52 protein-coding genes and 1 pseudogene (2 of these 53 only partly in view) are annotated in these 57671 nt (G+C 60.8%); 26 read left to right on the forward strand and 27 right to left on the reverse strand.

Annotated features, from left to right (window positions below):
• Positions 1–1445, reverse strand: partial view of a carbon starvation CstA family protein gene (locus ACWNZ1_RS24505; protein ID WP_135847266.1) — the 5' portion only. It extends 622 nt beyond the left edge of the window; 1445 of the gene's 2067 nt are visible here — the first part of the coding sequence; its start codon is at positions 1443–1445; its stop codon lies off the left edge, out of view.
• Positions 1446–1604: 159 nt separating this feature from the next.
• On the opposite strand from ACWNZ1_RS24505, the gene ACWNZ1_RS24510 reads away from it, so the two are divergent.
• A complete protein-coding gene (locus ACWNZ1_RS24510) occupies positions 1605–1961 on the forward strand; it encodes a PilZ domain-containing protein (RefSeq protein WP_135847267.1) in 357 nt (118 codons plus the stop codon).
• A gap of 168 nt (positions 1962–2129) precedes the next feature.
• On the opposite strand, the gene radA is transcribed toward ACWNZ1_RS24510, so the two are convergent.
• The 3 genes from radA to katB all read right to left on the reverse strand — a co-directional run bounded on the left by radA (position 2130) and on the right by katB (position 5782).
• A complete protein-coding gene (gene radA / locus ACWNZ1_RS24515; protein ID WP_025215580.1) occupies positions 2130–3497 on the reverse strand; it encodes a DNA repair protein RadA in 1368 nt (455 codons plus the stop codon).
• 43 nt (positions 3498–3540) lie between these two features.
• On the reverse strand, positions 3541–4092 hold the full coding sequence (locus ACWNZ1_RS24520) for an ankyrin repeat domain-containing protein (protein ID WP_406550152.1): 552 nt from the start codon (positions 4090–4092) through the stop codon (positions 3541–3543).
• A gap of 148 nt (positions 4093–4240) precedes the next feature.
• On the reverse strand, positions 4241–5782 hold the full coding sequence (gene katB / locus ACWNZ1_RS24525; protein WP_135847268.1) for a catalase KatB: 1542 nt from the start codon (positions 5780–5782) through the stop codon (positions 4241–4243).
• Between the two features lie 283 nt (positions 5783–6065).
• Between katB and mscL the strand changes: the two genes are divergently transcribed.
• Positions 6066–6479, forward strand: coding sequence for a large-conductance mechanosensitive channel protein MscL (mscL, locus tag ACWNZ1_RS24530; RefSeq protein WP_135847269.1), 414 nt, complete (start codon positions 6066–6068; stop codon positions 6477–6479).
• Positions 6480–6503: 24 nt separating this feature from the next.
• On the opposite strand, the gene ACWNZ1_RS24535 is transcribed toward mscL, so the two are convergent.
• Positions 6504–7280, reverse strand: coding sequence for a ferredoxin--NADP reductase (locus ACWNZ1_RS24535; protein WP_135847270.1), 777 nt, complete (start codon positions 7278–7280; stop codon positions 6504–6506).
• Positions 7281–7572: 292 nt separating this feature from the next.
• Between ACWNZ1_RS24535 and ACWNZ1_RS24540 the strand changes: the two genes are divergently transcribed.
• Positions 7573–8286 carry an autoinducer binding domain-containing protein gene (locus tag ACWNZ1_RS24540; RefSeq protein WP_135847271.1) on the forward strand — a complete coding sequence of 238 codons (714 nt, stop codon included), beginning with the start codon at positions 7573–7575 and terminating at the stop codon, positions 8284–8286.
• 181 nt (positions 8287–8467) lie between these two features.
• The gene (locus ACWNZ1_RS24545; protein ID WP_135847272.1) at positions 8468–9592 is read left to right on the forward strand and encodes a methyltransferase; all 1125 of its coding nucleotides are present in this window, start codon (positions 8468–8470) and stop codon (positions 9590–9592) included.
• 40 nt (positions 9593–9632) lie between these two features.
• Here the strand turns inward: ACWNZ1_RS24545 and ACWNZ1_RS24550 are convergent, their stop codons facing one another.
• Genes ACWNZ1_RS24550 through ACWNZ1_RS24560 form a run of 3 tightly spaced genes read right to left on the reverse strand, consistent with a single transcriptional unit; the run spans position 9633 to position 12266 of the window.
• The gene (locus ACWNZ1_RS24550; protein ID WP_135847273.1) at positions 9633–9797 is read right to left on the reverse strand and encodes a DUF2474 domain-containing protein; all 165 of its coding nucleotides are present in this window, start codon (positions 9795–9797) and stop codon (positions 9633–9635) included.
• Positions 9798–9818: 21 nt separating this feature from the next.
• Positions 9819–10826, reverse strand: coding sequence for a cytochrome d ubiquinol oxidase subunit II (gene cydB / locus ACWNZ1_RS24555; protein WP_135847274.1), 1008 nt, complete (start codon positions 10824–10826; stop codon positions 9819–9821).
• A 3-nt stretch (positions 10827–10829) separates the two neighbouring features.
• Positions 10830–12266, reverse strand: a complete 1437-nt coding sequence (locus ACWNZ1_RS24560; RefSeq protein ID WP_135847275.1) for a cytochrome ubiquinol oxidase subunit I — start codon at positions 12264–12266, stop codon at positions 10830–10832.
• A gap of 419 nt (positions 12267–12685) precedes the next feature.
• On the opposite strand from ACWNZ1_RS24560, the gene ACWNZ1_RS24565 reads away from it, so the two are divergent.
• Positions 12686–13924, forward strand: a complete 1239-nt coding sequence (locus tag ACWNZ1_RS24565) for an MFS transporter (protein WP_135848073.1) — start codon at positions 12686–12688, stop codon at positions 13922–13924.
• Here the strand turns inward: ACWNZ1_RS24565 and ACWNZ1_RS24570 are convergent.
• From ACWNZ1_RS24570 to ACWNZ1_RS24590, 5 genes are all read right to left on the reverse strand, one after another.
• A complete protein-coding gene (locus ACWNZ1_RS24570) occupies positions 13921–16122 on the reverse strand; it encodes a xanthine dehydrogenase family protein molybdopterin-binding subunit (protein ID WP_256453772.1) in 2202 nt (733 codons plus the stop codon). The genes ACWNZ1_RS24565 and ACWNZ1_RS24570 overlap by 4 nt on opposite strands.
• Positions 16122–17120 (reverse strand): FAD binding domain-containing protein, encoded by a 999-nt coding sequence (locus tag ACWNZ1_RS24575; RefSeq protein WP_135847277.1) that lies wholly within the window; start codon positions 17118–17120, stop codon positions 16122–16124. The genes ACWNZ1_RS24570 and ACWNZ1_RS24575 overlap by 1 nt, the downstream gene beginning before the upstream one ends.
• Positions 17117–17641 (reverse strand): (2Fe-2S)-binding protein, encoded by a 525-nt coding sequence (locus ACWNZ1_RS24580; protein WP_456027930.1) that lies wholly within the window; start codon positions 17639–17641, stop codon positions 17117–17119. The genes ACWNZ1_RS24575 and ACWNZ1_RS24580 overlap by 4 nt, the downstream gene beginning before the upstream one ends.
• 166 nt (positions 17642–17807) lie before the next feature.
• Positions 17808–18374: a DJ-1 family glyoxalase III gene (locus ACWNZ1_RS24585; protein ID WP_135847279.1), complete on the reverse strand. Its 567-nt coding sequence runs from the start codon at positions 18372–18374 to the stop codon at positions 17808–17810.
• 159 nt (positions 18375–18533) lie between these two features.
• Positions 18534–18989 (reverse strand): DUF4879 domain-containing protein, encoded by a 456-nt coding sequence (locus ACWNZ1_RS24590; RefSeq protein ID WP_135847280.1) that lies wholly within the window; start codon positions 18987–18989, stop codon positions 18534–18536.
• Positions 18990–19193: 204 nt separating this feature from the next.
• Here ACWNZ1_RS24590 and ACWNZ1_RS24595 point away from each other — a divergent pair, with 204 nt between their 5' ends.
• The 4 genes from ACWNZ1_RS24595 to ACWNZ1_RS24610 all read left to right on the forward strand — a co-directional run bounded on the left by ACWNZ1_RS24595 (position 19194) and on the right by ACWNZ1_RS24610 (position 23152).
• Positions 19194–20489, forward strand: coding sequence for an NCS2 family permease (locus ACWNZ1_RS24595; RefSeq protein WP_135847281.1), 1296 nt, complete (start codon positions 19194–19196; stop codon positions 20487–20489).
• Positions 20486–21565, forward strand: a complete 1080-nt coding sequence (trmA, locus tag ACWNZ1_RS24600) for a tRNA (uridine(54)-C5)-methyltransferase TrmA (RefSeq protein WP_135847282.1) — start codon at positions 20486–20488, stop codon at positions 21563–21565. Before ACWNZ1_RS24595 ends, trmA begins: the two co-directional genes overlap by 4 nt.
• Positions 21566–21854: 289 nt before the next feature.
• A complete protein-coding gene (gene aroQ, locus ACWNZ1_RS24605; RefSeq protein WP_122565092.1) occupies positions 21855–22295 on the forward strand; it encodes a type II 3-dehydroquinate dehydratase in 441 nt (146 codons plus the stop codon).
• A gap of 5 nt (positions 22296–22300) precedes the next feature.
• Positions 22301–23152, forward strand: a complete 852-nt coding sequence (locus ACWNZ1_RS24610) for a shikimate dehydrogenase (RefSeq protein ID WP_135847283.1) — start codon at positions 22301–22303, stop codon at positions 23150–23152.
• A gap of 108 nt (positions 23153–23260) precedes the next feature.
• Here ACWNZ1_RS24610 and ACWNZ1_RS24615 read toward each other — a convergent pair whose 3' ends face one another.
• Together ACWNZ1_RS24615 and quiC are read right to left on the reverse strand one after the other, a co-directional pair.
• Positions 23261–23938, reverse strand: coding sequence for a TetR/AcrR family transcriptional regulator (locus tag ACWNZ1_RS24615; RefSeq protein ID WP_135847284.1), 678 nt, complete (start codon positions 23936–23938; stop codon positions 23261–23263).
• 103 nt (positions 23939–24041) lie between these two features.
• Positions 24042–25943 carry a 3-dehydroshikimate dehydratase QuiC gene (quiC, locus tag ACWNZ1_RS24620; protein WP_456027931.1) on the reverse strand — a complete coding sequence of 634 codons (1902 nt, stop codon included), beginning with the start codon at positions 25941–25943 and terminating at the stop codon, positions 24042–24044.
• 139 nt (positions 25944–26082) lie between these two features.
• Between quiC and ACWNZ1_RS24625 the strand changes: the two genes are divergently transcribed.
• On the forward strand, positions 26083–26217 hold the full coding sequence (locus tag ACWNZ1_RS24625) for a hypothetical protein (protein WP_265072400.1): 135 nt from the start codon (positions 26083–26085) through the stop codon (positions 26215–26217).
• Positions 26214–27551: an MFS transporter gene (locus ACWNZ1_RS24630; RefSeq protein WP_135847286.1), complete on the forward strand. Its 1338-nt coding sequence runs from the start codon at positions 26214–26216 to the stop codon at positions 27549–27551. The genes ACWNZ1_RS24625 and ACWNZ1_RS24630 overlap by 4 nt, the downstream gene beginning before the upstream one ends.
• Before the next feature lie 123 nt (positions 27552–27674).
• Here ACWNZ1_RS24630 and ACWNZ1_RS24635 read toward each other — a convergent pair whose 3' ends face one another.
• Positions 27675–28553: a DMT family transporter gene (locus ACWNZ1_RS24635; RefSeq protein WP_135847287.1), complete on the reverse strand. Its 879-nt coding sequence runs from the start codon at positions 28551–28553 to the stop codon at positions 27675–27677.
• A 54-nt stretch (positions 28554–28607) separates the two neighbouring features.
• Entirely contained in the window at positions 28608–29387 is a 780-nt protein-coding gene (locus ACWNZ1_RS24640) for an IclR family transcriptional regulator (RefSeq protein WP_135847288.1), read from the reverse strand.
• A gap of 208 nt (positions 29388–29595) precedes the next feature.
• Here ACWNZ1_RS24640 and ypfJ point away from each other — a divergent pair, with 208 nt between their 5' ends.
• Positions 29596–30480 carry a KPN_02809 family neutral zinc metallopeptidase gene (gene ypfJ / locus ACWNZ1_RS24645; RefSeq protein WP_135847289.1) on the forward strand — a complete coding sequence of 295 codons (885 nt, stop codon included), beginning with the start codon at positions 29596–29598 and terminating at the stop codon, positions 30478–30480.
• The gene (locus ACWNZ1_RS24650; protein ID WP_135847290.1) at positions 30481–31428 is read left to right on the forward strand and encodes an alpha/beta fold hydrolase; all 948 of its coding nucleotides are present in this window, start codon (positions 30481–30483) and stop codon (positions 31426–31428) included.
• A 70-nt stretch (positions 31429–31498) separates the two neighbouring features.
• Here the strand turns inward: ACWNZ1_RS24650 and ACWNZ1_RS24655 are convergent, their stop codons facing one another.
• The 4 genes from ACWNZ1_RS24655 to ACWNZ1_RS24670 form a co-directional block, all read right to left on the reverse strand.
• Positions 31499–32092, reverse strand: a complete 594-nt coding sequence (locus ACWNZ1_RS24655; protein ID WP_135847291.1) for an HAD family hydrolase — start codon at positions 32090–32092, stop codon at positions 31499–31501.
• Positions 32089–32958, reverse strand: coding sequence for an acyl-CoA thioesterase II (gene tesB / locus ACWNZ1_RS24660; RefSeq protein ID WP_135847292.1), 870 nt, complete (start codon positions 32956–32958; stop codon positions 32089–32091). Before tesB ends, ACWNZ1_RS24655 begins: the two co-directional genes overlap by 4 nt.
• 104 nt (positions 32959–33062) lie before the next feature.
• Positions 33063–33632 carry a GNAT family N-acetyltransferase gene (locus tag ACWNZ1_RS24665; protein WP_135847293.1) on the reverse strand — a complete coding sequence of 190 codons (570 nt, stop codon included), beginning with the start codon at positions 33630–33632 and terminating at the stop codon, positions 33063–33065.
• A 253-nt stretch (positions 33633–33885) separates the two neighbouring features.
• On the reverse strand, positions 33886–34551 hold the full coding sequence (locus tag ACWNZ1_RS24670) for a GntR family transcriptional regulator (protein ID WP_456027932.1): 666 nt from the start codon (positions 34549–34551) through the stop codon (positions 33886–33888).
• 272 nt (positions 34552–34823) lie between these two features.
• Between ACWNZ1_RS24670 and ACWNZ1_RS24675 the strand changes: the two genes are divergently transcribed.
• The 8 genes from ACWNZ1_RS24675 (at position 34824) to ACWNZ1_RS24710 (ending at position 45672) form a co-directional block, all read left to right on the forward strand.
• The gene (locus ACWNZ1_RS24675) at positions 34824–36056 is read left to right on the forward strand and encodes an NRAMP family divalent metal transporter (RefSeq protein WP_256454435.1); all 1233 of its coding nucleotides are present in this window, start codon (positions 34824–34826) and stop codon (positions 36054–36056) included.
• Positions 36057–36084: 28 nt separating this feature from the next.
• Positions 36085–36855 carry a LamB/YcsF family protein gene (locus tag ACWNZ1_RS24680; protein WP_135847295.1) on the forward strand — a complete coding sequence of 257 codons (771 nt, stop codon included), beginning with the start codon at positions 36085–36087 and terminating at the stop codon, positions 36853–36855.
• Positions 36852–37658, forward strand: coding sequence for a putative hydro-lyase (locus ACWNZ1_RS24685; RefSeq protein WP_135847296.1), 807 nt, complete (start codon positions 36852–36854; stop codon positions 37656–37658). The genes ACWNZ1_RS24680 and ACWNZ1_RS24685 overlap by 4 nt, the downstream gene beginning before the upstream one ends.
• Positions 37659–37667: 9 nt before the next feature.
• Entirely contained in the window at positions 37668–39284 is a 1617-nt protein-coding gene (locus ACWNZ1_RS24690) for a 5-oxoprolinase subunit B/C family protein (RefSeq protein ID WP_135847297.1), read from the forward strand.
• Complete coding sequence (locus ACWNZ1_RS24695) at positions 39281–41020, forward strand: acetyl/propionyl/methylcrotonyl-CoA carboxylase subunit alpha (RefSeq protein ID WP_456027933.1); 1740 nt, start codon at positions 39281–39283, stop codon at positions 41018–41020. Before ACWNZ1_RS24690 ends, ACWNZ1_RS24695 begins: the two co-directional genes overlap by 4 nt.
• Positions 41021–41172: 152 nt before the next feature.
• Positions 41173–42414, forward strand: a complete 1242-nt coding sequence (locus ACWNZ1_RS24700) for an OprD family porin (protein WP_047229549.1) — start codon at positions 41173–41175, stop codon at positions 42412–42414.
• 56 nt (positions 42415–42470) lie between these two features.
• A complete protein-coding gene (locus tag ACWNZ1_RS24705; protein WP_256453777.1) occupies positions 42471–44354 on the forward strand; it encodes a methyl-accepting chemotaxis protein in 1884 nt (627 codons plus the stop codon).
• A 76-nt stretch (positions 44355–44430) separates the two neighbouring features.
• Positions 44431–45672 (forward strand): TIGR03862 family flavoprotein, encoded by a 1242-nt coding sequence (locus ACWNZ1_RS24710; protein ID WP_135847299.1) that lies wholly within the window; start codon positions 44431–44433, stop codon positions 45670–45672.
• A gap of 86 nt (positions 45673–45758) precedes the next feature.
• On the opposite strand, the gene ACWNZ1_RS24715 is transcribed toward ACWNZ1_RS24710, so the two are convergent.
• Together ACWNZ1_RS24715 and yedA are read right to left on the reverse strand one after the other, a co-directional pair.
• The gene (locus tag ACWNZ1_RS24715; protein ID WP_135847300.1) at positions 45759–47096 is read right to left on the reverse strand and encodes a DEAD/DEAH box helicase; all 1338 of its coding nucleotides are present in this window, start codon (positions 47094–47096) and stop codon (positions 45759–45761) included.
• A 60-nt stretch (positions 47097–47156) separates the two neighbouring features.
• Positions 47157–48059 (reverse strand): drug/metabolite exporter YedA, encoded by a 903-nt coding sequence (gene yedA / locus ACWNZ1_RS24720; protein WP_265072403.1) that lies wholly within the window; start codon positions 48057–48059, stop codon positions 47157–47159.
• 161 nt (positions 48060–48220) lie between these two features.
• Here yedA and ACWNZ1_RS24725 point away from each other — a divergent pair, with 161 nt between their 5' ends.
• The gene (locus ACWNZ1_RS24725; RefSeq protein ID WP_053125600.1) at positions 48221–48673 is read left to right on the forward strand and encodes an Lrp/AsnC family transcriptional regulator; all 453 of its coding nucleotides are present in this window, start codon (positions 48221–48223) and stop codon (positions 48671–48673) included.
• A 63-nt stretch (positions 48674–48736) separates the two neighbouring features.
• On the opposite strand, the gene ACWNZ1_RS24730 is transcribed toward ACWNZ1_RS24725, so the two are convergent.
• The 3 genes from ACWNZ1_RS24730 to ACWNZ1_RS24740 form a co-directional block, all read right to left on the reverse strand.
• Positions 48737–49348 carry a 3'-5' exonuclease gene (locus tag ACWNZ1_RS24730; protein ID WP_135847302.1) on the reverse strand — a complete coding sequence of 204 codons (612 nt, stop codon included), beginning with the start codon at positions 49346–49348 and terminating at the stop codon, positions 48737–48739.
• A gap of 22 nt (positions 49349–49370) precedes the next feature.
• On the reverse strand, positions 49371–49850 hold the full coding sequence (locus ACWNZ1_RS24735; RefSeq protein ID WP_008012653.1) for a LabA-like NYN domain-containing protein: 480 nt from the start codon (positions 49848–49850) through the stop codon (positions 49371–49373).
• 126 nt (positions 49851–49976) lie between these two features.
• Positions 49977–50759: a DUF2076 domain-containing protein gene (locus tag ACWNZ1_RS24740; RefSeq protein ID WP_135847303.1), complete on the reverse strand. Its 783-nt coding sequence runs from the start codon at positions 50757–50759 to the stop codon at positions 49977–49979.
• A 175-nt stretch (positions 50760–50934) separates the two neighbouring features.
• Here ACWNZ1_RS24740 and ACWNZ1_RS24745 point away from each other — a divergent pair, with 175 nt between their 5' ends.
• A complete protein-coding gene (locus ACWNZ1_RS24745; RefSeq protein ID WP_135847304.1) occupies positions 50935–51597 on the forward strand; it encodes a hypothetical protein in 663 nt (220 codons plus the stop codon).
• Positions 51598–51687: 90 nt separating this feature from the next.
• Positions 51688–52767, forward strand: coding sequence for an endonuclease/exonuclease/phosphatase family protein (locus ACWNZ1_RS24750; protein ID WP_135847305.1), 1080 nt, complete (start codon positions 51688–51690; stop codon positions 52765–52767).
• A 68-nt stretch (positions 52768–52835) separates the two neighbouring features.
• Here the strand turns inward: ACWNZ1_RS24750 and hrpB are convergent.
• Positions 52836–54971, reverse strand: a pseudogene (gene hrpB, locus ACWNZ1_RS24755) (ATP-dependent helicase HrpB); the annotation flags it as partial.
• Between the two features lie 89 nt (positions 54972–55060).
• On the opposite strand from hrpB, the gene ACWNZ1_RS24760 reads away from it, so the two are divergent.
• A complete protein-coding gene (locus tag ACWNZ1_RS24760; RefSeq protein ID WP_456027934.1) occupies positions 55061–57346 on the forward strand; it encodes a hypothetical protein in 2286 nt (761 codons plus the stop codon).
• Positions 57330–57671, forward strand: partial view of an integrase gene (locus tag ACWNZ1_RS24765; protein ID WP_456027935.1) — the 5' portion only. It continues 1734 nt past the right edge of the window; 342 of the gene's 2076 nt are visible here — the first part of the coding sequence; it begins with the start codon at positions 57330–57332; its stop codon lies beyond the right edge, outside the window. Before ACWNZ1_RS24760 ends, ACWNZ1_RS24765 begins: the two co-directional genes overlap by 17 nt.

Consider the following 57671-nt stretch of genomic DNA (forward strand, 5'->3'; position numbering starts at 1 on the left):
AGGATGAACAGCGCTTCGAACAGGATCGCGAAGTGGTACCAGAACGCCATGGTGTTCTCACCCGGCAGCACCGAGTGCAGGATCTGCGCGATACCGACCGCCAGGGTCGGCGCACCGCCGGCGCGGGCCAGGATGGTGGTCTCGCCGATGTCCTTGGCCACCGCTTGCAGCGCTTCGGGGGTGATTGCAAAACCCCAGCTGCTGACGGTCTGCGCCACGGCCACCACGTCACCGCCGACGATCGCCGCCGGGCTGTTCATGGCGAAGTACACGCCCGGCTCGATCACCGAAGCGGCGACCATGGCCATGATCGCCACGAACGACTCCATCAGCATGCCGCCGTAGCCGATATAGCGGGCGTTGACTTCGTTATCCAAGAGCTTGGGCGTGGTGCCCGAGGAGATCAGCGCATGGAACCCCGAGACCGCGCCGCAGGCGATGGTGATGAACAGGAACGGGAACAGCCCGCCCTTCCACACAGGTCCCGTGCCGTCGGTGAACTGGGTCAGCGCCGGCATTTTCAGCTCGGGCATGGTGACCAGGATGCCGATCGCCAGGGCGACGATGGTGCCGATTTTCAAGAATGTCGACAGGTAGTCCCGTGGGGCCAGGATCAGCCACACCGGCAGCACCGCCGCGACAAAACCGTAGCCGATCAACATCCAGGTGATCTGGATCCCGGTGAAGCTGAAGGCCTTGGCCCAGACCGGGTCGGCGGCGATCTGCCCGCCCAGCCAGATCGAACCCAGCAGCAACAGCACGCCGATGACCGAGATTTCACCGATGCGGCCCGGGCGGATGTAGCGCATGTAAATGCCCATGAACATCGCGATCGGGATGGTCGCCATCACCGTGAAGATCCCCCACGGGCTCTCGGCCAGGGCCTTGACCACGATCAGCGCCAGCACCGCGAGGATGATGATCATGATCAGGAAACAGCCGAACAGCGCGATGGTGCCGGGGATGCGGCCCATTTCTTCCCGGACCATGTCGCCCAGGGAGCGCCCGTTGCGGCGGGTGGACAGGAACAGGATCATGAAGTCCTGCACCGCACCGGCCAGCACCACGCCGGCGATCAGCCAGAGCGTACCGGGCAGGTAGCCCATCTGCGCCGCCAGCACCGGCCCGACCAGCGGCCCCGCGCCGGCAATGGCCGCGAAGTGGTGGCCGAAGAGAATGTGTTTGTTGGTCGGGACGTAGTCCAGGCCATCGTTGTTGAGCACCGCGGGGGTGGCCCGGAGCGCATCGAGTTGCATCACGTTATTGGCGATGAAGAGGCTGTAGTAGCGGTAGGCGACCAGGTAGATGGCCACGGCTGCGACGACGATCCATAAGGCGTTGATCGCCTCACCTCGGCGCAATGCCACGACGCCCAAGGCGCACGCGCCTAAGACGGCCAGCAGTAGCCAGGGTAGATGGCGCAGCAGGCTATTATTGTTTTTCATTTTTATATTCCGGCCAGTGTGGACAAGAAAGACAGCCACCGGAGTTTAGCGCTAACCGGAGCAAAGGCCATACCTGACATTCGTCTGCCACCGGCCCAACGGTGACGATGGCGCGCCAGTTGGGTCTATAGTCAATCAATCTCCAGAAAGGAATACGTAATGAGCGAACGCCGCCGCTTCGTACGAATCGAGTTCCATGCCAGGACCGAGCTGATTCAGGGCCAGTACAAATGGCCAGTGGAATTACTGGACCTGTCCCTCAAGGGCCTGCTGATCAAAAAGCCCGAGCCTTGGCTGGGTAATCCCGAGAAAACCTTTACCGCCGACATTCACCTGAGCAATGAGGTGGAATTGAAGATGGACGTTCGGTTGGCCCACGACGACCATGGCCACCTGGGCTTCGTCTGCGAGCATATCGACCTGGATTCCATCGCTCACCTGCGCCGGCTGGTGGAACTGAACCTGGCCGATCATGATGAGCTGGAGCGGGAGTTGGCGGCGTTGATCCAGATCTGAAAACCCTGACACAGCCTGTGGCGAGGGAGCTTGCTCCCGCTGGATTGCGTAGCAGCCCCAAAAGCAGCGACTCAATCAGCCTGACACACCGAGACGCAGATTTCAGGTCTGCTGCGCAGCCCAGCGGGAGCAAGCTCCCCCGCCACAGGAACCGCACAGGCCTTGGGGTTATTCGAACAGCGCATCCAACGCCTGTTCCAGACGGGTCACCGCGATAATCTGCAACCCCGGCGGCGCTTCCTTCGGCGCGTTGCCCTTGGGCACGATGGCGCGTTTGAAACCGTGTTTGGCCGCTTCCTTGAGCCGCTCCTGGCCACTGGGCACCGGCCGCACTTCGCCCGACAACCCGACTTCACCGAACACCAGCAGATCATGGGGCAACGGACGATTGCGCAGGCTGGACATCACCGCCGCCATCAACGCCAGGTCGGACGCGGTCTCCAGCACCTTGACCCCGCCGACCACGTTAAGGAAAACGTCCTGGTCATGAGTAGGAATCCCGCCGTGTCGATGCAGGACGGCCAACAGCATCGCAAGCCGGTTCTGATCCAGGCCCAAGGTGACCCGGCGCGGGTTCGCCAGGTGGCTGTCATCCACCAGGGCCTGAACTTCCACCAGCATCGGTCGGGTCCCTTCCCACGTTGCCATGACCACGCTGCCCGGTACTTCTTCCTGGGCCCGCGTCAGAAAAATCGCCGAAGGGTTGGAGACCTCTTTCAGACCTTTGTCAGTCATGCCGAACACACCCAGCTCGTTCACGGCACCAAAGCGGTTTTTCACGGCTCGTAACAAACGCAGGCGCCCATCGGATTCGCCCTCGAAATACAACACAGTGTCGACCATGTGCTCCAGCACTCGCGGTCCCGCCAACGCGCCCTCCTTGGTCACGTGGCCCACCAGGAAAATCGCCGTGCCGCTCTGCTTGGCGTAACGCACCAGCAACGCCGCACTTTCGCGCACCTGAGACACGCCGCCCGGCGCCGACTGCAGTTGTTCGGTGAAGATTGTCTGGATCGAGTCGATCACCATGACCTTGGGTTTTTCCAGACGCGCCGTGGCAATGATGGTTTCGATGCAAGTCTCGGTCATGACCCGCAGTTGGTCCTGGGGCAACCCCAGGCGCCGGGCACGCATGGCGACTTGTTGCTGGGATTCCTCACCGGTGACGTACAACGCGGGCATGCGGGTGGCGAGGTTGCACAAGGTTTGCAGCAGGATGGTGGATTTGCCAATGCCCGGGTCGCCGCCGATCAGCACCACCGAGCCGTCCACCAGACCACCGCCCAACACGCGGTCCAGTTCACCGGAGGCGGTGGAAAAGCGTGGGATTTCTTCAACGCTGACTTCAGCCAGGGTCTTGATCTGCGCCTGCTGGCCGGCCCAACCCGTACGACCGGTGGGGGCCGCCGCACCGCCGCTTTCCACCATGGTTTCGGTCAGTGTGTTCCAGGCCCCGCACTCACTGCACTGGCCGGCCCATTTGGGAAAGGTCGAACCGCACTCGGTGCAGCCGTACATGCGCTTTGCCTTGGCCATCTGAACTCCGGGGTAAAAACCGCGATGATAGCCCACGCAGGCATCAGCGAGGGGCCGGCATTCTGATTTCACCCTTGGCCAGATCTGCCGCCGTATTGCCCAACGGGTCCTGGGCCTGCAGGTCGGCGCCCTTGGCCTGCAAGGCATCGAGCAACTCGGCGCGCTTGAACAGGCCGGCGTACATCGCAGCAGTTTGCCCGGCACCGTTGCGCTGGTCCGGGCTGCAATCGGTGGACAACAAACGGCGGGCAATCTGCACTTCGCCCTTGAAAATGGCGCCCATCAGCGCCGTATTGCCACGCTTGTCCTGGGCGCAGGCATCGGCGCCGGCGGCCAACAGCTGCTCCACCGCTGGGCCGTGACCGTGATACGCGGCCAGGATCAGCGCGGTGTAGCCCTTTTCATCCTGGGTGTCGAGCGAGTAACCGGCCTTGATAAAGGTCTCGAGCATCGGCACGTCGCCCCGGCGAGCGGCGTCGAAGTAATAATTTTGCAACTGCTCTTGTACAGCAGCCGGGTCGGTGGGCACGGGCTGATCGGCCCATACGCCCAATGACCAGGTTGCGAGCATCGAAAACAGGAAGTTACGCAGCATGACGTCTCCTTGGCGCAAGGCTGTAGATGCAGGGTTGTGGGCGCATGGCTTGCCCGCGATGCAGACGACTCGGTCAGGCTTCAGACCGCGGCGCCTGCTTCGCGAGCAAGCTTTGCTCCCACGGGTTATGCACTTGCCAGGCTGTGGATCAGTCGCTCAGTTTTTCCGCCAGCGCCTTGACCCGGGCCAGATCGCCTTTGGCGACACGGGCTACACCGGTACCGTATTCAGGATCAGCCTTGTAGAGGAACGACAGGATGATGTGCTTGCTCTCCTCATCGGTGGTCGCCAGCGATCCGCCGAAACTCTCGATCAGGTCATTGCGCTCCTTCTGGTTGAACGAGCGATACAGGTCACCGGCCTGTTTGAAGTTCTGCTCGCGCTGGATCTTCGCCTGCTGGGTGCTGCCGGTCAGCGCGGTCTGGCTGTAGCGGGCCGATTGCGGCTCCTCGCGAGGTGTCAGGCGGCTCGGCTGGTAATTCACGCCGGTGCTGGTGCTGCCTGGGTTCATCGCACCGTCCTGGTTACCGTTGTTCACCGGCACCTTGGGGGCGTTGATCGGCAACTGCAGGGCATTGGCGCCGATCCGGTACATCTGCGTATCGGCGTAGGAAAACACTCGCCCCTGGAGCAAACGGTCTTCCGAAGGCTCGATCCCCGGCACAAGATTGGCCGGCGCCATCGCCACCTGTTCGGTTTCCTGGAACACATTTGCCGGATTGCGGTTCAAGACCATTTGTCCGACTTTGCGCTCAGGCACACCCGGCCAGATTTTGGTGGCGTCCAGTGGATCGAAATCAAACTTGGCAAGGTCCTGCGGGGTCAGCACCTGGACGTACATATCCCACTTTGGAAAGTCGCCTTTATTAATATGACTGACCAAGTCGTTGGTCATATGGCTGTAATCTTGCCCCTGAACTTTCACAACTTCTTTCGGATCAAGATTTTTCAGCCCCTGCAAACTTTTCCAATGAAACTTGACGTAGTGAACTTCACCCTTGGCGTTAACTAATTTGTAAGCATGCACACCGTTACCGTCCATTTCACGATAACTGGCCGGTGTACCAGAGTTGGAATACAACTCGGTCAGGGTGCGGGTCGACTCGGGAACATGGGAGAAGAAATCGAAACGACGTGAATCATCGTCCAGGTTGGTACGCGGGTCGGGTTTGAACGCGTGAACCATGTCGGGGAACTTGATGGCATCGCGAATGAAAAAGGTCGGGAAGTTGTTACCCACCAGGTCCCAGTTACCGTCAGCCGTGTAGAACTTTGTGGCAAAACCACGGGGGTCGCGCAAGGTTTCCGGCGAATGATTGCCATGCACCACCGCTGAAAAACGCACAAACACCGGGGTGACCTGGCCAGCGGCGAAGACCTTGGCCTTGGTCAGGTCGCTGAGGTCGTCGGAAACCGTGAAAGTGCCGTGGGCGCCAGTACCACGGGCATGCACCACGCGCTCAGGGATGCGTTCGCGGTCAAAACGCTGGAGCTTCTGGATCAACTGCACATCTTGCAGCAGGGTCGGACCGTTGGGACCGGCCGTTTGCGAATTCTGGTTGTCGCCAACAGCAGCACCGTTGTCCCGGGTCAAGGTGGCGGCATTGACGGACAAGGACAGCAGGCTGGCGGTCAACACAAAAAGAGCGCGGTTCTGGGGAAAAGCTCCGCGCCCAAGGGAAGTATTCATAGGTGTGTTCCTCTGATGTTATAGAGCGCATCCATGTGCGCCATCCAGAGGCTAGTGCTCTAGGATCTAAAACCTAAATAGAAATGCCGTACCGCTTCGATAGAAAAAACGTTGTGGGGAATCGGGTTGAAAGCGCGTATCACGCGCGATTGGTGGCACTTTGTAAACTTTTCGCCAGGGGTCGGGTCGATAACTGAAGCTTTGTAAGCAAGCGTTTCGAGCGGGACGCGTCGGGCTGATTTACACTGCCACTACCCACTTCATCTGTCACAAGGAACAACTCATGGGCGTGCTAAGCGAGTTCAAGGCCTTCGCGGTCAAAGGCAATGTCGTCGACATGGCCGTCGGGATCATCATCGGTGCCGCTTTCGGCAAAATCGTTTCGTCATTCGTTGGCGACGTGGTCATGCCGCCGATCGGCCTGCTGATTGGCGGGGTCGACTTCAGTGACCTGGCCATCACACTAAAGGCCGCCCAGGGTGAGGCGCCCGCCGTTGTACTGGCCTACGGTAAATTCATCCAGAGCACCATAGACTTCCTCATCGTGGCGTTCGCCATTTTCATGGGCATCCAGGCCATCAACCGCCTCAAGCGCGAAGAGGCCGTCGCCCCGAGCGCGCCACCCGTTCCGACCAAGGAAGAACTGCTGCTGACCGAAATTCGCGACCTGCTCAAGGCGCAGAACGAGAGGCCCTGAGGCGGTCGGCCACTGACATAACCCTTACCAATAGTTTTCCACCGCCACCTGACCCGGCCGGCGGGTAAGGCTCAGTTGCAGGCCCCGGGTCTTGAGCAGCTTGCGGGTGTCGTCGATCATTTGCGGGTTGCCGCATAGCATCACCCGCGAGTGTTCTGGCGTCAGCTCGATGCCAGCCACCCGCTCCAACTCGCCATTTTCGATCAGCGTGGTGATCCGTCCACTGAGCGCACCCGGATGCGGCTCACGGGTCACGGTCGCGATGAAACGAAACTTATGGGCGTACTCGGCCAGGTAGTCGCGCTGGACCAGCCCTTTGATCAGCTCCTGATACGCCAGCTCCTGCGCCTCGCGCACGCTGTACACCAGGATGATGCGCTCGAATTTTTCCCAGACTTCGAAATCCTGGAGAATCGAAAGGAACGGCGCAACACCCGTGCCCGTGGACAACAGCCACAAATCGCGCCCATCAACGAAGCGATCCAGCGTCAGGTAGCCAAAAGCCTGGCGATCCACCAACAGGCTGTCACCTGGTTTTAAGCGGCTAAGTTCGCTGGTGAACTCGCCATCCGGAACCACGATGGAAAAAAACTCAAGGAACTCGTCGAAGGGCGAAGACACCATGGAGTACGCTCGCCAGACGGTGGTCCCATCCGCCTTGACCACGCCCAGCCGGGCGAACTGACCCGCGCGGAAACGAAAACCGCGATCCCGGGTGGTGCGTAAAGTAAACAAATGAGATGTCAATGGCTGAACATCGAGCAGGGTTTGGCGGGTGAACTTCTCTGCGCTATCGGTCATGAGCCACTCCGTTGAGACTAGGAATACAGTGTCCCGCAAAGTGAGCCGTTTAACCACCGACCCGCGAGTAGTGGCATTTCGTCATAAGCGCCAACCTTGCCCACCTGAATCTTCCACCGAAGTTATACAAGTGCAAGACACTTGTAAAAATAAACAACTAAACAAACTGAGCCTGATATTACGCAAATGTAAGTAAACATAAAAAATTCAACTACAAGTTAGGAATAGTCCTACACTGAATTTTCGCATCATGGATTGGATCCGCATGGACGACTCAACCCAGGAGAGAGCGATGGACAAGTGGAAAGACTTGCAGCTGAGGAAGTTATCCTGTGAGAAAGACCTGCAAACAGCCTATCGGCTGACCCTGAATTTCTTTAACAATCAGGGATTTGAATACTGCGCATTTGCGGCCTACCTCGGGACTCCCGATAAGCACACCGGCAAAGTGAACCTGAATAACTACCCGTATGGATGGGACAGGTTTTATGAACAGAACGGCCACGCTTCGAATGACCCAGTAATAGCACATTGCAATCAATCCCCTCTCCCCATCCTCTGGGACGAACAGGTTTTTGCCCGTGCACCGAAGTTATGGCGCGAACTTAATCGACAAGGACTCAAATACGGTTGGACCCAAGCGGTTCATGATGAGCTGGGTGCGCATTACAGCCTGTTCAGCCTCGCACGGACTCATCGCGCCATCGATATCGAGGAGCACTATGGAAATCTCGGCTACGCCATTTTCGCCAGTCGAAGGCTGCATGCACTGGCGAGCAAAAAACTATCCGAGTCCATCGCCGACACGCGCAAATATCACCTGTCGCCAAGAGAGATCGAAGTGTTGAGGTGGTCTGCCGAAGGGAAGACCGCGTCGGAAGTGGGCAGGATCCTCTGTCTTTCCGAGCGCACGGTGAACTTCCATGTCTGCAGTTGCATGCGCAAGCTGAACGTCAGCAACAAAATTTCTGCAGTGGCCAAAGCGGCCCATATCCACGTGATCTGAACAGCGAGCCGGCCTTGCCATCTTAAAAACCCGCGAGTAATGCACAGCAAAAAAACGTACCATTTACGGCTCCACTTGAATGATGCCGCTTCTTGCACACGGCGCAGTTCATTCAGGCGGTCCCGCTGAAACACCTGCCTCAGGGGCAGCGGGACATTCGTTGATTTCCAGAGTCCCAGCCATGCCCTTGCTCGACAGTCCCTTTGCCCAACTCGACCTGATCCGCCAACCCGAACAGCAGAACGAACCGCTGCAAGCCTTCGACGCGGCCGATGAATACCTGCTCGCGTATCTGGCCGAACAGCAACCAGCCGCGCAGACCCGGGTCCTGGTGCTCAATGACAGCTTCGGCGCCCTGGCAGCCAGCCTGGCCGGCAAGGTTGAAGTGATCAGCAGTGGCGACTCGTTCCTGGCCTTGCAGGCGCTGGAGAAAAACCTGGTGCGCAACGGCCGTCCCTTCGATGCAGTGCCGGCATTGCCCGCCAGCGAGGCGTTCACCGGGCCTTTTGATCGCGTGCTGATCAAAGTGCCAAAAACCCTGGCCCTGCTGGAGGAACAACTGATTCGCCTGCAAGGCCAACTGGCGCCTGGAGCCCAGGTGATTGCCGCGGCAATGGTCAAGCATCTGCCCCGAGCCGCTGGCGACCTCTTGGAGCGCTACATCGGCCCGGTGCAAGCCTCCCTGGCGGTGAAAAAGGCTCGCCTGCTGATCGCTACACCAGACACCAGGACCCCGGCCGTATCGCCCTACCCCACCCGATACTGGCTGGACGAACCGAAGATCGAACTGCTCAACCACGCCAATGTGTTCTGCCGTGAAGGCCTGGACATCGGTACCCGGGCATTCCTGCCGCACCTGCCGAAAAACCTGGGAACGGCCCAGGTCGCGGACCTGGGCTGCGGCAATGGCGTGCTGGCAATCGCCAGCGCCCTGCAAAACCCCGAGGCCCGCTACACCCTGGTGGACGAGTCATACATGGCCGTGCAATCGGCCGCCGAGAACTGGCGAGCCGCCTTGGGCGAGCGCGAGGCGATCATCCGAGCCGGTGACGGTTTGGCCGGGCAGGAGGCGCAGTCCCTGGATGTGGTGCTGTGCAACCCACCCTTTCACCAACAGCAAGTGGTAGGTGACTTCCTCGCCTGGCGGATGTTCCAGCAGGCTCGCGAAGCCTTGGTGGTCGGTGGTGCGTTGTACATCGTGGGTAACCGGCACCTGGGCTACCACAGCAAACTGGCGCGGCTGTTCCGGGGCGTCGAGCAAGTGGCCGCCACGCCGAAATTCGTGATTCTCAAAGCCCGGAAATAAATCATCCGCAGTGGGAGCAAAGCTTGCTCCCACCGGCACATCAGTGAGTGGTCAGGCCCGCGGCGCTCATGAACATCCGCATCAGGCTGGCGACGATAAACAGCGCCAGCACACTCCCCGCCCAGATCAGCGCCAGCCAGCCGAGCCGTTGCCAGAGCGGCTTGCGCTCGGCCGCTTCGATGTCTTTCAAATCAGGTCTGGCCATGCTCAACACCTCGCAGGTCGATCAATGGTAGCCGTCGTCGTGGGTCACCTTGCCGCGGAACACGTAGTAGCTCCAGAAGGTGTACACCAGGATCAACGGGATGATGAACAGCGTACCGACCAACATGAAGCCCTGGCTCTGGGGCGGTGACGAGGCGTCCCAGATCGAGATGGACGGCGGCACGATATTCGGCCACAGGCTGATGCCCAGGCCGCTGTAGCCGAGGAAGATCAGCACCAAGGTCAGGATAAATGGCGTGTAATTGGCGTTGCGCGCCACTGCGCGAAACAAGCCGTACATGGTCACCAGCACCAGAATCGGCACCGGCAGGAACCAGAACAGGTTCGGCAGGGTGAACCAGCGGGCCGCGATATCAGCGTGGGCCAGTGGGGTCCAGATGCTGACGATACCGATCACTGCCAGCACGACGAACGCCAGCGGCCTGGCCAAGTCATGCATCTGCTCTTGCAATTTGCCTTCGGTCTTCATGATCAGCCAGGTGCAGCCGAGCAAGGCATAGGCCGCGATCAACGCCAGGCCGCAGAACATCGTGAACGGCGTGAACCAGTCCAAGGAGCCCCCGGCGAACTGGCGATTGACCACTTCGAAGCCATCGATGAACGCGCCCAGCGCCACGCCCTGGAAGAAGGTGGCCGTCAGCGAACCGCCGATGAACGCCTTGTCCCACAGGTGCCGCTTGTCAGCCTTGGCCTTGAAGCGGAATTCGAAGGCCACGCCCCGGAAGATCAGGCCGATGAGCATCAGGATCAATGGCAGGTACAGCGCCGAAAGCACCACCGAATAGGCCAGCGGAAATGCCCCGAACAGACCGGCACCGCCCAGCACCAGCCAGGTTTCGTTGCCGTCCCAGACCGGCGCCACAGTGTTCATCATCACATCACGGTCGCGCTCGCCCTTGACGAAGGGGAAGAGAATGCCGATTCCCAGGTCGAAGCCGTCCATGACCACGTACATCATGATGCCGAAGATGATGACCACGGCCCAGATCAGCGGAAGATCAATACCCATGACTCAATTCCCCTTGTTCGAGCGGTCGGTTGTGTCCACGTCTTCGCCGTCGTCGGCGGCCGACAATGGTCGGGCCGGCGTACGTTTCTGGCCTGGGCCACCATCGCTCGGCTCGGCTTCGTGGGCCTCAGGGCCCTTGCGCACCAGGCGCATCATGTAACTCAAGCCGGCGCCGAACAGCGCGAAATACACCACGACGAACAGCACCAGGGTGATGCTCATCTGCGCAAAACTGTGGCCGGAGGAAGCATCGGCCGTGCGCATCAGTCCGTAGACCACCCAAGGCTGGCGACCGATTTCAGTGGTGAACCAGCCGGCCAGGATCGCAATCAGGCCGGACGGTCCCATCCACAGCACCATGTAGAGGAACGGTCGGGATTGATAGATCCGATCCTTGCGGCGCAGCCACAGGCTGCACAGGCCGGTGAAAATCATCAGCAAGCCAAGGCCGACCATGACCCGGAACGACCAGAACACGATGGTCGAATTCGGTCGGTCCTCAGGTGGGAACTCCTTGAGGGCTGGCACCTGTTTGTCCAGGCTGTGGGTCAGGATCAGGCTCCCCAGGTAGGGGATCTCCACAGCGAACCGGGTCTTCTCGGCCTGCATGTCCGGCCAACCAAACAGAATCAGCGGGGTCGGCTCGTTGCCGACGTTCTCCCAGTGACCTTCGATGGCGGCGATCTTCGCCGGTTGATGCTTGAGGGTGTTGAGGCCATGGAAGTCACCGATGACCGCCTGGATCGGCGCCACCAGCAAAGCCATCCACATCGCCATCGACAGCATGCGGCGGATGGCCGGGGTATCGCGACCGCGCAACAAATGCCAGGCCGCTGACGAGCCCACAAAGAACGCCGTCGCGACAAACGCCGCCGTGGACATGTGCAACAGGCGATAAGGGAATGAGGGGTTGAACACCACCGCCAGCCAGTCCACCGGAATCACCCGGCCATCAATGATTTCGTAGCCCTGCGGGGTCTGCATCCAGCTGTTGGACGACAGAATCCAGAAGGTAGAGATCAGTGTGCCGATTGCTACCATCACCGTGGAGAAGAAGTGCAAGCCACGGCCGACGCGATTCCAGCCGAACAGCATCACGCCAAGGAAACCCGCCTCGAGGAAGAATGCCGTGAGCACCTCGTAGGTCAGCAGCGGCCCGGTTACCGCCCCGGCGAAGTCCGAGAAACGGCTCCAGTTGGTGCCGAACTGATAGGCCATGACCAATCCGGACACCACCCCCATGCCGAAGTTGACGGCAAAGATCTTCGACCAGAAGTGGTACAGGTCGCGGTAGGTGTCATCGCGAGTCTTGAGCCACAGGCCTTCGAGCACCGCCAGGTAACTCGCCAGGCCAATGGTGATGGCCGGGAACAGGATGTGGAACGAGATGGTGAACGCGAACTGGATTCGGGCGAGATCGAGCGCCTCCAAACCGAACATAAGTCTTCCTCTGTCAGGTAAAACCGGCTGCGGGCGGGGCCTGCATCACAATCCCCAGGGATATGGAGTGCGATGCTTTTCAAATCGTTCTTTTTAAAACCGTCACAACGCAGGACTCTGGCCGGATGGCCGCCAGCCCAACACTGCGAAGGGTGTTGATCTGGATCAAGCAATGCTCAAAGAGTAGCCGCATTATCGCCGATGAACGGCGTGGTCTTTTGTCGCGTGGCAGGTTGTCTCAGGCCGATCCAGAACGTTCCAGAGTACGCAGCTCCCTCGCCACAGGTGTCCACGATGTCCTTGACCTGAACAGTCCATAGGCGAAAGTAGATGTTTGGCTAACTATTTTTTCCGGCAAGCGTAATTTCCGGTTACAGCTCGGTGATAATCTCGATGCCTTCATCACCGGTCCCGTCATGATGCCCAGCCAAGCACCGCTGCTGCTCCGTCACCACCGCCCGTTCATCGCCTTCTGGCTGGCCCGGATATTCACCGCCAGCGGTTTCCAGATGCTCACCGTGGCCATCGGCTGGAACCTCTACCAACTGACCGGCAACGTCTTGGACCTGGGCCTTGTGGGCCTGGTGGAGTTCGCGCCACGGGTGCTGTTCATGCTGCATACCGGGCACGTGGCTGACCGTTATGACCGGCGCAAGGTCGCGGCCATCTGCCAGTCGCTACAGGCGTTGATTGCGCTGTCGCTGGCGATCGGCAGCGCCACCGACCATGTCACGCGGGAAATGATCTTCATCCTCGCCTTCCTGCTGGGCGCCGCCCGCTCCTTCGAAATGCCCACCACCCAGGCGCTGCTGCCGAGCATCGTGCCGGCCGCGCTGTTTCCCCGGGCCGTGGCCGCCGCCCAGTCGGCCCAACAATCGGCCACCATCGTTGCCCCGGCGCTCGGCGGTTTGCTCTACGCCTTCGGCAGCACCTGGGTCTATGGGCCGACCGTGCTGCTCTACATCATTGCCTGCTGCCTGATGCTCAACCTGCCTGCCCGGCAGACGCCGCTGAACAAAGGCAAGGCCACGATGGATTCATTGCTGGCCGGGATTCGCTTCATTCGCAGCCGCCCGGACATTCTCGGGGCGATCTCCCTGGACCTGTTCGCGGTGTTGCTCGGCGGCGCGACGGCGCTGCTGCCAGTGTTCGCCAAGGACATCCTGCTCACCGGCCCCTGGGGCCTGGGCCTGTTGCGTTCGGCGCCAGCGGTCGGGGCCTTGCTGATGTCGCTGTGGCTGGCGCGGTTTGCCGTGGAACGCAAGGTGGGCCGGGTGATGTTCACCGCCGTGGGCGTGTTCGGCGTCGCCACCATTGCCTTCGGCCTCTCCACTTCGTTCTGGTTTTCCCTGGCGGTGTTGGTGGTGCTGGGCGCGGCGGACATGATCAGCATGGTCATCCGCGCCTCCTTCGTACAGCTGGAAACGCCGGATGAAATGCGCGGTCGGGTCAGCGCGGTGAACGGGTTGTTCATCGGCGCTTCGAACCAGTTGGGCGAGTTCGAGTCCGGCCTGACCGCCCACTGGTTCGGCACCGTGCCAGCGGTGGTCATGGGCGGCGTCGGCACGCTGTTGGTGACCGGGGCCTGGATCAAACTGTTCCCGACCCTGGCCAACCGCGACCGGATGCACGAACCGGCGGAAACCGCAAAAGCCTAGAGCAACTTGTCGAGGGTGATCGGGAAGTCCCGTACCCGCTTGCCGGTGGCGTGGTAAATCGCATTGGCCACCGCCGCCGCCACACCGACGATACCGATTTCACCGACGCCCTTGGAGCCGAGGGCGTTGACGACTTCATCGTGTTCATCGACAAAAACCACGTCAATATCGCCGATGTCGGCGTTAACCGGCAGATGGTACTCGGCCAGGCTGTGGTTCATGTGGCGGCCCAGCCCATGGTCGGTCAGGGTTTCTTCGTGCAGGGCCATACCGATGCCCCAGACCACGCCACCGAGAATCTGGCTGCGAGCGGTTTTCGGGTTGATCACCCGCCCGGCCGCAATGGCGCTGACCACTCGATTGACCTTCACCGTGCCCAGGTCTTCATCCACCCACACTTCGACAAACACCGCCGAGTGGGTGGCGGTGGCGTAGGCCTGGCGTTTTTCGTCCGGCTCGGCGGTGACCTGGGCCTGCAGCGGCGTCTCGCCGCTTTTTTGCGCCAGCTCGGCCAATGCCACGCTCGCCTCGCCCAGCCGCAGTTGGCCATCGACAAACGTCACTTGCTCAAGGGTCGCGCCGCTGAAGGCCGGGTAGGTCTGCCGGGCCACGGCCAACAGTTTTTCCTTCAAGGCTTCACAGGCCTGCTGCACGGCGGTGCCCACCGACGAGACGGTGAACGAACCGCCCTGCAGCGGCGCCGTAGGCAGCGACGAATCACCGAGGACAAAGCTGACGTCTTCAAGAGAAACACCTGACGCCTCGGCGGCGATCTGGGTCATGACTGTGTAGGTCCCAGTACCGATGTCAGTGGTGGCGCTGCTGACGGTCAGCTTGCCGTCAGCCGCCAGCGAAGCCTTGGCGCTGGCCTTCTGCTGCATGGCTTCCCACACGCCACCGGCCATGCCCCAGCCCACCAGTTGCCGGCCTTCACGCATGCTGCGCGGCTCCGGGTTGCGCTTGTCCCAACCGAAACAGCGGGCGCCCTGAGCGTAACACTCACGCAATTGCTTGCTGGAATACGGCTTGCCTTCGTTCTCGTTGCGCTCGGCGTAGTTGATCAACCGCAGTTGCACCGGATCGATCGCCAGGGCACAAGCCAGTTCATCCATGGCGCACTCCAGGCCAATCAAGCCCAGGGCGGCGCCCGGCGCGCGCATGTCCAGCGGCGTGTAGACGTCCAGCGGCACCAACTGGTAGGTCAATTCCACGTTGTCGCAGTGATAGAGCATGCCGCTCCACTCCACCACATGCTCGGTGAAATCTTCGAAACGCGAGGTCTGGCCGATGGCGCTGTGGGCCACGGCCAACAACCGACCGTTGGCCGCCGCACCCAGCTGCAAGCGCTGCAAGGTGCGCGGTCGATAGCCGAAGGTAAACATCTGCTGGCGCGTCAGGCTGACCCGCACGGAGCGCTTGAGCGCCAGGGCCGCCATCACGGCCAAAGGTAATTGATATTGCGGTCGCAGCCCGGAACCAAAGGCGCCGCCGACAAAAGCGGCGAACACGCGCACCTGTTCTTTCTCGAGCCCGAACACTTTTTGCACATAGGCCTGACAGTTTTGCGTGCCTTGGGTCTTGTCGTGGATGTGCAGGCTACCGTCGGGTTGATACAGCACAGTGGAGGCATGAGGCTCCATCGGGTTGTGGTGTTCGATCGGCGTGCTGTAGGACACATCCACATTGAGCGCCGCACTGGCGTACTCACCCTGAAAATTCCCACGGGGCTTGGGCAATTCCGCCGGTGCCGAACGGGCTTCGTTTTGCAGGATGGTCAGATCGGTCTGATGGTCCTGGGCTTCATATTCGATTTCAATCAGTGAGCCAGCATAGCGGGCCAACTCCAGGTGTTCGGCGACCACCAAGGCCAGCGGCTGGCCGCTATAGAGAACCTGGTCGTTGTACAAGGGCCGAAATGGTGAACCGTCCGCGGCGTCGGCGTCCTGATAGGGCTCATCGTAGCTGGCGATCCTGGGCCGGTTGGTGTGGTCGATCACCGCGACCACCCCGGGCAGCGCCAAGGCGCGGGAAGCATCAATGCGCAGCACACGCCCGCGGGCGATATTGCCGGACACGATGCTGCCATGCAGCAGGCCGTCGGCGGGATATTCACCGGCATATCGGGCCTGGCCCGTGACCTTGAGCAGGCCATCGACCCGGTCCAGTGGCTGCCCTATGGATTTGCTCGGAGCGTTCATCAGGCTTGTCCTCCTCGTGCAGCACCCAGTGCGGCATCGCTCAAGGCGCGGACAATCGCCCGGCGCGCCAGTCTGACCTTGAAACCGTTGTGTGCCAGCGGCTCGGCGTTTTGTAGCAGCGCATCGGCGGCGGCAGTGAAGGTTTCGCGGCTGACGGCCTGGCCAACCAACCCACTCTCCACGGCCCGGTCGCGCCAGGGTTTGTGGGCCACGCCGCCCAGGGCCAGGCGCGCCTGGCGGATCACCGGCCCGTCCAGTTCCAGCGCCGTCGCCACCGAAACCAGCGCAAAGGCATAGGAGGCCCGGTCGCGAATCTTCAGATAGTGGCTATGGTCGGCGAAACCGGCGGCAGGCAATTCGATGGCGGTGATCAATTCGTCATCGGCCAGTTGGTTATCCCGCTGCGGAGCATCGCCGGGCAGGCGATGGAAGTCAGCGAACTCGATGGTCCGCGCGCCGCCCCGGCCCAGCACATGCACCACGGCTTCCAGCGCGGCCAGGGCCACGCACATGTCAGAGGGATGGGTGGCGACACATTGATCGCTGGCGCCGAAAATCGCGTGGATCCGGTTCAAACCATCCCGGGCCGGGCAGCCACTGCCGGGGCGGCGTTTGTTACATGGCACGCTGGCGTCGTAGAAGTAATAACAGCGGGTGCGTTGCAGCAGGTTACCGCCGGTGCTGGCCATGTTGCGCAATTGCGGCGAAGCGCCAGCCAGGATCGCCTGGGACAGCAGCGGATAACGGTGCTCGATCCACGGGTGCCAGGCCAGGTCCGCATTACTCACCAATGCGCCGATCATCACCCCGCCGGAAGGGGTTTCACTGAGGTCCGCCAGGGGCAGGCCGGTGATGTCGATCAGGTGTTCGGGACGGGTGAGGTTTTCTTTCATCAGGTCCAGCAGGTTGGTGCCACCGGCGATGAAACGCGACGCCGGACTCGACAGGTCGATGGCGGCCTGCACGGTGTCGGGCTTGCTGTACTGGAAGGGATTCATTGATCACCTCCCGGTGGCTGGCAGAGCGGCAATGCCTCTTCGATGGCATCACGAATGTTGTTGTAGGCGCCGCAGCGGCAGAGGTTGCCACTCATCAATTCGCTGATCTGCGCAACGGTCCGCGCCCTACCCTCGTTGACCAGACCCAGCGTCGAGCAGATCTGCCCCGGCGTGCAATAACCGCACTGGAACGCGTCATGCTTAATAAAAGCCTGCTGCATGGGGTGCAATTGATCGGCGCTGGCCAGGCCCTCAATGGTGGTCAATTCGGCGCCGTCGCACATGACGGCCAGCGTGAGGCAGGCGTTGATCCGCTTGCCATCGCGCAGCACCGTGCAAGCGCCACACTGGCCGTGGTCGCAGCCTTTTTTGCTACCCACCAGGTCCAATTGCTCGCGCAGCAGGTCCAGCAACGTGGTCCAGGGCAACACCTGCAGTTCACGCACCAGGCCATTGAGGGTCAGACGAATCGGATGACGGACGAAGGACGCCGGCGTCGCTTCGGACAGGGTCGCGCTCATGGAACACCTCACGGTTGGTCGTACTCGCGGCGTTTTGGGAAACCGCCGTCATAAGGGGTACGACTTCTGGGTGGAGTGAGCGTTCAAGGCAAGTTAACGACGCAAGATTGCCTGCGTCTGCTGCGCAGCCGAGCGGGAGCAAGCTCCCTCGCCACAGTGAAGCGTGTCAGGCCAGCAACTCCGCGGCCACTACGCCTCTCACGCCCTTGCCACAGAGTTGCTCCACCAGCGTCAAGGCAAACGCCAGGGCGGCGGCCGAGCCTTGGGCGGTGATGCAATTGCCGTCCACCACCACCGGTTGATCGACGAAGCTGCATCCGGACAACTGCTGGCTCACGGCGGGCAGGCAGGTCATGCGGCGCTGGCGCAGTACGCCAAACCTCTGTAGTGCCAGGGCCGGGGCTTCGCCAATGGCGCAGAAAAACCGTCCAGTGGCAGCCTGGTCCTTGATCAGTTGTTGCAACGGTTGATGGGCCGCCAGGTGTTGGGTGCCGATAATGCCGCCGGGCAGGACGATCAGGTCGAAATCCTGCACAAGCATGTCCACCAACATGCCATCGGCGGTCAAGCGTGTACCGCGTGCGCAGGTGAGCATCCGCCGTGCCTCGATACTCGCCACCACCACTTCGACCTGAGCCCGGCGCAGCACATCGATCAGGGTGACCGTCTGCAAGTCATCGACACCTTCGGCGACAGCAATCAGGGCTCGGGGGATTTTGGTTCCGGGAATCATGGGCGCTCTCCGCTGGGGTGTTCCTGAAGTGTAGGAGCTGCCGAAGGCTGTGATCTTTTGATCTTTTGATCTTTCGCTTGGGACTCAAGTGACTGGGGTAAAGATCGCAGCCTCGCTTCGCTCGACAGCTCCTACGCGGCTGCTACCGGGGAGCGGTGGCTATTTGATGGACAGTTGGGTCGACATCCGATTACCCGGTGCGTTAATCGACGTGTTGCTGAAGCTGAAGGTGCCTTCCTGCTTGCCCTTCAGATCGAAGATGTACAGATAGCCGACAATTTTGGTCGTGGCCGAACAGTCGTTGAGGTTGCCATTACTGTACGCACACACCGGCGAACGGGTGCCATCGACCTCGAAGCCGTCCAGGGTGACCTGGGGCTGGCGGCCGTACCCGACCTCCAGCACGTAGACCTTGATATTCGGCCCGCTGTGATCGCAACGAGTCTGCGCCTGCCCTTGGGCGATGTCCTCGAAACCACAGGCCGGCGATTCGACCTTGAGCACCTTGACCTCACTCAGGGGCGGTGCCGGCGCGGCATTGACGGCCTGCCCGGGCCACCACAGGCCCAGCGCACAGGCCAATGCAGCCATCAGGTTTTTATTCATGCGATACATAAAGATCTCCCGGAACCGCGCGCAGTATGGCCCACTTGGCGCGCCGGCAAAACATCGACGAGGATCGCAGCCACAGCGCCACGCTGCTGGTATGATGCGCGGCTTTTTCCGACCCACAGAAAATTCCCGGGCGCCGCTGGCGACCTGTGCTTTGCTGTTGAGGTCGATACATTCACGGCGCCCGGCGCGCCACGGGGAGCAGACATGCTGGAAAGGCTGTTTCAACTCAAGGCACACAACACCAACGTGCGGACCGAGATCCTGGCGGGCGTCACGACCTTCCTGGCCATGGCCTACATCCTGTTCGTCAACCCGAGCATCCTCGGCGAAACCGGCATGGACAAAGGCGCGGTATTCGTCGCCACCTGCCTGGCAGCGGCCATCGGCTCCACGGTCATGGGGCTGATCGCCAACTACCCGATCGCCCTCGCGCCCGGCATGGGCCTGAACGCCTTCTTCACCTACACCGTGGTCCTGCACATGGGCCATACCTGGCAAGTGGCGCTGGGCGCGGTGTTCATTTCCGCCGTGCTGTTCTTCATGTTGTCGATCTTTCGCATCCGCGAGTGGATCATCAACAGCATCCCGCTGCCCCTGCGCTCGGCCATTGCTGCCGGTATCGGCCTGTTTCTGGCGCTGATCGCCCTCAATAACGCCGGCATCGTGGTGAAAAACCCAGCGACCATGGTCGGCCTCGGCGACTTGAAGCAACCGGCGCCGATCCTCGCGACCCTCGGCTTCGTCCTGATCGTCGCCCTCGAAGCACTGAAAGTGCGTGGCGCCGTGCTGATCGGCATCCTCGCGGTGACCATCGTCTCGATCCTGATGGGCTTCACAGCGTTCGGCGGCGTGATCTCCATGCCGCCGTCCCTGGCCCCAACGTTCCTGCAACTGGACATCAAGGGCGCCCTGGACATCGGTCTGGTGAGCGTGATCTTCGCCTTTCTGTTCGTCGACCTGTTCGACAACTCCGGCACCCTGATCGGCGTCGCCAAGCGCGCCGGGCTGATGGGCAAGGACGGCCACATGCCGAAAATGGGCCGCGCGCTGATCGCCGACAGCACCGCCGCCATGGCCGGTTCGCTGCTGGGCACCTCCACCACCACCAGCTACATCGAGTCGGCGGCGGGCGTCAGTGCCGGCGGCCGTACTGGCCTGACCGCCATTGTCGTGGCGATCCTGTTCCTGCTGGCGCTGTTCTTCTCGCCACTGGCCGCCAGCGTCCCGCCCTTCGCCACCGCGCCGGCCTTGCTGTTCGTCGCCGTGCTGATGACCTCGGGCCTGGCGGAAATCGATTGGGACGACATCACCGTGGCCGCCCCCGTGGTGATCACTGCCCTGGCGATGCCGTTCACCTATTCCATCGCCAACGGCATCGCCTTCGGTTTCATCGCCTGGACCGCCATCAAACTGGTGTCCGGCCGTGGCCGTGAGTTGAACCCGGCGCTGGTCATCCTGTCGATTCTGTTCGTGATCAAGTTGGGTTGGTTCAACGCATGACTTTTGATTCCCACGCCTACGCCGCTCAGCTCCAGGACAAGGTCACCCGCTTGCGTGACCTGCTGGCCCCGTTCGATGCTCCGGAGCCTGCGGTGTTTGACTCCCCGCTGGAACACTTTCGCCTGCGCGCCGAATTCCGCCTGTGGCGCGAGGCCGGCGAACGGCATTACGCGATGTTCTCCCAGGACGACAAGCGCACGCCGATCCTCATCGAAGCGTTTCCCATCGCCAGCCTGCGCATCAACCAATTGATGCCGCAACTCAAGGCGGCCTGGCAGGCCAGTGCGCCCCTGAGTCATAAACTGTTCCAGGTGGAGTTCCTGACCACCCTGGCCGGCGATGCGATGATCACCCTGTGTTATCACCGCCCGCTGGATGAACACTGGCACGCCGCGGCCTCGAAACTGGCAAGCGACCTGGGCGTGAGCATCATTGGTCGCTCCAAAGGCAAGCGCGAAGTGATCGGCCATGACTATGTAGTGGAGAAACTCGACGTCGGCGGCCGCACCTTCAGCTACCGCCAGCCTGAAGGCGCCTTCACCCAGCCCAACGGCACGGTGAACCAGAAGATGCTCAACTGGGCCTACGAGGCCTTGGGCGATCGCAGCGACGATCTGCTGGAGTTGTACTGCGGCAACGGCAACTTCACCCTGCCCCTGGCCACCCGCGTACGCAAAGTGCTGGCCACCGAAATCAGCAAGACCTCGGTGAACGCTGCGTTGAGCAACCTCAGCGAGAATGCTGTGGATAACGTCACGCTGGTGCGTCTGTCAGCCGAAGAGCTGACCGAAGCCCTGAACGAAGTCCGCCCGTTCCGTCGCCTGCACGGTATCGATCTCAAGAGCTACGAATTCGGCAGTGTCTTCGTCGATCCGCCCCGCGCCGGCATGGACCCGGACACCTGCGAGCTGACCCGACGCTTCGAGAACATCCTTTACATCTCCTGCAACCCGCAAACCCTCGCCGCCAACATCGCGCAACTGCACGACACCCATCGCATCACCCGCTGCGCGATGTTCGATCAATTCCCCTGGACCCATCACATGGAGTCCGGGGTGTTGCTGACTCGGCGCTGAGAGAGTCAGCCCCCTGTGGCGAGGGAGCTTGCTCCCGCTCGGCCGGGCTGGCGCTCCAGGGGGCAGCAACCGCAAAAAGCTTGGGGCTGCTGCGCAGCCCAGCGGGAGCAAGCTCCCTCGCCACAATTTCTATCTCCAAAACTTACCGAGTCTAAGGTGGTGTTCGATCATCGAACACTTATTGGCCCGCGACGTCGGCTTTATTTGACCAAATTAACCATCTAGTACAATTTATCTCCACCGGCCGAAACCTGGCCGACGCCAACAATAAAAATGTGGAGAAATTGCGATGCCTCCGATCGTTCTGGTGCTCAACGGCCCGAACCTGAACCTGCTCGGCACCCGCGAGCCGGCGACCTACGGTCACGAAACCCTGGCTGACATCTCGTCGCTGTGCGGCCGCGCCGCTGAAGAATTCGGCCTGGGCGTGGAATTTCGCCAGACCAACCAGGAAGGCGAATTGCTCGACTGGATTCACGGTGCCCGTGGCCGGTGTGCCGGTATCGTCATCAACCCGGCGGCCTGGACTCATACATCCGTGGCGATCCGCGATGCGCTGGTGGCCAGCGAAGTGCCGGTCATCGAAGTTCACCTGTCCAACGTCCACTCCCGCGAGACCTTCCGCCATCATTCCTTTGTCTCATCCGTCGCTATCGGCGTGATGTGCGGGTTTGGCAGCCATGGTTATCGCCTGGCCCTGGAACATTTCAGTCAGCGGTTGAAGGGTTGATAAGCATGTCGAATATCACTGTGCTCGCCGGCCTGATCGGCGCGGGCATCCAGGCCTCTCGCACACCAGCCCTTCATGAACGCGAAGGCGATGCCCAGGGCATGCGTTACCTCTATCGGCTGATCGACCTCGATGCCTTGCAACTCGATAGCGGCGCCCTGCCCGATTTGCTGAGCGCCGCCGAGCGCATGAACTTCACCGGTCTGAACATCACCTTCCCCTGCAAGCAGGCGATCATCCCGTTGCTCGATGAGCTTTCACCAGAGGCCCGGGGCATTGGCGCAGTGAATACCGTGGTGTGGAAGAATGGCAAACGCATCGGCCACAACACCGACTGCCTGGGGTTCGCCGAAGGTTTCCGTCGCGGCCTGGGTGATGTTTCCCGTCGACGCGTGGTTCAGATGGGCGCCGGTGGCGCTGGCGCGGCCGTGGCCCACGCGCTGCTGGCAGAAGGCGTACAGACGCTGAGTATTTTTGATGTCGAGGTCAGCCGTGCCGAGGCCCTGGCAAATAACCTGAACCAACACTTCGGCGCCGGCCGCGCCCGGGCCGGGCATGACTTGACCAGCGCTATGGCCGAAGCCGATGGCTTGGTGAACACGACGCCCATGGGCATGGCGAAACTGCCAGGCATGCCGGTGCCGGTCGAATTGTTGCGGGGCGAGTTGTGGGTTGCGGAAATCGTTTACTTCCCGCTGGAAACCGAACTGCTGCGCAACGCCCGTGCCCTCGGCTGCCGCACGCTGGATGGCGGCAACATGGCGGTGTTCCAGGCGGTGAAGGCCTTCGAGCTGTTCAGCGGCGTGGCGCCGAATGCGCAGCGGATGCTGGAGCATTTCCAGAGCATGAATCACTAAAAAACCTGTGGGAGCGAGCTTGCTCGCGATGGCGGTGTGTCAGTCACCATCGATGTTGACTGATCAACCGCTATCGCGAGCAAGCTCGCTCCCACAAAGGGTTCAGGGTCAGGGCTGCAAGTACCGCAACACCGACTCACACACCATCTCGCGATGCCGCTGCTTGATGGCCTCGTCCGACAGGTCGATCTGAAAGATCTCACCGAACGTCTGGCGGTTGGACACGCGGTAAAAGCAGAAAGAACTGATGAGCAAGTGCACGTCCAGCGGTTGGAGATCAGGACGGAACACGCCCTCTTCGGCGCCCCGCCGCAGGATCACGCCCAGGGAATCAAGGATGTTATTGGTCATCGCCTTGATCGCGCCTGACTGTTTCACGTACTCGGCGTTGTGGATGTTCTCGATACAGACGATGCGCACGAAATCCACATTGCGGTCATGGTGGTCGAAGGTGAACTCCACCAACCGCCGGATCGCGTCGACCGGGGCCAGTTCCGCCAGGTGCAAGCGGCTCTCGGTGTTGCGGATATCCCCGTAGAGTTTTTCCAGCACCTCGACGTACAACTGCTCCTTGCTGCCGAAGTAGTAGTAGATCATGCGTTTGGAGGTGTGGATGCGCTCGGCGATGGCATCGACCCGAGCGCCGGACAGGCCCTGCTGGACGAACTCGACGATGGCTTCCTGAAGAATGTTCTCCCGGGTTTTCTCCGGGTTGTTCTTGCGACTCTTGCGCGGCTCCACGACGGGTTCGTCGAGGGCTGCGGAAAGTTCTGGATTCATAGTCATTGCGGGGCTCACGGCCATCACTGCACAGGTTGGCGATTATGGGCCGCACCGTGCAGTGAAGGAAGCCACGGCATTGCCCATTACCGCCGCATTTACGATTTCTCTACAACTTGGCGTGCCGCAAGCCACCGCTGCGGGACTTGGCCATGGCCGCCAGCCGCACTGCGACGTTGGCCGCGCCGTAACCGGCGTAGCCGTTCTTGCGCTGAATGATCTCAAAGAAAAACCGCCCCTCGAACGGCTCGGTGTAGACGTGAAACAACTCGCCGCCCTGGGCGTCACGGTCGTACAGCACGTTGAAGTACGCCAGTTCGCTGAGAAACTCATCGTCGAAATCGAAACGTGCCGCCAGGTCGTCGTAATAGTTGAGCGGAATGTCCAGCAGCGGTACACCGGCCTCTTTGGCACGGCTGACCTGGGCAAAGATGTCATCGCAGTCGAAGGCGATATGATGCACGCCGGAGCCGCGATAACTCGACAGCGCGTGTGAGATTGCGGTGTTGCGGTTCTCGGAAATGTTCAGCGGCAGCCGGATCGAGCTGCAGCGGCTACGCAGGGCGCGGCTTTTTACCAGGCCATAGGGGTCAGGCAACACCACTTCGTCGTCGGCCTCGAAATCCAGCAGGCTCTTGTAGAACAGCACCCAGCTGTCGAGGCTGTCGGCCGGCAACGCCATCGCCATATGGTCGATGCGCTTGAGCCCGGCGCCAATCACGGCACCGGGCTGCAGGTTGAAATCGGTGCCATAGACATCGGCCTGCTGGTCCACCAGGTAGATCAGGCTGCCATCCGGTGCGCGCACTGCCGCCAGTTCCAGTTCATTGGGCCCCACCAACCCGCGATAGGGCTGACCTTTGTAGGCCACCGCGCGTTCCAGGGCGCTGGCGCTGCTTTTCACCCGCACGGCGGTGGCGCACAACGACGGGCCGTGGGCTTCGAAAAAGCTGTGGGCAAAAGAATACGGTTCACTGTTGAGGATCAGGTTGATATCCCCCTGGCGCAACAGGCTCACGTTCTTGGAGCGATGCTGACCAGCCTTGACGAAGCCCAGCCGCTCCAGCCAGTGGGACAACTTGGCGCCGAGATTATCGTCCACGGCGAACTCAAGAAACTCGATGCCGTTGTATTCACTGGCCGGCGGTGTAGCGAACAGGATATCGGCATTGCTGATGGCCGGCGCTTCTTCGGCCAGGCGTTGGCGGGTCTTTTCTTCCAGGTACAGCAGCGAGCGCAGACCGTCGGCGGCATTGGCCCGTGGCGGCGCGGCGCGGAAGCCGTCGTTGAAGATTTCCAGCGACAATGGCCCGGTGTAGCCACTCTTGATGATCGGCGCCAGGAAACCCGGCAAGTCGAACTCCCCCTGCCCGGGGAAGCAACGGAAATGCCGGCTCCACTCCAGCACGTCCATCGCAAGGATCGGCGCGTCGGCCATTTGCACGAAGAAAATCTTCTCGCCCGGGATCTCGGCAATCGCACTCGGATCGCCCTTGAGGGACAAGGTGTGGAAGCTGTCGAGCAACACGCCGAGGCTGGGATGATCGGCCTGACGCACGATGTTCCAGACCTGTTGATACGTATTCACGTGCCGGCCCCAGGCCAACGCTTCGTAACCGATGCGCAAGCCCCGCGCACCGGCCCGTTCGGCCAGCAGCCGCAGGTCATCGATCAGAATCTGTTCGTCACCGACGCTGTCGGCCGAGGCGTTGCTGCACACCAACACCAGGTCGGTGCCCAGCTCCTGCATCAGGTCGAACTTGCGCTCGGCCCGCTCCAGGTTGCGCGCCAGGCGATCGCGGCGGCAGCCTTCGAAATCACGAAACGGTTGGAACAGGGTGATGGCGATGCCCAGGTCAGCGCACATCTGCCTGATTTCCCGAGGGCTGCCATCGTAATAGAGAAGGTCGTTCTCGAAGATTTCCACCCCGTCAAAACCGGCGGCGGCAATGGCTTCGAGTTTTTCCGGCAAGGTACCGCTCAAGGATACGGTGGCAATGGAACGCTGCATGACGTCGGCTCCCGGGACAGGCATCGGCTACAAAAGGTGCGCCGCTTTTGAAAGAGTCAGCCGATTATTGAGCTGTCGGTTCCTTTCAGCAATTTAATATGTACCATCTGGTTAGTTTTTTGGGCGATTATCGAACAAAATGCCGATTGCCGAATTGACGATTTTTTGCTCACTGCGCACCATCGCTTCCACATTGACGCTGGCCCTGGCCGCCGGCATCAATGGACAGACCCAGACCAACCATAAGAATTTCAAAAACGGGTACACGCTATGATCCCTTCCCAAAGTTCCCGCCTGGCCCCCGGCCTGGGTGTCTCGACCAGTGGCATCGGCGACAAGATCCGTGGCGCCATGGCCGTGGGCAAGACCCGCTGGGGCATGCTCGCCCTGGTGTTCTTTGCCACCACCCTGAACTACATCGACCGCGCCGCCCTGGGCGTGATGCAGCCGATCCTCGCCAAGGAGATGAGCTGGACGGCGATGGATTACGCCAACATCAACTTCTGGTTCCAGGTCGGCTATGCCGTCGGTTTCATCCTGCAAGGCCGGCTGATCGACCGGATCGGCGTCAAGCGCGTGTTCTTCTGCGCGGTGCTGCTCTGGAGCCTGGCGACCGGCGCCCATGGCCTGGCCACCTCGGCGGTGGGCTTCATGATCTGCCGTTTCATCCTCGGCCTCACCGAAGCCGCCAACTACCCGGCTTGCGTGAAGACCACGCGACTGTGGTTCCCAGCGGGCGAACGGGCCGTGGCCACCGGTATTTTCAACGCCGGGACCAACGTCGGCGCGATGTTCACCCCGATGCTGCTGCCATTGGTCCTGCACGTATGGGGCTGGCAGGCAGCGTTCCTGTGCATGGCCGCACTGGGCGGGATCTGGCTGCTGTTCTGGGGCCTGAAATACTTCAACCCGGAAGACCATCCCAGCGTCAAACAATCGGAACTGGATTACATCCAGGCCCAGGACGAACCGGAGCAGGTCCGCGTGCCCTTCTCCCGGATCCTGCGCATGCGCGGCACCTGGGCATTCGCCCTGGCCTACTCGATCACCGCACCGGTGTTCTGGTTCTACCTTTACTGGCTGCCGCCGTTCCTGAACCAGCAATACAACCTGGGCATCAACGTGACCCAGATGGGCATCCCGCTGATCATCATCTACCTCACGGCTGACTTCGGCAGTGTGGGCGGCGGGATCCTGTCTTCGTTCCTGATCGGCCGCGGCCTCAACCCGATCAAGGCGCGACTGGTGTCCATGCTGCTATTCGCCTGCTGCATCATCGGCGTGATCATGGCCGCCGGCGCAAGCAACCTGTGGATGGCGGTGTTTGCCATTTCCCTGGCCATCGGCGCGCATCAGGCCTGGACCGCCAATATCTGGAGCCTGGTGATGGACTACACGCCCAAATACATGATGAGTACGGTGTTCGGCTTCGGCGGCATGTGCGCGGCCATCGGCGGGATGTTCATGACCCAGTTGGTCGGCCACATCCTCACCGTTACCAACAACAATTACACCGTGCTGTTCACCTTGATCCCGGCGATGTACTTCATTGCCCTGATCTGGTTGTACTTCATGGCGCCGCGCAAGGTGCCGACGCTGGAGAACTGACTGATTACCTGTGGCGAGGGAGCTTGCTCCCGCTCGATTGCGCAGCAATCGCCAAAGCACAAGGGCCGCTTCGCAGCCCAGCGGGAGCAAGCTCCCTCGCCACAGGGGGTGTATAGCCAGTGATTACACCCGTCGCTGCTGCCACGCCGCCGCCAACCCACTGAGGCAAATCAGGACGATGCCGAACACCGTGGTCAACGTCGGCGTGTGATTGAACAGCAACCAACCCAGCAACCCGGCAAACACGATCTGGCAGTACCCGAACGGCGCGAGCAACGCCGGGGCGGCAAAGCGGAAGGCTTGGGTCAGCATCAAGTGCGCGGTCATCCCGCAGGCGCCCAGCGCCAACATCATCACACCATGCAACAGACTCGGCACTTGCCAGAAGAACGGCACCAGTGCGCTCATCACCAACGTATTGCACAGACCGGCGAAGAAGTTGCTGGTGGTCGGGCTGTCGATCTCACTGAGCTTGCGCGTGAGCAGTTGGTAGAAGCAGAAAAACAGCGCCGAACAGAACGGCAACAACACCGCCGGCGTGAACAGATCCCCGCCGGGGTGGACGATGATCAACACCCCGATAAAGCCGAAGATCACCGCGATCCATTGACCACGCGTCACGTGCTCACCCAGCAACGGCACCGACAACGCAGTGACCAGCACCGGGGCCAGGAAGTTGACCGCGGTCGCCTCGGCCAACGGGATATACATCAGGGCCGTGGTAAAGAACAGGCTGGTGCCCAGCAGGCAGAGGGCCCGAGCCAATTGCCATAGGGGACGCTTGGTGCGCAACACTCGCAGCCCTGAACGCGGCAGGAAAATACCCGCCATCAATAGCGTATGCACCACATAACGCGCCCACACCACCATGATGATCGGGTAGAAACCCGAGAGATATTTCGACAAAGCATCATGGCTGGAGAACAGGAACGTCGCGCAGAGAATAAGCAGGATGCCCTTGAAGGCCTGATTGACGCCGGAAAGCGGGGTGCTGACGGTCATGTAGAAATCCTGCGTTGCGTGATGTAAGGACAGCCAATACCTGCGAGCGCAGACTCAGCTGAACAACTCCGATGCCTGACTGGCGTGCGACAACTCCTCGGCAAACGCCAGCAAGGTCGGTGCCAGCGCCTGCAGCCGCGCCCGTGTCATCCGCGCACTGGGCCCGGCAACGCTGAGCACGCCGACGACCCGGCCATCCAGCGGATGTCGCACCACGGCGGCAATGGCCGAGGTGCCGACCGCCGAGCTTTGCTCGACACAGGCATAGCCTTGCTCGCGGGCCCGTCGCAGGTACTCGAGCAATTCATCCGTATTGCGTGGCGCGTTCGGCCCCAGTTCCTGCGTTGGCACCTGGTTCACCTGCCGCTCCACCAGGGCCAACGCCTCGGCGTCGCTCATGCACGCCAGCCAGGCATGGCCCGACGCGGTATAGAACAACGGCGCCTCGCGGCCCATGTCCGGGTCGTAGCGCAAACCGGAGCGGGCGCCCTGGGACTTGGCGATCCAGGTCTGGCAATCGCCCTCGATGACGCCCAGGCGCACCAGTTCGCCAGTGTCCCGGGCCAGGCGATCAAGCACCGGCTGCACGATGTCCGCGCCACTGCGCGACAGGTAGCGAAAGCCCATGGCGACCAGACGGGTCGACAGGTGATAGCGCAGGTTCTCCGGGTTCTGGCGCACATAGCCCAGGCGCATGAGTTCGGCGAGCAGGCGGTGGGTGGCGCTCTTGGGGATCTGCAACTGTTCGGCCAGCCCTTGGAGCGGCCAGCCATGGGGATCGCTGGCCAGGCTTTCCAGCACGTTGAAGACCCGTTCGATTTGACTGCCGGCCATGGGAAATCCAGATGAGAGGTTAGTCGATTCTAAAATATGCTAAGTGTAATGCAAATTCTGGAACCAGATACCTTTCATGCCCCGATGAACCAAAACCCGCGGCGATTGCCTGAAAGCTCAAGCATGGCGCGCACCTTGAGCCCCCAAAAAGCTAGACTCACCCCACAACAGCACTACTCAGCAACCGGTCAATCAGAGGACTTCCCCCATGTTATGGAAAAAAGGTCGCCGCAGTGACAACGTGGTGGACGCCCGCGGTGACGGTGGGGGCGGCGGCGGGATGCGCTTTGGCGGTGGCAAGGGCTTGAGCCTGACGGCCATTATCCTCATCGTCGGCATCGGTTGGATCACCGGTCAGGACCCGATGCAGATTCTCGGGCAACTGGCCGGGCAGATGGACCAGTCCGCGCCCGCCACGTCACAAACCCGCCAGGCGCCACCGGCCAATGACGAGCAGGCCGAATTCGTCCGTTCGATCCTCGGCGATACCGAGGACACCTGGGGCCAGGTCTTCCAGCAAGCCGGGCGCCAGTACCAGCAGCCGAAACTGGTGCTGTTCAGCGGCCGGGTCAACTCGGCCTGTGGCCTCGCCTCTTCGGCGACCGGCCCGTTCTATTGCCCGGCCGATCGCCAGGTCTACCTGGACATGAGCTTCTTCAAGGAGATGTCCCAACGCTTTTCGGCCGCCGGCGACTTCGCCCAGGCCTACGTCATTGCCCACGAAGTCGGCCACCATGTGCAGACCCTGCTCGGCGTGTCGGCGAAAATCCAGGAGGCTCGCCAACAAGGCCGGCAGATGGAAGGCGACGGTGGCTTGCTGGTCCGCCAGGAGTTGCAGGCCGACTGCCTGGCCGGCGTGTGGGCCAACCACGCGCAAAAACGCCTGAACTGGCTGGAACCGGGAGATATTGAAGAAGCCCTGAACGCCGCCAATGCCATCGGCGATGACCGTTTGCAGCAACAAGGCCAGGGCCGCGTGGTGCCGGACTCGTTTACCCATGGCACCTCGGCGCAGCGGGTACGCTGGTTCAAGACTGGCTTCGCCCAGGGCCAGGTCAGCCAATGCGACACGTTTGCGGCAAAAACCCTGTAGATGAAGTGGGGTATGTTGATCGGGCTGGTGCTGTGCTGCACCGTTGCCCAGGCGGACGAACATGGCGTGAACGTAGTCGCCCAGGGGCGCCTGCAGTTCAAGGGCGGCGCCATGGCCGTCGGCGTGAGCCCGCCCCCGGCGTCGATCCAGCGCGTGCTGATTATCCTCCATGGTCGACGGCGCAATGCCGACACCTACCTGCACAGCGCCGAAAAAGCGGCCGAGCAGGCCGGACAACTGGCCACGACCCTGATCATCGCCCCGCAGTTTCTCAACGAGCAGGACGTGGCGCGCCATCAATTGCCCAACGACCTGCTGCGCTGGCGAGGCAACGAGTGGATGGCCGGCGGCTTATCCACAGGGCCGAACCCGGTCAGTTCCTTTCAGGTACTCGACGACATCGTTGCGCGGGTCAGTGACCAACAGCAGTTTCCCGAAGTACAGGCGATCGTCATCGCCGGCCATTCCGGCGGTGCCCAGGTTGTGCAGCGCTATGCCCTGCTCGCCCACGGCCAATACCGGATCAACCCGCGCTTTGTCATCGCCAACCCGTCGTCCTATGCCTACTTCGATGCACAACGGCCCATGGCCTTCGCCCCTGCCAGTTGCCCCGGCTTCAATAATTGGAAGTACGGCCTGCAGAACCTGCCGGCCTATGCGGCAGGGCAAACACCCGCGCAACTGGAAGACGCCTACATCAAGCGCGACATTGTCTATTTGCTCGGGCAACAGGACATCGACCCGGAGCATCCGGCGCTGGATAAAGGTTGTGAGGCGCAGACCCAAGGGCCGTATCGGTTACTGCGTGGGCAGTTCTTCTTCGACTACCTGACCCGCCGTCACCCTGAGGGGTTGAACCAGCGGTTGATCGAAGTGCCGGGGGTGGGGCATAACGGGGATGGAATGTTGACTTCGCCTGAGGGGTTGAAGGTGTTGTTTAGTCAGTAAGCCTTGTGTCGACTGGGAAGGCCCTTTCGCGAGCAAGCCCGCGAAAGCGATTAGCCAGTCAACACAACTCTCAAGCCAACAGCATCCGCCGCAACTCCGAACAATCGCGCGCATGCCAATCCGTCAGCTCCGGCCACGGATTGTCCGGCAGATTCACCAACACCGTCCGCGCGCCCGCCGCCCGACCGCAGTCCAGGTCAAAACGATAGTCACCGACCATCACCATCGCTTCAGGCGCCACGCCCCAGGCCTCGGCCAGCTTCAACAAACCACCGGGATGAGGCTTGGGCGGTGCTTCGTCGCGGCCCAGCACATCTTCCACGGCGAAACAGTCCGCCAGGCCGATGGCTTCGAGAGTCACGTGGGCCAGCTCGCGGGCGTTGCGGGTCAGGATACCCAGGCGAACACCACGCGACGCCAGTTCGCGCACCAACTCCACCGCCCCCGGGGCAGGCCTGGAGCCCAGCGCCAGGTCCCGCTCGTGTTCCAGCAGCCAGGCATGCTTGGCCGCAGCGTCATCAGCCGGCAACGCCGCCAGATGGGTGAGGATGTCATCTTCGGCCGGGATCGCCAGGGCCACGCGGATCGCCGCGAAATCATGCACGGCGATGGTCAGCGTGCCGTCCATGTCGAATACCCAGTGCCGGACGTCGGCCAGGCTCATGCCCAGTCCTTGCGATGGCGGATCAGGCCTTCCTGGGTCACCGATGCCACCAGTTGCCCGGCGCGGTTGAACACGCTGCCCCGGGAGAACCCCCGGGAATTGCCGGCCCACGGGCTGTCCATGGCGTAGAGCAGCCAGTCATCGGCGCGCAGGTCGGCGTGGAACCACAAGGCGTGGTCGAGGCTGGCAACCTGCATATCCTTCTGCCACACCGATTTACCGTGGGGCAACATCGAGGTGGTCAACAGGCCGAAATCCGACGCGTAGGCCAGCAGGTATTTGTGCAAGGCCGGCGAATCCGCCAGGGCGCCATCGGCGCGGAACCACACGTATTTGATCGGATCGGCCGGCTGCGGGTTGTAAGGGTCTTTTTCGGTGACCGGGCGCACCTCGATCGGCTTGGGGCACAGCAGTTTTTCACGCATGTGCTCGGGCAGCAGGTGCGCGCGCTGCTGGGTCAGCTCCAGCTCGGAGGGCAGGTTCTCCGGCCCGACGACCTGCGGCATGCTGCTCTGGTGCTCAAAGCCTTCTTCGTCGTACTGGAACGACGCGCTGCAGGTAAAAATCGGGTTGCCCTTCTGGATCGCCGTCACTCGTCGGGTGCTAAAGCTGCCGCCGTCACGCACCCGGTCCACCTGGTAGACCACCGGCAACGCCGCGTCGCCCGGACGCAGGAAATAACCGTGCATCGAGTGCACATGACGGGCCGGCTCCACGGTCTGGCTGGCCGCCGACAGTGACTGGCCGAGCACCTGGCCGCCGAACAACTGGCGGAACCCCAAGTCCTGGCTACGACCGCGAAACAGGTTCTCTTCGATCGGTTCCAGGGTCAGCAGGTCGACCAGATCTTCCAACACGTGGCTCATTCAGACTTTCCTCACACAGCGCAACACCGCGCAGTCTGTGCTGCGGCGGTGGATCGATTGTTGGCCCGGGCCATTGTGGCAGGCATTGTAAACGTCCGTGTCGGCTAACCGTGCAGGGTCTGTAGCCACTGTTCACGGTTGATGCGATAGAGCACATGGTGACGCAATGGATGATCGACCGCGAGCTTTGGGTGTTCGAAGTCGTCAGCCGGATCGTGGTGCATGCCGATGGCCTGCATGACCTTTTGCGACGGCAGGTTATCCACAGCGGTAAACGCCACCACTTCGTCCAGTAATAACTGGTCGAAGGCACACCGCAGTGCCGTCCACGCCGCTTCGCTGGCATACCCCAGGCCCCAGTGCTCCCGGGCCAGGCGCCAGCCGATCTCGATGGCCGGCGTGAAAGGTGCGTCGAATCCGACCACGCCCAGCCCGGTAAAACCAATGAAGGCCCCAGTGTCCTTGCGTTCCAATGCCCACAAGCCAAAACCATGTTCGGCAAAATGCCCACGCACACGGCCGATCAAGGCGGCGCTTTCCAGCCGGCTCAGGGGCGCCGGGAAATAACGCATCACCTGCGGATCGGTCGACATGGCCGCAAACTCCGGCAAGTCAGCATCGCGCCACTGCCGTAATATCAGCCGTGCGCTTTCCAGTTCCAGTATCGGCTCCATCTTCACTCTCCTCCATGCCCCTGAGTCTACATCGCAGGCAAGATCCGTCACTCAATCACCGCTGAAAACCTGGCCCACGACCGCGCTCATATCGAACGTTACAAGGGCGCTGAGTTGGCTCGCGAAGACCAACGGCGACTTGGCGTGCCCAGTGCCACACGGCCGCCCCGGGAAATCACCAATCGATACCCGAAACTATAAGGTGGGTGTGTGCCCGAGCGGAAAAATCGATAGATGTGGCTTTGCTTCTGCGCTATCGGTTCATGCAGCGTTCGTAGGCTGCCAGAACGGTGCGCTCCGATTGCACCAGATAGGCTTCGAGCATCTGGGTGGCTGCCTCGGGTCGCCCTTCTTCGATACAGCGCAGGATTGAAACGTTCATGTCGACATAGGGCATATGCAGGAACTCGGGATCATTGAGCAGGCCGAAGGCCAACCGCAGCTCGGCAGATATCTGCCCGTAGAACACCACTAGGCGCGGGCTGTCGGCGAGCTCGACGATAGCCTTGTGGAACATCATGTTAGCGGTACCGACTGCGATCCAATCCTTGGCCTCACGCGCTCGCATGCCCGCTTCCACCGCTTCGCGCATATGCAGTGCTCCCGGGTGCAGTGGATAGCCCTGGGCAATGGCCTTGCATTCGATAAAACGGCGCACACGATAGATGTCAATGATCGACGCCATATCCGGCTCTGCCACGGTCACCCCTCGATTGGGTTCATGCTTGAGCAACCCCTCCCGCGTGAGGACCCTGAACGCTTCCCGCAAGGTGTTGCGTGAAATCCGCAGGTTTTCGGCCAGGGCCGCTTCGGACAGCCGCTGGCCCGGAACCAACTCACCTTCGACCAGCATTCTGCGGATCTCCTGGGTAATGGATTCTCCCAGCGAGCGAGGGAGGGAAGGTGAAACGTCGTTCATGTGCAATCCAGAATAAGAGAAAGTCACTTTGATGTTCCCTGAGAGCCCCGCCCATGGCAAGGAGCACGGGTGTCGCCTGCATCATTAAGTAACACCCACGAGTGACAAGGTTACAATTTGGTGCAAATTGTAGCCTCACATCAAATTGATTGTTGAACAATCCAAGCGCTATAGATCAACACTTTTAGGCCGATGTTTGAGTCCTGGCACGCTCGTTGCTCAATAAAAAAATATCTCCCACCGTAGGAATTGATGCCGTGACACAGACAGCCGTGACACAGACCGCTCAAGATTTTACAAAGACGCGACGCGCTTCCCTGATCGCAGCAATTTTCATGATGGCAACGTCCGCCATCGGCCCTGGCTTCATCACCCAGACCGCCACGTTCACGGCCAAGATGGGTGCGGCATTTGCGTTCGGTATCCTGGCGTCGATTCTGATCGACTTCGTGGTTCAACTTAACGTCTGGCGTATCGTCACCCTGACCCGAATGCGCGCCGCAGACGTGGCCAACAACGCGATTCCAGGCAGTGGTTACCTGCTGGCGGTGCTGGTGATTTTCGGCGGGCTGGTGTTCAACGTTGGCAACATCGCCGGTGCCGGGCTGGGCCTGAATGCGCTGATGGGGCTTGATGCAAAATGGGGCGGCGGTCTCAGCGCCCTGCTGGCCATCGGCATCTTCCTCTCCCACCGCGCCGGATTGGCCGTGGACCGGCTGATTGTCGTGCTGGGTCTGGTGATGATTGGCCTGACGCTGTTCGTGGCCTTTGCCTCTAACCCGCCACTGGGTGAAGCCCTCTACCAGACCATACTTCCGGACCAGATCAATTTCGCCACCATTACGACCATTGTCGGCGGCACGGTCGGTGGTTACATCACCTATGCGGGGGCTCACAAACTGTTGGACCGCGGTACTACCGGGGTAGAAAATCTCCAGGCAGTGACCAAAGCAGCCCTGGGCGGCATCCTGGTCACCGGCCTCATGCGCTACATCCTGTTTCTCGCCATCCTCGGCGTTGTTGCCAGCGGCGTAGTCATCGACACCTCGGGCCAGGGCGCCAACCCGGCCGCACAAGCCTTCCAGGCAGCAGCCGGACAGTTCGGCCTGCGCGTCTTCGGTCTCATCCTCTGGGCCGCCAGTATCACCAGCGTGATCGGCGCCGCTTACACCTCCATTTCCTTTATCACCGTGTTCAAGCCGGACATCACTGAGCAGGGTCGCAACCGCGCCACCACCGTATTCATCACCCTATCGCTGCTGATCTTTGTCCTGATGGGGACTGCTCCTGCCGCACTGCTGCTCTTCGCGGGCGGTTTCAACGGCCTGATACTGCCAATCGGCCTGAGCATCTTTATCTACGTCGGCTGGCGCCGGTCCGACCTCATGGGCGGTTACCATTACCCACGTTGGCTGCTGGTACTGGGCGTCCTGACCTGCCTGCTGACCTGGTACATGGCAATCAAATCCGTTGGGCCGATCTTCGCCTTCCTCAACGTTGCCTGAGCCCGATAACGAACAAGGAGTCACGTGAATGCCAACCATAGATATCAACAGCGACCTGGGCGAAAGCTTTGGCGCCTGGCACATGGGCGACGATGCCGCGATGCTCGATGTCGTGACCAGCGCCAATGTCGCCTGTGGTTTTCACGCCGGTGACCCCGCCGGCATCCTGCGGACACTGAAAGCGGCGGCGGCAAAAAATGTCACCATTGGCGCCCATGTCGCTTACCCGGACAAAGTGGGCTTTGGCCGCCGAAACATGGACGTGGCCAGCGATGAGCTGACTGCCGACGTGATCTACCAGATCGGCGCGCTACAAGGCCTGGCCAAGGCCGCCGGCACCTGCGTGCGCTATGTGAAGCCCCATGGCGCCTTGTACAACACCATTGCTCACGATCGCCGTCAGGCGCTGGCCGTGATCGAAGCCATCCGCGCGATCGACTCCAACCTCATATTGGTTGCCCTGGCCGGCTCAAGCCTGATTGAACTGGCCCGTAACGAGGGTTTGCAGTGTATCGCCGAAGCGTTCGCTGACCGGGCCTATACGCCACAGGGCACCCTCGTCTCTCGCCGCGAACCAGGTGCGGTGCTGCACGATCCCAAGCTCGTCGCCCAACGCATGCTGCGCCTCGTTGAAGACGGCTGCCTCGAAGCGATCGATGGCAGCCTGACCAAAATCCAGGCCGACTCGATCTGTGTCCATGGCGACAGCCCCGCAGCGGTGGAAATGGCCCGCGAGCTGCGCCGCGTGCTGGAACAGGCCAACATGTCCTTGCAGCCCTTTGCCGGAGGACGCCCATGAACGCCCTTGATCTCGCCCGCCAGGCGGCCATCGCCGCTGCCCGCGAAGCACGCGCCGCCTACCGTGGCGGCCTGGTCACCCCCACCGCGGGTGTCGCGCCGGGCATGACCCAGGCCAACCTGATCGCCTTGCCGCGCGCCTGGGCATACGATTTTCTACTGTATGCCCAGCGCAATCCAAAAGCCTGCCCGATCCTTGACGTCAGCGACGCCGGCAGCCCAAGTACGCTGCTGGCTGAATGGGCCGACCTGCGCACCGATATACCCCTGTACCGCATCTGGCGTGACGGGAAACTGGTGGAGGAAGTCAGCGACGCCACTCAGGCCTGGGCCGAACACGACGACATGGTGGCCTTTCTGATTGGCTGCAGCTTTACCTTTGAAACGGCCCTGCAAGAGGCCGGCATCGAAGTGCGGCATATCACGGATGGCTGCAACGTACCGATGTACCGGACCAACCGTGCCTGCCGTCCGGCGGGACGTCTACAGGGTGAAATGGTGGTATCGATGCGACCGATCCCCGCCGATCGCGTGGCAGAGGCGAGCACTATCTCCGGACGCTATCCCTCAGTCCATGGCGCCCCGGTGCACATCGGCGAACCCGCGCTGCTCGGGATCCAGGACTTGAGTCGACCCGACTTCGGCGACGCCGTGCGCATCGAACCCGGTGAGATCCCGGTGTTCTGGGCCTGCGGTGTAACGCCCCAGGCAGCGGTCGTGGCCTCGGGCGTGCCCTTCGCCATTACCCATGCGCCCGGCCATATGTTCATCACCGATGTGCCTGACAGCACCTATCACGTCTAGGAGTTTCCTGTGCGTTTTCTACCCGTCAACCTGGACGCCCTGCTCGTCGAATTGAAAGACCTGGACGAGACCCTGGCGTTGTTCGACGCCCTGATGGCCGAGCCGATTGCTGGCGTGGAGGAAATCATTCCTGCCGCACGAACGCTGCTGATCCAATTTCGCCCCAGCGCCATTGCGCAGCAGGCGCTCGTCAATCGTATCGCTGGCCAGGACCTGAGCCAGCGCCGCGCGATCGAGCATCGCCGGGTGGAAATTCCCGTCCATTACAATGGCGAAGACCTCGACGAGGTCGCCACGCTGCTGGGGATCAGCCGCGCCGAGGTGGTCCAACGCCACACCGCCCATGACTACAGCGTGGCCTTCTGCGGATTCGCGCCGGGCTTCGCCTACCTCACCGGCGGTGCGGGTTTCCAGGTGCCTCGCCGACAAACTCCACGCACCCGCATACCCGCGGGTGCGGTTGCCCTGGCCGGGGAATTCAGCGGTGTTTATCCCCAAGCCAGCCCCGGTGGATGGCAGATCATCGGCGTCACGCCTTTGCAGATGTGGGACCTGAACCGCGCTGAATCGGCCTTGCTGCGTCCAGGCTATAAAGTGCGCTTCACCGATGCAGGCCCGCTCCCGGCGGGTGGCCTGCCCGCCCCCACGGCACCGGCAAGTGCCGCCGCGCCCAGCGGCGCCTATCTGGAAATCATCACCCCCGGTTTGCACAGCGTACTGCAGGATATGGGCCGTCCCGGCCAGACCGGCCAAGGCGTATCCCGTTCCGGCGCGCTGGACCTGGGCGCGCTGCGGGCCGCCAACCGCGCGGTCGGCAACCGCTCGGACATGGCCTGTGTGGAATCGGTCCTCGGCGGCCTGAGCTTCGTTTGCCATGGCCGTGCCGTGATCGCGGTCACGGGGGCGCAAACCCCGGTCACCATCACCAACGCCAGTGGCCTGCAATGGCAGGCAAGTCACTACCAGCCCATCGAGCTGGACGCGGGTGACCGCGTCAGCCTGGGTTCCCCCCTCGCGGGGCTGCGCAGCTACCTGGCGATTCGCGGCGGCTTTGACGTCACTCCGGTGCTGGGCAGCCTGTCCACAGACACCCTGGCCCAGGTCGGCCCCCCGGCGCTCGCCGTCGGCGACCTATTGGGCTTTACGACACTGACAACGGGAACCAGCGTATCGCTGAACGAAGCCCCAGCCTTTGAGCTGCCTACTGCTGCCAACATCGTCACCCTTGACGTGGTCATGGGACCGCGTACCGACTGGTTTACCGAAGACGCCATCCAGCGTCTGAGCAGCCAGCTCTGGCGCGTCACCTCACAGTCCAACCGCGTCGGTATTCGTCTGGCCGGTGAAATACCGCTAGCGCGCAGCAACCACCATGAGTTGCCCAGCGAAGGCACCTCCGTGGGCGCCATTCAGGTTCCGGCCAGCGGCCAACCGGTTCTGTTTCTCGCCGATCACCCGTTGACCGGTGGCTATCCGGTGATCGCCGCAGTCGCCAGCTACCATCTCGACCTGGCTGGCCAGATCCCTATCAATGCGCAGATTCGCTTCAACCCTGTGGACGGCTTCAAAGAGATTCAACCCGTTACGCAAGCTTCTTCAACTGCCGATGTGAAAAAAATTCCATGAAAAAATTACTGATTGCCAACCGTGGTGAAATTGCCGTCCGCATCGCCCGCGCCTGCCGCGACTACGGCGTGCAGTCTGTCGCGGTCTATGCCGACGCGGACATCGACGCCCTGCACGTGCGCCAGGCCGACGAAGCCTACTCACTGAATGGCCAGCGCCCGGCCGAAACCTACCTGGATATCGGCAAACTGATCGCCGTGGCCAAACGCAGCGGCGCCGATGCCGTGCACCCCGGCTATGGTTTTCTGTCTGAACGGGCTGACTTCGCCCGGGCGGTGATCGACGCAGGGTTGATCTGGATCGGTCCCAACCCGCAGACCATCGACGTGCTCGGCGACAAGGTCGAGGCGCGAAAAATTGCCCAACTGGTCGGGGCGCCTCTGGTCGCCGGTACGCCTGGCCCGGTCGAAAGCGCCGCCGAAGTATTGGCCTTTGCCGAACAGCACGGCCTGCCAATTGCCATCAAGGCAGCCTTTGGCGGCGGTGGGCGCGGCATGAAAGTCGCCTGGCGCATGGACGAAGTGGCTGAGTTGTTCGCCTCCGCCGTGCGCGAAGCGCAAGCAGCCTTTGGTCGTGGCGAATGCTACGTCGAACAGTTCCTCGACCGTCCTCGGCACATCGAAGCGCAGATCCTCGCCGACAAACACGGCAAGGTCGTCGTCGTCGGCACGCGTGACTGCTCCTTGCAGCGGCGCAATCAGAAGCTGGTGGAGGAAGCGCCAGCGCCCTTTATCAGCGACGAACAGCGCCAGCGTATTCATCAATCCGCCCAGGATATCTGCGCCAAAGCCGGCTACGTCGGTGCCGGCACGGTGGAGTTCCTGCTCAGCCAGGATGGCACCCTGTCGTTCCTCGAGGTCAATACCCGCTTGCAGGTCGAGCACCCGGTGACCGAAGAGACCACTGGGGTGGATCTGGTGATCGAACAACTGCGGATCGCCGACGGTTTGCCGTTGTCCTTCAGTGAGACGCCGACCCCGCGTGGCCACAGCTTCGAATTTCGCATCAATGCGGAAGACCCAGGCAAGGGCTTCCTGCCCACCCCCGGTCAGATCACCGATTTCCTGCCACCGTCTGGCCCGGGTGTGCGCCTGGACAGCGGCGTGATAAGCGGCTCGCGAGTGCCCAGCACCTTCGACTCGATGATGGCCAAACTGATCGTCACCGGCGCCACCCGCGAACAGGCTATTGTCCGCGCCCGACGCGCCTTGGCGGAATTCAACATTGAAGGCATTGCCTCGGTGCTGCCGTTCCACCGGGCCGTGATGGACCATGACGACTTCACCGGTGCCGATAAATTCGCCGTGCACACGCGCTGGATCGAAACCGATTTCGCCGAACAGATCACGCTCGCCCCACGTACCGCGGTATCGGCCGACCCAGGCATCCTGCGCACGTTTGTCGAGATCGACGGCAAGCGCCACGAACTGGGCCTTCCGGCTGCGCTGCTGCGAGACGTCAGCCTGAACGCAGCGGGTACCGCCAGCGAAAGCACGGCCCCCTCCGAGGTCACTGATCCGCAGGCGGTACTGACGCCCGTGGCGGGTAATCTGCATACCTGGGTCGTCGAAGACGGCGAGTCGGTGAGCACCGGGCAAGTGATCGCGGTTGTAGAAGCCATGAAAATGGAAACCTCGGTCCTCGCTCCTTGTGAAGGCCAGGTGCAGATCGCCAAACAGGCAGGCGATTATTTTGAAGCCGGCTCCGTCATTGGCCGCATCAAAACAGCTCTCTGATTTAAAACTTTTCTTTTCGCAGTCAGTACGCGCAACGGGGTAATAACCCGGTTGCCGCGTGCTGCCCGCAGAAAACTGTAGATGTAACTTTGCAATCAAAATAACGATAAAACCCAACACATAAATCTGCCGTTATCTGGAGCATAAAGAGCATGTCAATCAATAAGACTTTGGCTATTGCGGGTACTTGCGCGTTGATTTTCCCATTTACGGCATCTGCAGACTTTATTGCCGACAGTAAGGCCAGTGTGGAACTGCGTAACTTCTACTTCAATCGTGACTTTCGCAACGGTCCTCCCACGGCCCAGCGGGACTCGGCAAAAGAATGGGCCCAGGGCGCCATGTTGCGATTCGAGTCGGGTTATACCGCCGGCACCGTGGGCCTGGGCATCGACGCCGTTGGCATGCTCGGCCTCAAGCTTGACGGCGGTGATGGTTCCGGTGGCACGGGCCTGTTGCCGGCTGACCTTAGTTCGAAAAACGGCCGCGGCTCACAGGACGAATATTCCAAACTTGAGCTGACGGCCAAGGCGAAGGTGTCGGAAACCGCTCTAAAGGTAGGCTCACTCGCCTTCCGTACGCCCGTGGTATCGAGCAATGACACACGCCTGTTGCCCTCCACCTTCGAAGGCGCGCTACTGACCTCCAAAGACATTGATCAGTTGGTCCTGCAAGGCGGCAAGCTGGAGCAAATCAAGTTCAACAGTTCTTCGAACTATCAGGACTTCACGGGTAACCGCATCGGCGGTGTCAGTGATGACTTCCGCTTTGCCGGCGGTACTTACAGTTTCAACAAAGCCCTTAGCACAAGTCTGTTCTACGGCAATCTGGAAAATGTCTATCGGCAGTTCTTTGGCGGCGTCGTCTATGAAATCCCTCTTGCCGCGCAACAGTCGCTGAAGTTCGATCTGCGTTATTCGAAAAGTACCGATGACGGTAACTTCCGCCCCCTCGATAACCGCGCCGCGAACGGACTGGTTGCCTACACCCTGGGCGCCAACGTGTTCACCGCCGCCTATCAGCGCATGAGCGGTGACGATCCCTTCCCGTACATTGCCAATAGCGACCCATACCTGGTCAACTTCGTCCAGATCAATGACTTTGCCAACACTCAGGAACGCTCCTGGCAGCTGCGTTATGACTACAACTTCGCCGCGCTGGGCATTCCCGGGCTGACGTTCATGAGTCGTTATGTCCAGGGTGACAACGCGTTGGTCGGGGGCAGTAATACGGGCAAAGAGTGGGAGCGCGATACGGATATCGGTTACGTGGTCCAAAGCGGTTCGCTGAAAAACCTCGGGGTCAAACTCAGAAACGCTACGGTTCGTTCGAACTTCAGCAATGACCTGGATGAAACCCGCCTGATCGTCAGTTACACATTGGCACTTTGGTAATTCGCTGACGGCGACCTGTGTCCCTGCGCAACCGATCCTTATTCAGAGAAAGTGCAATGAAAAATCTCAGGTTTAACCAGAAGATACTACTGATTGCTTCGTTGCTTATCATGACGGTGTTTTCCACATTCACCGTATTGAATGACGTTCGGTTGCGTGACGACAACGTAAAAAAAATCGAGGAACACACCCGCGCCCTCTCGGCATCGATGGCACATGATATCCAGAGCTGGCTGGACGGAAGACTGATTCTGCTAAAGGGATTTGCCGAACTCATCGGCCACGATCCCTCGCCGCAAAACATACTCGACAAGTTGCAAAGCCAAGTGCTCATGAGCCAGTTTATCGCCGGTTATGTGGGCACCCGTGACGGTGGGTTCCAGATCCATCCCCCGCGGGAGATGCCAGCCGATTACGACAGTCGGCAACGGCGCTGGTACATAGACGCCGTAGACCATGGCGTGGCAATGACCGAACCCTACGTAGGGGCCGGGATCGACTACCCGATTATCACCCAGGCGGTCGCCCTCCACGCCGGGCAGCAAACGCTCGGCGTCCTGGGCGCCAGTCTGAACATCGAGACGATTTCTCAAACGCTCAACGCGCAAGCCTTCGAGGGCAGTGGATACGCTTTTCTGGTGAGTAAGGAAGGCAAAATACTGGTTCACCCCGACAAGGCACTGATCGGCAAGACACTGTCCGATCTGTTTCCGGGCAATACCCCGACGCTCAATGATCGATTGGTGGAAGCCACTACGGTCGATGGCGTGAAATTCACACTGTTCTCTGCGATCAAAGGCCTGCCGATGAAAGACTGGTACATCGGCATCGTCCTGGACAAGCAGGCAGCCATGGCCAGTCTTGCTGCGTTCCGCAGTTCGGCGATCATCACCACAATCGTTGCCGGCCTGGCCACCCTGTTGCTGCTCGGGCTGCTTATTCGCGTGTTGATGAAGCCCCTGCGCCTTATCAGTCACGCGATGGAAGATATCGCCCAGGGCGACGGTGACCTGACCCGACGCTTGTCGATCCTGTCGAATGATGAATTCGGCCAGTTGGCCGTGAGTTTCAATCGCTTCGGCGACCGGATCCATGCCTCCATCACCGAAGTCTCATCAACGACGAACTCCCTGAAAGAGGCCACCCGCAAGGTCCTGACGGCCTCCAACTCCTCGGTTGGGAAGTCGGAACACCAATCCGGCTTTACCAGCAACGTGGCGGCGGCCATTGAGGAGCTTGGGGCGTCGGCGCAAGAAATCGCCTCGAGTGCCTCGGCGGCGTCCAGAGGCGCCTCGAGCGCCAGGGCGCAGATCGATTCGAGCTGCATGCTCGTCGAGAACACGGTCAATGCGATGAGTTGCCTGCAAGAAAACATCGAAGAAACCCGCGCACAGATCGAAGAACTCAACACCAAAAGCGCCAATATCGGCAAGGTGCTGGAGGTCATCTCGACGATCTCCGGAAAAACCAACCTGCTGGCCTTGAACGCCGCCATCGAGGCAGCCCGGGCCGGAGCGGCCGGGCGCGGGTTTGCCGTGGTGGCGGACGAAGTCAGAAGCCTTGCCCACCACACCCAGACAGCGACCGAAGAAATCAGGGCGGTGATCGAGGCACTGCAGGAGGGGGCTACCCAGGCTGCCAAGACCATGCTGCGCAGCCATGAAATCGGCAGCCAAAGTGTACGTGTGGCGACCCAGGCCGGAGACAGCCTGCTGAGCGTGGTGTCACGCATCATCGAGATCGATGAGATGTGCCTGACGGTCGCCGCTGCAACCGAGGAACAAACCAGCGCTGTCGACCAGCTCACTCGGGATGTTCATGAGATCAGCCAGTTGAATCGCCATGCCACCGACAACTTGTGCTCGACCCTCACGGCGTGTGGAGAACTGGATTTTGAAGTCGGACGACTCCGGAGTGTGGTCGATACGTTCAAGGTGTAGACACACACGCCATGCCCCTCGGCCAGTGAACCGAACTGATAGAATGCTCGCCCTGATCCGCCAGACATAGCTCACCATGACCCAAGCGCCCAAGCCTTCCACCCCAAACGTCGCCATCATCGGCGGCGGCCCAGCCGGCCTGATGGCGGCCGAGGTGTTGAGTCGGGCCGGGATCCAGGTCGACCTGTATGACGGCATGCCCTCGGTGGGCAGGAAATTTCTGCTGGCCGGTGTCGGCGGCATGAACATCACCCACTCGGAAGCCTTTCCGGCCTTCCTGTCCCGCTATGCCGAACGCGCGGCGAACATCGCCCCGCTGCTGCGGGCATTTGGCGCAAATGAACTGTGCGAATGGATTCATGGCCTGGGTATCGACACCTTTGTCGGCAGTTCCGGGCGGGTATTTCCTACCGACATGAAAGCCGCCCCGCTGCTGCGTGCCTGGCTCAAACGCCTGCGCGATGCCGGCGTGATGATCCATACCCGCCATCGCTGGCTGGGCTGGAACCCCGACGGCAGCTTGCTAGTCACCGCTGCGGACGGCGAAAAAACACTGCGACCCACTGCGACATTGCTGGCGCTGGGCGGCGGCAGTTGGTCACGCCTGGGCTCCGATGGTGCCTGGATGCTGCCACTGGAACAGCGCGGTGTAGGCCTTGCGCCCTTGCAGCCGAGCAATTGCGGATTCGAAGTGCAGGCCTGGAGCGATCTGATGGTCAGCAAATTCGCCGGCGCCCCGCTGAAAAATATCGCCATCGGCCTGAATGACGATGTACCGCGCCTCGGTGAATGCGTGATCACCGCCACCGGCATCGAAGGCAGCCTGATCTATGCCCTGTCGGCGCCAATTCGCGAAGCCATCAACCAACACGGCAGCGCGACGATCCATCTGGACCTGCTGCCAGGCCGACCTGTGGATAAAATCCAGCAAGCCCTGAGCAAGCCACGCGGTTCACGCTCAATGGCCAAGCACTTGCACAGCCAGTTGGGGATCGACGGGGTCAAGGCCGCGCTGTTGCGCGAACTCACGCCCGCCGATTGTTTTAGCGACCCGGCGCGGCTGGCCCAGGCGATCAAGGCCTTGCCATTGACCCTGGTGAAAACCCGCCCCCTGGACGAAGCCATCAGCAGCGCCGGTGGCGTGACCTTCGAAGCCTTGGACGAACGGTTGATGCTCAAGCAAGTACCCGGCGTGTTCTGTGCCGGGGAAATGCTCGACTGGGAAGCGCCGACTGGCGGCTACCTGCTGACAGCCTGCTTTGCCAGTGGCCGGGCAGCGGGGTTGGGGATGCTGGAGTGGTTGCAGCGCAAGGATTGAAGACCTGTGGGAGCGGGCTTGCCCGCGAAGACGGCAGCAGGTCCAATATCAATGCGCGATAGCGGTTTACCAGATAGAGCAGATCATCAAGGCTTACGCTTGCGCGGCCCAGTATTGAACACCGGTACCTTGCGCACAGGTTTGACCGAAGGCTCCACAGGCCCAGCGTCGCCGCTGTCCACCCACTTGCCCAGGTTGCGCTTGCCGCCACCGCCCGAGGTCTTGGGTTTCTTCGGCTTTTTCGGTTTCTTGATGACCTGGCCACTGGCATCGGTCTCCGGCACTCGATGCTCTGGCTCGAAGTCCTGCTCCATCTGCCGGGGCAATGTCTGACGGGTCAGAGTTTCGATGGCTGACAGCAAATTCACTTCGTCAGCGCAGACCAGGGAAATCGCCTGCCCCGTGGAGCCCGCCCGGCCGGTACGACCGATACGGTGGATGTAATCCTCGGCAACGATCGGCAGGTCGAAATTCACCACCAACGGCAAATCTTCGATATCCAAGCCACGGGCAGCGACGTCGGTGGCCACCAGGATCTGCACTTCGCTTGCCTTGAAACGGTCCAGTGCCCGCTGACGGGTAGCCTGGGGTTTGTCACCATGGATTCCGTCGGCGTTAATGCCCATGCCCTGGAGTTTTTCCACCAACGCGTCGACGCCGTTACGAGTCTTGGCGAATACCAGTACCTGTTTCCACTTGCCCTTGCGCATCAAGTGAATGAACAGCTCCGGCTTGCGCTTCTTGTCCACCGTCACCACCCATTGCTTGACGGTGTTGGCGGCAACGTTGCGCGGGCTCACTTCAATGCTCAGCGGGTCGTTGAGCATCTGCCCGGCCAGCAAGCGAATCGCGTCGGAAAAGGTCGCCGAGAACAACAGGGTCTGACGCTTTTTCGGCAGGGCCTTGTAAATATTCGCCAGTTCCTCGGAGAAACCCAGATCGAGCATGCGATCGGCTTCGTCCAGTACCAGGGTCTGCAGCTGGTTGAACTTCAGCGCGTTCTGCCGGAACAGATCGAGTAGGCGACCCGGCGTGGCGACCAGCAGATCGACGCCCTTGCGCAGCTTCATCATCTGCGGGTTGATACTGACACCGCCGTACACGGCGTAGGTGCTCAGCGGCAGGTTTTGCGCGTACTGACGCACGCTTTCATGGACCTGTTCGGCCAGTTCACGGGTCGGCACCAGGATCAGTGCCCGCACCGAGTTGGCGGTCACCTTGGGCCCTTCGGTGGTCAGCAGTTGCAACAGCGGCACGGCGAAACCGGCAGTCTTGCCGGTGCCGGTCTGGGCGGCGGCCATCAGGTCGCGACCGGCCAACACCGCCGGCATGGCTTGGGCCTGCACCGGGGTCGGGGTCTGGTAACCGAGCGTCTCGAGGGCGCGCAGCAAGGGTTCGATCAGGCCAAGGGTGGCGAAAGTCATGGAAGTACCGTAGGAGAAATCAGCGCAAGGTGTGTGCAATGCGCGGCAGTTTACCCTAAATCAGGATTCGGCCGACGCAGGCTTGGGTTTGCGCCACTGAGGCAGCCCGATCAACACCACGGCGCTGATGATCACCAGCATCGCCACGGCCTCTTCAACGCCGATGGTTTCACCGGCGAATACGATCCCCAGCAACACCGCCACCGCCGGGTTGACGTAGGCATAACTGGTGGCCGCTGCCGGGCGCACATGCTTGAGCAGGTACATGTAGGCATTGAAGGCAATGATCGAACCGAAGCACGTCAGGTAAGCCAAGGCGAGCCAGCCTTCCAGCGGCGGCAGGCTCTCCAGGTGTTCACCACTGGCCACGCTGCCGATCAACAGCACCACGCCGCCCACCAGCATTTCCACAGCACTGGCCATCGCCCCCGCCGGCAACGGCAAGTGCTTGCTCAGCACCGAACCAAAGGCCCAGGACGCCGCCGCGAACACCAGCAAGGTCGCACCCAGGGGGCTCGATTGCAGGTTGGAACCGAGGTTGAGCATGGCGATGCCGATCAACCCCAACACAATCCCCGCCCATTCCAGACGGGTATTACGCGCGCCCCAGAAATAGCCGCAGAGCAAGGTAAACAAAGGCACCGTCGCCACGGCCAGCGCCGCTACCCCGGATGCCACGCCGGTGTGCTCGGCCACACTCACCGCGCCGTTGCCAAAACTGAGCAACAGCACGCCAATGATGGCCCCGGCCTTCCATTGCGCCCAGGTCGGCGCCGGTGCCCCGCGCCAGCGCAGGAAACCGTACATCAGCGAGCCGCCCAGCACGAAGCGAATCCCCGCCAGCAACAGGGGCGGCCAATGCTCGACACCGATGCGAATCACCAGGTAGGTCGAACCCCAGATGACGTACAAGGCGAAAAAGGCAGCGATCAATGGCAAAGGGAAACGGCGTAGGCCCGGCATGGTCGGCTCGAAGTCAGGACAATGAGAGGCGTTATTCTAGAAAGGCGATAAGCGGAAAATAAGTTACAAAACCTGTTTATCCGAACCATACACTTTTCAAAACACGGATATCGGCGCTATAAACCATGCTTTCGAAAGTCACGCCATTTGGAAGCCAAACCGTGGATAAATACGACCGCATGCTGCTCAGCGCCCTGTTGGAAAACGGTCGTGCGTCCTACGCCGAACTGGCCCGCAAAGTGAACCTGTCGGCCCCAGCCGTGGCCGAGCGGGTCAGCAAGCTGGAAACCAGCGGCGTGATCACCGGCTACCAGGCGAAAGTCGACATGGCGAAAATCGGCCTGCCGGTGCAGTGCGTCATCGAACTGCGGATGAACCAGCACGGCAACCAGAAGACCTACGACGAACTGTGCAAAATCCCGCAACTGACCGAATGCCATCGGGTGACAGGCGACCCCTGCGTGATCATGCAAGCGGCGGTCGGCTCGATGCCGGAACTGGAAGAGCTGATCAACCGCATCGCCAAGTTCGGCTTCAGCAAGACCTCGATCGTGTTGTCCAGCGCCATTGAAAAGCGCGTGCCGTTGGGGCAGTTGGAAGGCAACGGGAAATAAGGATCAAACACTGAACAACCTGGGTGGGAGCAAGCCCGCTCCCACAAGGATTTTGTGGTGTGTTTAGAACCCACGATGCCGCTTGAGATGCTCATTGATCTTCGCCGCTGGCACTTTCTGCAGGCTGCACAGCAAATCATGGGACAACGCCCGCAGCCCATGCTTTTGCCGCAGTTCCGCGGCCAGGTGCGCGGTGAGGTTGGCGGCCATTTCGGCGTCGGCCATGGCCCGGTGAGCCTGACCGGTGTGGGGCAAGCCGGCGAACGTGTTGAGCGTGCCGAGCTTGTGGTTCGGTGCCGTCGGCATCAGGCGCCGGGCCAGCAACAGTGAACAGGCAAAATTCTGCAAGCGAGTACGCTTGATTCGCCCTAGCTCGAAGTCCCAGAACTTCTGGTCGAACGCGGCGTTGTGGGCCAGCAGTGGCGTGATGCCGACGAACTCATTGACCTCGTTCATCACCTTTTCCGCCGGCGGCGCGCTGCGCAGCATGGCGTTGCTGATACCGGTCAGTTGCTCGATGAAGGCCGGCACGCGCACGCCAGCATTCATCAGGCTCTGGTAGCGGTCGACGATTCGGCCTTGCTCGAGAATCACCACGGCGATTTCGGTGGCCCGGCAACTGCTGCTGGGTGTGATGCCGGTGGTTTCAAAGTCGATGACTGCGATGCGTTCCAAACCTGTCTGAACTCCGTAAAAATCAATTCTTGAGCAGCAACGCGCCTTCGATGGGCACATAGCGACTGGCGGCGCGGATCAGCGAGTTGGCGGTCAGCCCCGGCACGCCATAGGCCACCGCCTGCACACCGTGCTTGCTGATGATGCGTTCGAGCAGCATGTCGAAATCGCCGTCACCGGAGGCCAGCACCACTTCGTCGACGTGATCGGCGGCGTCCATGATGTCGAGGGTGATGCCCACGTCCCAGTCGCCCTTGGCCGAGCCGTCGCTGCGCTGAATGTAGGGTTTGAGCTTCACGATGAAGCCCAGGTTGCGCAGGATCTGCTGGAATTGCTGCTGCTTGCTGTCGCCGCGATCGATCGCATAGGCATAGGCCTCGACAATCTGCCCTTGCTTGCTGACATCGGCCCACAACGCCGCGTAGTTGAAATGGCAACCGTAGGCCTGGCGCACGGTGTAATAGAGGTTCTGGACATCGGCGAACACTGCGATTTTTTTCACCGCGTTTCCTCTTGGATGCACAAGCGCAGGCCGTCGGGCCCGAAAAGTTGCCCAGTATGCCAGCCCAGAGGAATGTTCCGCGAATAATCGACCCGAGGCGCCTGGGCGCCCCGGACGAATGGCAGGTCAGACGAAGGAGTCGTCGTCGCCAAAGGAGGACGAATCGTCGCTGAAGTCCGCGTCGCTGAAACCGCCCTGGTCGCTGCCGTAGGCATCGTTGTCGGCGACGCGCTGGTCATCGCCCCAGCCACTGTCACCGCTGTTGTCGTTGACCGGTTGCGCCGGTTCTTCCTTGATGACTTCAACGATCTCCTGGGGTTGTTGATTGCTGTGGAACAGGCTGCTGATGCCTTGGGCCAGCATTACACCGCCGGCCACGCCCGCGGCGGTTTTCAGGGCACCGCCCAGGAAACTGCTCGCTGCAGGCGCCTGCTGTTGAGGCGCGCCGTAGTTGGCAGGTGGGGCGCCGTAGTTGCTGGGCGGTGCACCAAAACCCTGCTGGGCCGGGGCATTGAAGGCGGGCCGCGCCGGCTCGCGCCAACCGCCACCACCAGATGCCGGGGCGCTTGGGGCAGGTGCCGGCCGTGAATCACGGGGACCGCCACCGAAAATACTCGAAAGGAAACCACCGCCGCCACTTGGCGCCGAAGTCTGGTTCCGGGCCTGTTGCAGCTCAGCCTGCAATTGCTCGACTTGTTGGGCGAGCTGCTTGTTCTGCTCGTCGAGGCGCTTGATCGCAGCCTCTTGCACCAGAATCGCCTGGGCCATGAAATAGCCCGCCGCCGGCTGGTTGGCCAGGTGCTCCTTGATCCGCGTCTCGGCCTGGGCGTCGCGCGGGGCTGAATCCTTTTCGGCCTGTTGCAGCCGTGAAAACAGTCCATCGATCAGGGTTTGTTCTTCGCTGTTCATGGCGACCTCATTAGATTGCCGGGTAGAAAACCATTCCGATCCTGAGGACCGGCGCCCACCAGTAATGGGGCTCGCCGGGAAGGTTTCAATGCTCTTTACCAGATGTTTACGTTTGCTTGTACGGGCGCCTGATCGGTTAAAGTGTCGGACCGCTTTTGAACTGCGATACCGACCCATGAATCCGTTTGACGTGCTGCGCGACTCTTTGTATTTCTTCAAGCGCCATCTGGGCCGGATCGCCCAGCTATGCCTGCCACTGGTGATACTCGAGGCCGTGTTGCAGCAGGGGGTGGACAGCGTCGTCGGTGCCGAAGGCTTTCCCGGCTACAGCGTAATCGTCGGGCTGCTGGTGTACCCGCTGTATACCGCCGCGTTGATTCTGTTTCTCGACGCCCGCAGTCGCGGCGAATCGCCGCGCCCTCGTGACCTGCTCGCAACCGCCCTGACCCTGTGGCCACGCTTTGCCTTGCTGACCGCGCTCAACACGCTGCTGATCCTGATCGGCATTTCGTTGTACTTCCTGCCGGGCCTGTGGCTGATGGTGGTCCTGGCCTTCGGTGAATACCTGCTGGTGCTGCGGGGCCTGGCACCATTGGCCGCGATGAAGGAAAGCCTGCGCATGAGCCGCGGCCATTTCTGGCGGATCCTGTTGTGCATTCTCTGTGTGATGGTTCCGCTGTGGCTGCTCAAGGGCGCCAGTGTCTCGGTGTATCCACCGCCTCAGAACCCCTTGATCAGCTTGCTGATCGAGAGCATTCACAGCTTCTTGCAACTGTTCACCAGCGTGGTGCTGTTCCGGATGTTCATGCTGATCGAAGCCACGCCTGACAACCGCTGATCGCATGCTGCGACGGCTATGGGCTTGGGCTCGGGAACCGCTCTCGGTTATGCTCGGGATCACTTTTGCGTTTCGCCCATAAGCCGAGCCATGACCCGACTACTGCGTTACACCTTGCTGGGCCTGCTGTTGATCCTCAGCCTGGCCGCCCTGTCGATCTACGGCCTGACCTGGCGTCCACAACCCAAGGAAGCATTGCCGGTCAGTTGTGCCGCCAACGCGGCGCCGCTGATGCCCGGCCAGGCTCTGAAGGTGATGACCTGGAACGTGCAGTTCCTGGCCGGCAAGCGCTACGTGTTCTGGCACGACCTGGCCCAGGGCACCGACGAAAACCCAACCCTGGAAGACATGGCCTTCAGCCTCGACGAAGTGGCACGGGTCATTCGCGACGAGCAGCCGGACATCGTGTTGCTCCAGGAACTGGACAACGGCGCCAAGGCCAGTGACTACCAGGACCAACTCAAGCTGTTGCAGGAACGCCTGGCCGACCTCTATCCGTGCAGCACCAGCGCCTTCGACTGGAAAGCCGATTTTATCCCCTCCCCGCACATCTTCGGCAGCGTCGGCCGACAGCTCGCGACCCTGAGCCGCTACCGCATCGACCACGCCGAACGGGTGCAACTGCCGGTGGCCGACGCCAATTTCATCAGCCGTCAGTTCCAGCCCAAAGATGCCTTGTTGGTGAGCTATCTGGCACTGAGCGATGGCGGCCAACTGGCGGTGCTCAACACCCACCTCGAACGGGCCACTGAGCCGGATGACACCTTGCCGAACCAGGTCACTGCCGTGACCAAGGCACTGGACAAACTCGAGTCCCGAGGCACGCCGTGGCTGATCGGCGGCGACTTCAACCTGCTGCCCCTGGGCCAATACCGGCGCCTGCCTTCCGAACAGCGCACGCCCTACTCCGCCGACAGCCCGCTGCACCTGCTGTGGGACAAGTACCCGATGATCCCCACCAACAACGAGGCCAGCGGCATCGACCGCGAACATTGGCTGACCCACTACCCCAACGACCCCGGCCTCAACGGCCCCGACCGCACCGTCGATTACCTGTTCTACAGCCCGCGGATCAAACGGGTCGAAGCCCAGGTGCGCCAGGACGATACGTTGCGCATCTCCGATCATCTACCGGTGATTGCGCGGTTCCTGTTGCCGGCTACGCCTTGATCTGAGCATCACCACCAAACAAATGTGGGAGCAAGCCCGCTCCCACAAAGGTTTTGTGTCGGACCCAATTACTTACGCGGCTTGACCCGCGCCGTCGCCTGCGCCACCAGCGGATCGTCCGGCCAGTAGTGCTTGGGATAACGCCCCTTCAAATCCTTCTTCACCTCGGCATAAGTGCTACGCCAGAAGTTCGCCAGATCCTGGGTCACCTGCACCGGTCGACGTGCCGGTGACAGCAGGTGCAGCTTGACCACCTGGCGTCCTCCGGCGATGCGCGGGGTGTCGGCCAGACCGAACAGTTCCTGCAGGCGCACGGCGAGAATCGGTGGGTATTCGCTGTAGTCCAGGCGGATCGACGAGCCCGAGGGCACGCTCAAATGATGGGGCGCCAGTTCATCCAGGCGTTGCGGCAAGGGCCAGGGCAACAGATTGTGGACGATGCTGGACAGGTCCAGGTTAGCGAAATGACTGAGGCGCGAGACCCGCCCCAGGTACGGCATCAGCCAGTGTTCAAGACTGCCAAGCAACGCGTTTTCGCTGACGTCTGGCCATTCGCTCTCGCCCTTGGCCTCCAACTCAAGCCGGCGCAGCAGCGCCACCCGCGCCTGCCACTGCCGCAGTTCCGGAGTCCAGGGCAGCAGCTCCAGGCCCTTGCGCCGTACCAGGTTCACCAGCGCCTGACTGCGAGCTGACTCATCCAGGCCAGTCAATGGCTCGCGGCTGAGCACCAGTTCGCCGACCTTGCGCTGGCGCTCGGCCCGCAACACGCCTTCACGCTCGTCCCAATCCAGTTGATCCACCGTGCGCACTTGCTCAGCCAGCACCGAATCGAACAACGTCGGGTCGAAATCCGTTGCCAGGTAGATCCGCTCTTCCCGTTGGCCCTGACGGCTGCCCAGGTCGGCAATCACCAACCACGCTTGTTTCATCAGGCTGTCGGCCTCGGCAAACAGCGCCGCACGGCCGTTGGCCAGACGATATTCCGCGCCGCCGGGCCGGCGCTGCTGGGCGACACGATCCGGATAGGCCAACGCCAGCAACGCGCCGAGCCAGCGCGGATGCTCGGGGTCGACGACGGCCGCTTCGGCCTTGCCCCGCAGGTAACTGCGATACTGCCGGGCCAGTTGCCGCGCCCGCTGCACGCCACCCTGAGCGCCACGCGCCGCACGTTCTTCGCCGGACAGCAACACCAGGCGACTGTGCAAATCCGCGCCGGCGCCCCTGAGAATGTCGCGCTCGCCCAACAGGGCCGCGACGTTGCACGCCATGTCCGCCAATCCCAACGACTGACCACGCAGCAACAAATGAGCGATGCGCGGGTGAGCCGGCAGCTCGGCCATGGCTTGGCCATGACGGGTCAGTTGCTCACCCTCCAGCGCGCCCAGGCGTTGCAGCAGATCCTGGGCCTGGGCATAAGCGGCGGCGGGTGGAATGTCGAGCCAGACCAATTGCTGCGGCGTCACGCCCCAGCGTCCCAGTTGCAGGGCCAACCCGGCGAGGTCCGCCGAAAGAATTTCCGCGCTGCCATAAGCGGCCAATTGTTCGTGCTGGTCTGCGGACCACAACCGGTAACACACCCCCGGCTCCAAACGCCCGGCCCGACCGGCCCGCTGTGTGGCGCTGGCGCGGGAAATGCGCTGGGTGTCGAGACGGGTCATGCCGCTGCCCGGATCGAAACGCGGCACTCGCGCCAGACCGGCGTCGATCACCACCCGCACGCCGTTGATAGTCAGACTGGTTTCGGCAATGTTGGTAGCCAGCACCACTTTGCGCTGGCCGGGCGGTGCCGGGTCGATGGCCGCGCGTTGGGCGGCGAGGTCCAGCTCACCATGCAGCGGACAGAGCAGCACGTTGCGACCCTCGCCCAAAGCGTCGGCCAGTTGCTGATGGACTCGACGGATCTCCGCCTGCCCGGGCAAGAACACCAAGACACTGCCTGTTTCATCGTGCAGCGCCTCCAGCACGGTCTGTACCAGTCGCGGCTCAATGAATTCACCAGGCTGGAACGGACGGCCCCAGCGCATCGTCACCGGGAACATACGCCCTTCGCTGCGCAGGATCGGCGCATCGTCCAGCAGCCCGGCCAGACGCTCGCCTTCCAGGGTGGCGGACATCAGCAGAATCTTCAGCGGTTGGTCTTCGCGAAACAGCTCCCGGCCGTTGAGGCTCAGGGCCAGGGCCAGGTCGGCATCGAGGCTGCGTTGAGATGTTTGACCGATTGCACGTTCCTGTCAAAATCCCACAAAGCTATTAAATACAAGCATTTACTATATCCTTGAACGAGCAGAATCAGTTGACAGTCATCAGAAAAACCGCCTACCTAGCCAACTACCCGTTCAGGGCTCTGTCTCAAGAGGTCGTAGCCCTGATGGAGCGCGTAGCTCAAGGCTACAAAAGCCCATCGGCGGTGCTGATCAAGCTATTCGAATGTTACTGCGACCTGCTGGGCGCGAAGGTTTCGTACATCAGCTTGTCCACTCCCTCTTACCATAGGCTGGCTCAAGGCTTCTTAGGGGCTCTGCAGGGCACCGATTTCGTTAACAACAGCAGATTATCTCGGAGGAGCTTCATTCGTGCGTTCGTAGAAGCCCATAACGCCATTCGGGCAGAAATACCTGACATGGAGGAACTGAAGGTTGACCCAGACAGCATGGCGAGCAACGTCTCGGTGTGGCAGGCGCAGCGCTCCAGCTTGGATGAAGAAAGCCTTAGGTATTGGAATGGATGGGGAATCACCTCTCAAAAGGGGCGGGAGGAATTCCTCAATCTGCCGTGCTTATGGGTGAGCCACGGCAAGGAGTTTACTGAAGAGTTCTTCCGCCACTGGCACCTTCATTCTAAGAAGTATGCTCGACCTCCTCACGCGGTGTTGAACAAGATGGCCAAATACCTTTCGGAACACTCCGAAGATTGGCCATCCGTAACATTTCAGCATCCACGGATGATCAAGGCGTTCTTCTTGGCTTTCATGAAGGATTTCTTCTTAACTGCTCACAAGCAAAAGAAGAACATCAACTCTCAGATCCGAAGCTGGAACTCATTCACTACTAAATGCGAGGAGATTTTTATCGAAACAGGCGTGTGGGCAATGCCATTTCAAGGCGGTCTTCCCAAGCCCATTCCAAGGCCTGACCTCGGCATTGGCACACACAAGACAATGCGCGAAAACGGCGTTATTGTGCATGAGAAGCTGATTACGCCTGTTCCCCTTCACGTGACCGACCAGGAAGCAATCGAGATAATTTTTCGCACCATCGAATCCGACATTTCGATTGTTAAACTATGGGCCACTGAACAATGCCGCAAGCTGTGGTCTAGAGTTCAGAGGCGTAAAGCGCTAGCTAAAGTTGGTGAGAAAATTCTAGGACGAGGCAGTGAAAAGTCAGTAGAACAACTTGGTCTAGAAAATATCTGCGCTACATTTGAACAAGATGGATTCCGAACCGATACGCCCTATTTGACTACCCGTTTCGGAGGAGGTAACAGGGTTGATGTAGGCGACCTGCTCGGCCTTCCAAGCTCCAGCAAACTTTTCCCCTACCAGTGCTTGCTTGTGATCAAGCACCCGGAAATCACTCCAAGCTTTCTGCTCAAATTTGCGCTTTTTGACGACAATGGGAATTACATCGGATTTATTAAAACCGACACCGGCGCCAAACTCATCGGCTACAAAGATCGCAAAGGCAAAGCGCGAAGTGAGCAGGTGATTGAGCTCACTTGCGAGTCCCAACAATGGATCGAAGAGATTATCGAGATCACTGCACCTTTGAGAAAGTTTCTACGCAAAAAAGGAAACCCCATTTGGAAGGAACTATTTATTAGTTGCGGCATGGGCTTTGCCCCTCCAAGCAGCACCAGGATGCCGGTCTGGAACCGCTGCAGGTTCGAAAACAACCCCAAGCTTTATGAAGATCTGCGGCTTCAATTCGCTCCTTACGACCACCTGTTAAGCTGCGAATTGCAGCAGTTCCTTGAAAGACTAAGTCTTACGACTATCCGTTCTTCCTGCGGAGTGGAAGTCTATCTGCGTACCAAAAGCGTTGTCGAGATGTCCAAAGCACTCGGTCATACTCGCTACAACACTGAATTGTTGAAACGGTATCTACCTGACGCGATTCTGGCGTTCTTTCAGTCTCGATGGATTCGTATATTCCAGCGCAGCTTCATATGCGAGGCCATGAAGGACAGCCCTTACTTGCTTGAGGCTACAGATTTCGCCAGCATGAATGAGCTCCACACCTTCCTGAAGAACCATGCATTGAAAGATATTCCAAGTTATCTCGTAAACCCTGAAAACAAGCCAAGTCCCAAACAAGTCGAATCACAAAAGAGCCATATCTACATTTCGATTGATGTAGGGATCATGACCGCCATGCTTTCACTTGAAGCAGCCGTTAAGAACCCTAAAAAAGACCAAGAAGTGAGTGGCCTTGCAAAGTATTGGGCAGACGTTTCCAAAGCTGTAAGCGACGAAATCGAACGCGGTAGCGACCCTCTGCTACTAGAGCACCTCAACACTGCGAGGCTTCACTGCAATCCATCTCAAATGGAGAAAATTATTTATGTCACTGCCGCCTGAGTTGGATTTCCTTGAGGCTTTTTTCGTTGACCCATACAAAGCGTCCAGATCGGCTGATTGGTTACTCAGCGACTTCGACGCCAACGTCTGGGAGTATAGCTTCGGCTTCAAAGAACCGAAGTGCATCCATTGGGATGTGAAACTTAACGACGGCAGCAGCCTAGTCGATAAAAAAAACAAGGAGCTGTTGGAAGGGCTCAAATACTTCCTCACAGGTTCAACTCAGGCCAATACCGCCCCGGGCCCAAAACCCCAATGGGCCAGCGAGCTTGCTCGTGCAGTTCACATCGTGGACTTTCTGCTATTGAACGCTGAACAATTCAAA

Source organism: Pseudomonas sp. CFBP 5748, from assembly GCF_053850495.1.

Coding starts and splice junctions, on each gene's coding strand:
- mscL (WP_135847269.1), top strand. CDS start 6,066: ATGGGCGTGCTAAGCGAGTTCAAGGCCTTCGCGGTCAAAGGCAATGTC.
- ACWNZ1_RS24695 (WP_456027933.1), top strand. CDS start 39,281: ATGAAAAAATTACTGATTGCCAACCGTGGTGAAATTGCCGTCCGCATC.
- trmA (WP_135847282.1), top strand. CDS start 20,486: ATGACTTTTGATTCCCACGCCTACGCCGCTCAGCTCCAGGACAAGGTC.
- ACWNZ1_RS24685 (WP_135847296.1), top strand. CDS start 36,852: ATGAACGCCCTTGATCTCGCCCGCCAGGCGGCCATCGCCGCTGCCCGC.
- ACWNZ1_RS24625 (WP_265072400.1), top strand. CDS start 26,083: ATGCCGATTGCCGAATTGACGATTTTTTGCTCACTGCGCACCATCGCT.
- ACWNZ1_RS24670 (WP_456027932.1), bottom strand. CDS start 34,551: ATGAACGACGTTTCACCTTCCCTCCCTCGCTCGCTGGGAGAATCCATT.
- ACWNZ1_RS24575 (WP_135847277.1), bottom strand. CDS start 17,120: ATGAATCCCTTCCAGTACAGCAAGCCCGACACCGTGCAGGCCGCCATC.
- tesB (WP_135847292.1), bottom strand. CDS start 32,958: ATGAGCCACGTGTTGGAAGATCTGGTCGACCTGCTGACCCTGGAACCG.
- radA (WP_025215580.1), bottom strand. CDS start 3,497: ATGGCCAAGGCAAAGCGCATGTACGGCTGCACCGAGTGCGGTTCGACC.
- ACWNZ1_RS24535 (WP_135847270.1), bottom strand. CDS start 7,280: ATGACCGATAGCGCAGAGAAGTTCACCCGCCAAACCCTGCTCGATGTT.
- ACWNZ1_RS24545 (WP_135847272.1), top strand. CDS start 8,468: ATGCCCTTGCTCGACAGTCCCTTTGCCCAACTCGACCTGATCCGCCAA.
- ACWNZ1_RS24750 (WP_135847305.1), top strand. CDS start 51,688: ATGACCCGACTACTGCGTTACACCTTGCTGGGCCTGCTGTTGATCCTC.
- ACWNZ1_RS24540 (WP_135847271.1), top strand. CDS start 7,573: ATGGACAAGTGGAAAGACTTGCAGCTGAGGAAGTTATCCTGTGAGAAA.
- ACWNZ1_RS24560 (WP_135847275.1), bottom strand. CDS start 12,266: ATGTTCGGTTTGGAGGCGCTCGATCTCGCCCGAATCCAGTTCGCGTTC.
- katB (WP_135847268.1), bottom strand. CDS start 5,782: ATGAATACTTCCCTTGGGCGCGGAGCTTTTCCCCAGAACCGCGCTCTT.
- ACWNZ1_RS24510 (WP_135847267.1), top strand. CDS start 1,605: ATGAGCGAACGCCGCCGCTTCGTACGAATCGAGTTCCATGCCAGGACC.
- ACWNZ1_RS24595 (WP_135847281.1), top strand. CDS start 19,194: ATGCTGGAAAGGCTGTTTCAACTCAAGGCACACAACACCAACGTGCGG.
- ACWNZ1_RS24700 (WP_047229549.1), top strand. CDS start 41,173: ATGTCAATCAATAAGACTTTGGCTATTGCGGGTACTTGCGCGTTGATT.
- ACWNZ1_RS24665 (WP_135847293.1), bottom strand. CDS start 33,632: ATGGAGCCGATACTGGAACTGGAAAGCGCACGGCTGATATTACGGCAG.
- ACWNZ1_RS24630 (WP_135847286.1), top strand. CDS start 26,214: ATGATCCCTTCCCAAAGTTCCCGCCTGGCCCCCGGCCTGGGTGTCTCG.
- ACWNZ1_RS24745 (WP_135847304.1), top strand. CDS start 50,935: ATGAATCCGTTTGACGTGCTGCGCGACTCTTTGTATTTCTTCAAGCGC.
- aroQ (WP_122565092.1), top strand. CDS start 21,855: ATGCCTCCGATCGTTCTGGTGCTCAACGGCCCGAACCTGAACCTGCTC.
- quiC (WP_456027931.1), bottom strand. CDS start 25,943: ATGCAGCGTTCCATTGCCACCGTATCCTTGAGCGGTACCTTGCCGGAA.
- ACWNZ1_RS24590 (WP_135847280.1), bottom strand. CDS start 18,989: ATGTATCGCATGAATAAAAACCTGATGGCTGCATTGGCCTGTGCGCTG.
- ACWNZ1_RS24570 (WP_256453772.1), bottom strand. CDS start 16,122: ATGAACGCTCCGAGCAAATCCATAGGGCAGCCACTGGACCGGGTCGAT.
- ACWNZ1_RS24550 (WP_135847273.1), bottom strand. CDS start 9,797: ATGGCCAGACCTGATTTGAAAGACATCGAAGCGGCCGAGCGCAAGCCG.
- ACWNZ1_RS24520 (WP_406550152.1), bottom strand. CDS start 4,092: ATGCTGCGTAACTTCCTGTTTTCGATGCTCGCAACCTGGTCATTGGGC.
- ACWNZ1_RS24680 (WP_135847295.1), top strand. CDS start 36,085: ATGCCAACCATAGATATCAACAGCGACCTGGGCGAAAGCTTTGGCGCC.
- ACWNZ1_RS24710 (WP_135847299.1), top strand. CDS start 44,431: ATGACCCAAGCGCCCAAGCCTTCCACCCCAAACGTCGCCATCATCGGC.
- ACWNZ1_RS24565 (WP_135848073.1), top strand. CDS start 12,686: ATGCCCAGCCAAGCACCGCTGCTGCTCCGTCACCACCGCCCGTTCATC.
- ACWNZ1_RS24635 (WP_135847287.1), bottom strand. CDS start 28,553: ATGACCGTCAGCACCCCGCTTTCCGGCGTCAATCAGGCCTTCAAGGGC.
- ACWNZ1_RS24650 (WP_135847290.1), top strand. CDS start 30,481: ATGAAGTGGGGTATGTTGATCGGGCTGGTGCTGTGCTGCACCGTTGCC.
- ACWNZ1_RS24655 (WP_135847291.1), bottom strand. CDS start 32,092: ATGAGCCTGGCCGACGTCCGGCACTGGGTATTCGACATGGACGGCACG.
- ACWNZ1_RS24640 (WP_135847288.1), bottom strand. CDS start 29,387: ATGGCCGGCAGTCAAATCGAACGGGTCTTCAACGTGCTGGAAAGCCTG.
- yedA (WP_265072403.1), bottom strand. CDS start 48,059: ATGCCGGGCCTACGCCGTTTCCCTTTGCCATTGATCGCTGCCTTTTTC.
- ACWNZ1_RS24615 (WP_135847284.1), bottom strand. CDS start 23,938: ATGACTATGAATCCAGAACTTTCCGCAGCCCTCGACGAACCCGTCGTG.
- ACWNZ1_RS24585 (WP_135847279.1), bottom strand. CDS start 18,374: ATGATTCCCGGAACCAAAATCCCCCGAGCCCTGATTGCTGTCGCCGAA.
- ypfJ (WP_135847289.1), top strand. CDS start 29,596: ATGTTATGGAAAAAAGGTCGCCGCAGTGACAACGTGGTGGACGCCCGC.
- ACWNZ1_RS24610 (WP_135847283.1), top strand. CDS start 22,301: ATGTCGAATATCACTGTGCTCGCCGGCCTGATCGGCGCGGGCATCCAG.
- ACWNZ1_RS24705 (WP_256453777.1), top strand. CDS start 42,471: ATGAAAAATCTCAGGTTTAACCAGAAGATACTACTGATTGCTTCGTTG.
- cydB (WP_135847274.1), bottom strand. CDS start 10,826: ATGGGTATTGATCTTCCGCTGATCTGGGCCGTGGTCATCATCTTCGGC.
- ACWNZ1_RS24580 (WP_456027930.1), bottom strand. CDS start 17,641: ATGAGCGCGACCCTGTCCGAAGCGACGCCGGCGTCCTTCGTCCGTCAT.
- ACWNZ1_RS24715 (WP_135847300.1), bottom strand. CDS start 47,096: ATGACTTTCGCCACCCTTGGCCTGATCGAACCCTTGCTGCGCGCCCTC.
- ACWNZ1_RS24740 (WP_135847303.1), bottom strand. CDS start 50,759: ATGAACAGCGAAGAACAAACCCTGATCGATGGACTGTTTTCACGGCTG.